The sequence below is a fragment of the Thermoanaerobaculia bacterium genome, assembly GCA_035593605.1.
GTDB lineage: Bacteria > Acidobacteriota > Thermoanaerobaculia > UBA2201 > DAOSWS01 > DAOSWS01.
Window position 1 is genome coordinate 57,672 of record DAOSWS010000003.1, and the last position, 57,671, is coordinate 115,342.

The 57,671-nt window shown below is 52.4% G+C and carries 53 protein-coding genes (2 of these 53 cut by a window edge); 9 read left to right on the forward strand and 44 right to left on the reverse strand.

Annotated elements, in window-relative coordinates:
* From PLD04_02230 to PLD04_02290, 13 genes are all read right to left on the reverse strand, one after another.
* Positions 1-1,252, reverse strand: the start of a protein-coding gene (locus tag PLD04_02230) for a CARDB domain-containing protein (GenBank protein HXK67136.1). 1,295 nt of this gene lie to the left of the window's left edge; the window shows 1,252 of its 2,547 coding nt (coding positions 1-1,252); its start codon is at positions 1,250-1,252; its stop codon lies beyond the left edge, outside the window.
* A gap of 10 nt (positions 1,253-1,262) precedes the next feature.
* Entirely contained in the window at positions 1,263-2,588 is a 1,326-nt protein-coding gene (locus PLD04_02235; protein HXK67137.1) for an NCS2 family permease, read from the reverse strand.
* A gap of 80 nt (positions 2,589-2,668) precedes the next feature.
* Positions 2,669-3,109, reverse strand: a complete 441-nt coding sequence (locus PLD04_02240; protein HXK67138.1) for a MauE/DoxX family redox-associated membrane protein — start codon at positions 3,107-3,109, stop codon at positions 2,669-2,671.
* The gene (locus tag PLD04_02245) at positions 3,109-3,594 is read right to left on the reverse strand and encodes a rhodanese-like domain-containing protein (protein HXK67139.1); all 486 of its coding nucleotides are present in this window, start codon (positions 3,592-3,594) and stop codon (positions 3,109-3,111) included. Before PLD04_02245 ends, PLD04_02240 begins: the two co-directional genes overlap by 1 nt.
* 51 nt (positions 3,595-3,645) lie before the next feature.
* Positions 3,646-4,371 carry a glycosyltransferase family 2 protein gene (locus PLD04_02250; GenBank protein HXK67140.1) on the reverse strand — a complete coding sequence of 242 codons (726 nt, stop codon included), beginning with the start codon at positions 4,369-4,371 and terminating at the stop codon, positions 3,646-3,648.
* Positions 4,368-5,723, reverse strand: coding sequence for a hypothetical protein (locus PLD04_02255; protein ID HXK67141.1), 1,356 nt, complete (start codon positions 5,721-5,723; stop codon positions 4,368-4,370). Before PLD04_02255 ends, PLD04_02250 begins: the two co-directional genes overlap by 4 nt.
* A 14-nt stretch (positions 5,724-5,737) precedes the next feature.
* Positions 5,738-9,364, reverse strand: a complete 3,627-nt coding sequence (locus PLD04_02260) for an ATP-binding protein (protein HXK67142.1) — start codon at positions 9,362-9,364, stop codon at positions 5,738-5,740.
* A complete protein-coding gene (locus tag PLD04_02265; protein HXK67143.1) occupies positions 9,361-9,756 on the reverse strand; it encodes a hypothetical protein in 396 nt (131 codons plus the stop codon). The genes PLD04_02260 and PLD04_02265 overlap by 4 nt, the downstream gene beginning before the upstream one ends.
* Positions 9,753-11,399, reverse strand: coding sequence for a urocanate hydratase (hutU, locus tag PLD04_02270; GenBank protein HXK67144.1), 1,647 nt, complete (start codon positions 11,397-11,399; stop codon positions 9,753-9,755). The genes PLD04_02265 and hutU overlap by 4 nt, the downstream gene beginning before the upstream one ends.
* Before the next feature lie 18 nt (positions 11,400-11,417).
* The gene (locus tag PLD04_02275) at positions 11,418-11,747 is read right to left on the reverse strand and encodes a hypothetical protein (protein HXK67145.1); all 330 of its coding nucleotides are present in this window, start codon (positions 11,745-11,747) and stop codon (positions 11,418-11,420) included.
* The gene (locus PLD04_02280; protein HXK67146.1) at positions 11,744-11,920 is read right to left on the reverse strand and encodes a hypothetical protein; all 177 of its coding nucleotides are present in this window, start codon (positions 11,918-11,920) and stop codon (positions 11,744-11,746) included. The genes PLD04_02275 and PLD04_02280 overlap by 4 nt, the downstream gene beginning before the upstream one ends.
* Before the next feature lie 134 nt (positions 11,921-12,054).
* Positions 12,055-13,533, reverse strand: a complete 1,479-nt coding sequence (gltX, locus tag PLD04_02285) for a glutamate--tRNA ligase (GenBank protein HXK67147.1) — start codon at positions 13,531-13,533, stop codon at positions 12,055-12,057.
* 48 nt (positions 13,534-13,581) lie between these two features.
* A complete protein-coding gene (locus tag PLD04_02290; protein HXK67148.1) occupies positions 13,582-15,333 on the reverse strand; it encodes a glutamine--tRNA ligase/YqeY domain fusion protein in 1,752 nt (583 codons plus the stop codon).
* 145 nt (positions 15,334-15,478) lie between these two features.
* Here PLD04_02290 and PLD04_02295 point away from each other — a divergent pair, with 145 nt between their 5' ends.
* Positions 15,479-16,483 (forward strand): hypothetical protein, encoded by a 1,005-nt coding sequence (locus PLD04_02295; GenBank protein HXK67149.1) that lies wholly within the window; start codon positions 15,479-15,481, stop codon positions 16,481-16,483.
* A complete protein-coding gene (locus PLD04_02300; GenBank protein HXK67150.1) occupies positions 16,480-17,409 on the forward strand; it encodes a hypothetical protein in 930 nt (309 codons plus the stop codon). The genes PLD04_02295 and PLD04_02300 overlap by 4 nt, the downstream gene beginning before the upstream one ends.
* A 55-nt stretch (positions 17,410-17,464) precedes the next feature.
* On the opposite strand, the gene atpC is transcribed toward PLD04_02300, so the two are convergent.
* The 18 genes from atpC to PLD04_02390 form a co-directional block, all read right to left on the reverse strand.
* Positions 17,465-17,863: an ATP synthase F1 subunit epsilon gene (atpC, locus tag PLD04_02305; protein HXK67151.1), complete on the reverse strand. Its 399-nt coding sequence runs from the start codon at positions 17,861-17,863 to the stop codon at positions 17,465-17,467.
* Entirely contained in the window at positions 17,863-19,347 is a 1,485-nt protein-coding gene (atpD, locus tag PLD04_02310) for a F0F1 ATP synthase subunit beta (protein HXK67152.1), read from the reverse strand. The genes atpC and atpD overlap by 1 nt, the downstream gene beginning before the upstream one ends.
* Before the next feature lie 11 nt (positions 19,348-19,358).
* Positions 19,359-20,213, reverse strand: a complete 855-nt coding sequence (gene atpG, locus PLD04_02315) for an ATP synthase F1 subunit gamma (protein HXK67153.1) — start codon at positions 20,211-20,213, stop codon at positions 19,359-19,361.
* The gene (gene atpA / locus PLD04_02320) at positions 20,206-21,738 is read right to left on the reverse strand and encodes a F0F1 ATP synthase subunit alpha (protein ID HXK67154.1); all 1,533 of its coding nucleotides are present in this window, start codon (positions 21,736-21,738) and stop codon (positions 20,206-20,208) included. Before atpA ends, atpG begins: the two co-directional genes overlap by 8 nt.
* Positions 21,728-22,264, reverse strand: a complete 537-nt coding sequence (gene atpH, locus PLD04_02325; GenBank protein ID HXK67155.1) for an ATP synthase F1 subunit delta — start codon at positions 22,262-22,264, stop codon at positions 21,728-21,730. Before atpH ends, atpA begins: the two co-directional genes overlap by 11 nt.
* On the reverse strand, positions 22,261-22,812 hold the full coding sequence (locus PLD04_02330; protein ID HXK67156.1) for an ATP synthase F0 subunit B: 552 nt from the start codon (positions 22,810-22,812) through the stop codon (positions 22,261-22,263). The genes atpH and PLD04_02330 overlap by 4 nt, the downstream gene beginning before the upstream one ends.
* Positions 22,805-23,338, reverse strand: coding sequence for an ATP synthase F0 subunit B (locus PLD04_02335; GenBank protein ID HXK67157.1), 534 nt, complete (start codon positions 23,336-23,338; stop codon positions 22,805-22,807). The genes PLD04_02330 and PLD04_02335 overlap by 8 nt, the downstream gene beginning before the upstream one ends.
* A 65-nt stretch (positions 23,339-23,403) precedes the next feature.
* On the reverse strand, positions 23,404-23,919 hold the full coding sequence (locus tag PLD04_02340; protein HXK67158.1) for a TIGR00725 family protein: 516 nt from the start codon (positions 23,917-23,919) through the stop codon (positions 23,404-23,406).
* 11 nt (positions 23,920-23,930) lie between these two features.
* Positions 23,931-25,007, reverse strand: coding sequence for a Vms1/Ankzf1 family peptidyl-tRNA hydrolase (locus PLD04_02345; GenBank protein ID HXK67159.1), 1,077 nt, complete (start codon positions 25,005-25,007; stop codon positions 23,931-23,933).
* Between the two features lie 14 nt (positions 25,008-25,021).
* Positions 25,022-26,143, reverse strand: coding sequence for a tetratricopeptide repeat protein (locus PLD04_02350; GenBank protein HXK67160.1), 1,122 nt, complete (start codon positions 26,141-26,143; stop codon positions 25,022-25,024).
* The gene (locus PLD04_02355; GenBank protein ID HXK67161.1) at positions 26,140-26,691 is read right to left on the reverse strand and encodes a DUF4388 domain-containing protein; all 552 of its coding nucleotides are present in this window, start codon (positions 26,689-26,691) and stop codon (positions 26,140-26,142) included. Before PLD04_02355 ends, PLD04_02350 begins: the two co-directional genes overlap by 4 nt.
* Positions 26,692-26,698: 7 nt before the next feature.
* The gene (locus tag PLD04_02360) at positions 26,699-27,394 is read right to left on the reverse strand and encodes an energy transducer TonB (protein HXK67162.1); all 696 of its coding nucleotides are present in this window, start codon (positions 27,392-27,394) and stop codon (positions 26,699-26,701) included.
* Positions 27,395-27,396: 2 nt separating this feature from the next.
* A complete protein-coding gene (locus PLD04_02365; protein HXK67163.1) occupies positions 27,397-27,858 on the reverse strand; it encodes a biopolymer transporter ExbD in 462 nt (153 codons plus the stop codon).
* Positions 27,855-28,289 (reverse strand): biopolymer transporter ExbD, encoded by a 435-nt coding sequence (locus tag PLD04_02370; GenBank protein ID HXK67164.1) that lies wholly within the window; start codon positions 28,287-28,289, stop codon positions 27,855-27,857. Before PLD04_02370 ends, PLD04_02365 begins: the two co-directional genes overlap by 4 nt.
* Positions 28,290-28,298: 9 nt before the next feature.
* Entirely contained in the window at positions 28,299-28,961 is a 663-nt protein-coding gene (locus tag PLD04_02375; GenBank protein ID HXK67165.1) for a MotA/TolQ/ExbB proton channel family protein, read from the reverse strand.
* Positions 28,962-29,063: 102 nt separating this feature from the next.
* Positions 29,064-29,570, reverse strand: coding sequence for a crossover junction endodeoxyribonuclease RuvC (locus tag PLD04_02380; GenBank protein HXK67166.1), 507 nt, complete (start codon positions 29,568-29,570; stop codon positions 29,064-29,066).
* Positions 29,539-30,261 (reverse strand): YebC/PmpR family DNA-binding transcriptional regulator, encoded by a 723-nt coding sequence (locus PLD04_02385; GenBank protein HXK67167.1) that lies wholly within the window; start codon positions 30,259-30,261, stop codon positions 29,539-29,541. The genes PLD04_02380 and PLD04_02385 overlap by 32 nt, the downstream gene beginning before the upstream one ends.
* 41 nt (positions 30,262-30,302) lie before the next feature.
* Positions 30,303-31,529 carry a MiaB/RimO family radical SAM methylthiotransferase gene (locus PLD04_02390; GenBank protein HXK67168.1) on the reverse strand — a complete coding sequence of 409 codons (1,227 nt, stop codon included), beginning with the start codon at positions 31,527-31,529 and terminating at the stop codon, positions 30,303-30,305.
* 59 nt (positions 31,530-31,588) lie between these two features.
* On the opposite strand from PLD04_02390, the gene PLD04_02395 reads away from it, so the two are divergent.
* From PLD04_02395 to PLD04_02405, 3 genes are read left to right on the forward strand one after another with little or no spacing between them, the layout of a single operon-like run.
* On the forward strand, positions 31,589-34,696 hold the full coding sequence (locus tag PLD04_02395; protein ID HXK67169.1) for a TonB family protein: 3,108 nt from the start codon (positions 31,589-31,591) through the stop codon (positions 34,694-34,696).
* 13 nt (positions 34,697-34,709) lie between these two features.
* Positions 34,710-34,937: a hypothetical protein gene (locus PLD04_02400; protein ID HXK67170.1), complete on the forward strand. Its 228-nt coding sequence runs from the start codon at positions 34,710-34,712 to the stop codon at positions 34,935-34,937.
* Positions 34,891-35,703 (forward strand): ABC transporter substrate-binding protein, encoded by an 813-nt coding sequence (locus tag PLD04_02405; protein HXK67171.1) that lies wholly within the window; start codon positions 34,891-34,893, stop codon positions 35,701-35,703. Before PLD04_02400 ends, PLD04_02405 begins: the two co-directional genes overlap by 47 nt.
* A gap of 24 nt (positions 35,704-35,727) precedes the next feature.
* Here the strand turns inward: PLD04_02405 and PLD04_02410 are convergent, their stop codons facing one another.
* Complete coding sequence (locus tag PLD04_02410) at positions 35,728-36,636, reverse strand: diguanylate cyclase (protein HXK67172.1); 909 nt, start codon at positions 36,634-36,636, stop codon at positions 35,728-35,730.
* Positions 36,633-37,823 (reverse strand): glycine C-acetyltransferase, encoded by a 1,191-nt coding sequence (gene kbl / locus PLD04_02415; protein ID HXK67173.1) that lies wholly within the window; start codon positions 37,821-37,823, stop codon positions 36,633-36,635. Before kbl ends, PLD04_02410 begins: the two co-directional genes overlap by 4 nt.
* A gap of 301 nt (positions 37,824-38,124) precedes the next feature.
* Between kbl and PLD04_02420 the strand changes: the two genes are divergently transcribed.
* Positions 38,125-43,656: a LamG domain-containing protein gene (locus PLD04_02420; protein HXK67174.1), complete on the forward strand. Its 5,532-nt coding sequence runs from the start codon at positions 38,125-38,127 to the stop codon at positions 43,654-43,656.
* 214 nt (positions 43,657-43,870) lie between these two features.
* Here PLD04_02420 and PLD04_02425 read toward each other — a convergent pair whose 3' ends face one another.
* From PLD04_02425 to PLD04_02435, 3 genes are all read right to left on the reverse strand, one after another.
* Positions 43,871-45,352: a M14 family zinc carboxypeptidase gene (locus PLD04_02425; GenBank protein HXK67175.1), complete on the reverse strand. Its 1,482-nt coding sequence runs from the start codon at positions 45,350-45,352 to the stop codon at positions 43,871-43,873.
* A 37-nt stretch (positions 45,353-45,389) separates the two neighbouring features.
* Complete coding sequence (locus PLD04_02430) at positions 45,390-45,890, reverse strand: hypothetical protein (protein HXK67176.1); 501 nt, start codon at positions 45,888-45,890, stop codon at positions 45,390-45,392.
* 64 nt (positions 45,891-45,954) lie between these two features.
* Complete coding sequence (locus tag PLD04_02435) at positions 45,955-46,737, reverse strand: enoyl-CoA hydratase-related protein (GenBank protein ID HXK67177.1); 783 nt, start codon at positions 46,735-46,737, stop codon at positions 45,955-45,957.
* Between the two features lie 74 nt (positions 46,738-46,811).
* Between PLD04_02435 and PLD04_02440 the strand changes: the two genes are divergently transcribed.
* Positions 46,812-47,963 carry a glycosyltransferase family 2 protein gene (locus PLD04_02440; protein ID HXK67178.1) on the forward strand — a complete coding sequence of 384 codons (1,152 nt, stop codon included), beginning with the start codon at positions 46,812-46,814 and terminating at the stop codon, positions 47,961-47,963.
* A gap of 68 nt (positions 47,964-48,031) precedes the next feature.
* Positions 48,032-48,952 (forward strand): tetratricopeptide repeat protein, encoded by a 921-nt coding sequence (locus tag PLD04_02445; protein ID HXK67179.1) that lies wholly within the window; start codon positions 48,032-48,034, stop codon positions 48,950-48,952.
* Positions 48,953-49,108: 156 nt separating this feature from the next.
* Here the strand turns inward: PLD04_02445 and PLD04_02450 are convergent, their stop codons facing one another.
* From PLD04_02450 to PLD04_02485, 8 genes are read right to left on the reverse strand one after another with little or no spacing between them, the layout of a single operon-like run.
* Positions 49,109-49,471, reverse strand: a complete 363-nt coding sequence (locus PLD04_02450; GenBank protein HXK67180.1) for a hypothetical protein — start codon at positions 49,469-49,471, stop codon at positions 49,109-49,111.
* A 26-nt stretch (positions 49,472-49,497) separates the two neighbouring features.
* Positions 49,498-51,276 (reverse strand): translation elongation factor 4, encoded by a 1,779-nt coding sequence (gene lepA, locus PLD04_02455; GenBank protein ID HXK67181.1) that lies wholly within the window; start codon positions 51,274-51,276, stop codon positions 49,498-49,500.
* Positions 51,273-52,298 carry a tRNA (adenosine(37)-N6)-threonylcarbamoyltransferase complex transferase subunit TsaD gene (gene tsaD / locus PLD04_02460; GenBank protein HXK67182.1) on the reverse strand — a complete coding sequence of 342 codons (1,026 nt, stop codon included), beginning with the start codon at positions 52,296-52,298 and terminating at the stop codon, positions 51,273-51,275. The genes lepA and tsaD overlap by 4 nt, the downstream gene beginning before the upstream one ends.
* Positions 52,295-53,302: an S-methyl-5-thioribose-1-phosphate isomerase gene (gene mtnA / locus PLD04_02465; GenBank protein HXK67183.1), complete on the reverse strand. Its 1,008-nt coding sequence runs from the start codon at positions 53,300-53,302 to the stop codon at positions 52,295-52,297. Before mtnA ends, tsaD begins: the two co-directional genes overlap by 4 nt.
* Before the next feature lie 51 nt (positions 53,303-53,353).
* Positions 53,354-54,793, reverse strand: coding sequence for a DUF4139 domain-containing protein (locus tag PLD04_02470; GenBank protein ID HXK67184.1), 1,440 nt, complete (start codon positions 54,791-54,793; stop codon positions 53,354-53,356).
* A 28-nt stretch (positions 54,794-54,821) separates the two neighbouring features.
* Positions 54,822-55,106 (reverse strand): lipid-A-disaccharide synthase N-terminal domain-containing protein, encoded by a 285-nt coding sequence (locus PLD04_02475; GenBank protein ID HXK67185.1) that lies wholly within the window; start codon positions 55,104-55,106, stop codon positions 54,822-54,824.
* Positions 55,103-55,825, reverse strand: coding sequence for a glycosyltransferase family 2 protein (locus tag PLD04_02480; GenBank protein HXK67186.1), 723 nt, complete (start codon positions 55,823-55,825; stop codon positions 55,103-55,105). Before PLD04_02480 ends, PLD04_02475 begins: the two co-directional genes overlap by 4 nt.
* 34 nt (positions 55,826-55,859) lie before the next feature.
* On the reverse strand, positions 55,860-56,756 hold the full coding sequence (locus PLD04_02485) for a rhomboid family intramembrane serine protease (protein HXK67187.1): 897 nt from the start codon (positions 56,754-56,756) through the stop codon (positions 55,860-55,862).
* Between the two features lie 97 nt (positions 56,757-56,853).
* On the opposite strand from PLD04_02485, the gene PLD04_02490 reads away from it, so the two are divergent.
* Positions 56,854-57,671 carry the 5' portion of a DUF4388 domain-containing protein gene (locus tag PLD04_02490; GenBank protein ID HXK67188.1) on the forward strand. Its footprint extends 337 nt past the window's final position, so the window shows 818 of its 1,155 coding nt (coding positions 1-818); the start codon lies at positions 56,854-56,856; its stop codon lies beyond the right edge, outside the window.

Sequence of the window (57,671 nt, forward strand, 5' to 3'; positions counted from 1 at the left end):
TTCGAAATAGCTGACCTGGTTCCACCGTGAGGATTTCGCTGGATCGTAATTCTCCTGAACCTTCTTCCAGCGTCATGGTCAGGGAAAGGGTTTGATCCCCAAAATTGACGACCCCAAAGTTGGTCCGGAATACTCCATTTTTGATGACGGGGAAGAGGACCGAGCTGTTTCCTGTCGGTTCCTGGCGATCCAGATCCAGGAACGGAACCTGCTGGCCATAGGTCTTCAAACCTTCGGACGTGTAGGTTCTGGAAATCATCTGGAGAGGTGATGCCGGTGAGACCGAACACCAGATTGAATCCGTCATCTCTGATTCACCAAACTCTTTGAACACGACATCCCGGATGGGAATCAGATTCTGGCTTTCCACCGTTTTCTGAACCGTTTTATCGCCCATCGACAGGTTCAGGACCGCACTCTGCGCTCCTGGATTCAGGGCCCAGATATCGGTCTGCCAGAAGGTCTGGTAGCCTCCAGGGGCATGTGTGGCTACGGGCAGGAGGAAGTTTTCCGAATTGGAACCGAGGGGCGCTCCCGGAATGAAGATCGCATCCCCACTTTCCTTATCCACGACGGAGATGTATGCGGTCACGGGGTTTCCCACACTTGTCGTGATCGTGATGTATCCTGCGTCCAGATTTAACGAATGGTATTCAGCAAAAACAGAATCGAACTGCCGATGTTCCAGAGGAAGCATCGAATGCGAAAAACTGAAGACTTCCAGACCCTGCTGGTTGTATCCCTTTATCATGGCCGTGCCAATATTCGACCCGAGGTTAACAAGACCGAGGTTGGTTCGAAATTGATCGTTTTGCCTTGCTCCAGGCAGCAGAAGGGCCTGTCCGCCGAGAAAGGACGCCATTTTCATCGCGGGAACAAGCTGGCCATAGCTGCCCTTATCCACGACATTATAGGTCCGGGAAGAAAACCTGAGATTCTCGCTTTCTGATTCAACAATGAGCCACCCAAATGAATTCGTTTCAGAGAAGACAGTTTCAAGAACGTTGGATACGATCTCAACTCTGTGGTTCACGGTGATTGTCTGGACGTCACGGACCGCGAGGCCATTGGCACTCGATGGCATAAATACCAGGGTGACGTCATGGGGCTGACCATCGGTCAGAATATAGAGATCTGTCATCCAGTTTGTTTCAAAGTTACCCTGAATCCTTGCGGCAACCGGAAGTACCCACTCTCCGGCCACGCTCATCGTGGAGAAAAAGCATAGAAGTAAACCGTACAAGAATTTCATAAAGCCTCCTTCAGACATGGAGATAGGCGTATCTTATCAAAAAGAGCACTGCAACGGCATAAACAATCCAGGACGTCGATCGTATCCGTCCAGAGATAAGAGAGAGAAATGCATACGAAATAAAGCCGAAAGCGATCCCCTCCGTGATGGAAAAGGTAAGCGGCATGACGATCATAGCCAGGTAAGATGGGATGGCTTCAACAGGATCGTCCCAGGGTATCTTCCGGGTCAGCTTAAACATGAGTAAACCGACGATAATCAGAACAGGAGCGATCGACGGGTAAAGCGTTACATCGGGCGAGAGAGAAACCCCCTGTCCCACCATGGCAATAAGGGGATAGGCAAAGAGACTGACGAGAAAGAGCCCGGAAGTAATCAGGTTGGCTGTACCGGTGCGCCCGCCTTCAGCCACTCCCGTCGTACTCTCGATATAGCTCGTCACCGTGGAAGTTCCCAGAAGTGCTCCCCCGACTGTTCCCAGGGCATCTGCCAGGAGGGCATTCCGGGCCCGGGGAAGCTTGCCGTTTTCCATAAAACCGGCACTTTCCGCAACCCCGATAAGGGTGCCGATGGTGTCAAAGAGATCAAGAAAGAAAAAGATAAAAATGACATCAAGAAGTCCAAGGGAAAAAGCGCCGGGAATATCAAGGGCAAGAAAGGTCGGTGCCAGAGAGGGAGGGAGAGAGAAAAGTCCAGAATAGGAGATGAATCCGGTAAGAGCACCCAGCACGGTCGTGGATAAGATTCCTATCAGCAAAGCGCCTCGGATTCGAAGTGCTATGAGAGCAGCCATGAGCGTAAGTCCAAAGAGAGAGAGAAGCACTACGGGTGAGCCAAGATTCCCAAGCCCAACCAGCGTCCCTGGAGTATCGACGACGATCCCGCTCCATTCCATTCCGATCAGGGTGATCAGCAATCCGATTCCAACGGCAATTCCGTACTTCAGAGAATCAGGAACCGCGTGTACGATCCTTTCTCGTACTCCCCAGATGGAGAGGATCAGAAAAAGCATTCCCGAGATACACACCGCCCCGAGAGCCTTCTGCCACGCAATCTGCATTCCCAGAACAACCGTGAAAGTGAAGAAAAAATTATGCCCCATGGCTGGAGCCAGGGCAATGGGATACCGTGCCAGTACGCCCATAAGCAGAGTGGCCAGAGCACTGGAAAGCGCGGTTGCTGTAAAAACTGCACCATGGTCCATTCCCGCCTGAGCAAGAATCACCGGCTGGACAAACAGAATATAGGACATGGTCAGAAATGTTGTCGTTCCGGCAACACTCTCGGTACCCCATGAACTACCATATTGAGCGGGAGAAAGAATTGGGACCTTCATCCGGAGCCATCATATCACGTCGGGAAAAGAAGCCGCAACACGGCAGCCCTTTTCACTCGCGATCTGACCGTCCGATCCGATCAGAGAGTTTCGGCCTGAGAATTTTCCTTAGAGCCGTTGCGGATAGAGCCTGCAAATACGAAGAGTGACATTATCAGGAAGCCTGAATCCCGAACCACTTCCTTAATCGAAATCGCTTCCCCCTCATTGGAAAAACATCCACATCCCGTATCGATACCTCTCATCCAGGCACTGATCATGGCAATGATAAAGACCACCATCATGATCGTTACAGCCAGGGAAGCTGCAGGAGCCTTAAAGTTGAAAATTAAAAACATACCGAACATGAGTTCTATCCAGGGGAGTGTCAGGGCCACCAGATTCACAAGAAAGACGGGGAGAATATGATAGTTATTGATTCCATCCGCAAATTGATCCGGTCGAAGAATCTTATGGAACGACGCATAAACAAAGATCGCTCCCAGGGCGACACGTAATAACGGGTAAAGATAGCGTTTCATCATGACAGCCCTTCCTTTATGGGGAGATCCATTTCCTTCCACTCTTCCCATCCGCCAAAAAAGACATACACTTCCGGGAAACCTTTCTGAATCAGCTTTTTCGCAAGATTGTGGGACGAGTCACAGGCAGCCCCGTCACAGTACACGACGAGAGCCGGTTTACTCTTCAGGACGGGTTGAAGTGGATCATAGTACTTTTCCAGGGCTTCCCACGGTAAGTTTACGGCCCCTTCAATATGACCTCTCTCATACTGGACCCGTGGACGGGAGTCCACGAAAAGGTATTCACCCATAGCGTAAAAATTGTTTGCCATGAGGACATCGATTTCAATGGGATCAGGAATGGCAGGGTCATCCACAGTGGGAGGCGGCGGGGTTCTGATAAATTCAATTTTGTGTGGATGGACCAGGTTCACACATAATCCTACGGCCGAAGCCAGCAGGCCCCAGATCACCATGGATAGAATCGTCTTGCGCAGACTCATTGAAACATACCCCCTCTGATCTCTGAATTCTCTATTGTATACGACGCAGGGTCAGGATCTGTTGCGATGGAACATTTCCCTTACATTCGCCCATACAATCGTAAAAATCGCTCTCACGCCGTCCTTCCAGCCGATTTTTTTTCCTTCAGCATAGGATCGACCGTGATACGCGATGGGAACTTCATAAACTCTGTGACCCGCATGGGCCACCATTGCCGTAATCTCAGGCTCAAAACCGAAGCGATTCGACTTCCAGCGGGGAGGAAATATCGCTTCCCGCCTGAAAACCTTGTAACAGGTTTCCATATCGGTGAGGTTAAGGTTCGTAAACATGTTGGACAGGAGGGTAAGAAAACGATTCCCTATATAGTGCCAGAAAAAGAGAACCCGGTGCGGACCTCCTAAAAATCGAGACCCATAAACGACATCGGCCAATCCGTCAAGGACGGGTCCTAAAATGACGGGATAATCACTGGGACTGTATTCGAGATCGGCATCCTGAATAAGGAGAACATCACCGGTCGAAATTTCCACTCCTGTCCGCAGTGCTGCCCCTTTACCCCGGTTCACCTCATGCCGGTTGTGAAGGATATTGCATTCCGGGTGGTTCTGAATAAATGCGTCGAGACGACTGGAAGTATCATCGGTGGAAGCATCATCCACAATTACAATTTCACGCTGAATCACGTTTGGAAGGGGTGCGGTAATGACGCGTTCCAGGAGGGTGGTAATTGTCCTGGCCTCGTTGTAGACCGGTATCAGGATGGACAATTTCATTGGACGACTTTCTGTGCCTCGAAGGTCTGACTTCTGGTGGAACCATCGGTGAGACAGACCTGAACCTGGATTGTACCGCGTACAGGTCCACTGATATAGATCAGACCCGACTCCCATACTTCGTGGGGAGCCACATAAAACTCGAATAATTTTATCGTGTCGCTCACTCCCCTCGACGTTTCCTCTTTTCCACGTAAGAAGCGATATTTATCAAATTCACCCGGCTCAACCGATTGAATGGCACCGGGCGCGATTTTCCAGGCGACATAGGTTCTTTCGATATGATATTCCGAAGGAAAAGGGCTCTTGTTCACAAGACGCAAAACATAGCCTCCCTTTCTCGGCACGAGCCACACTCCCAGATCCGGCCCCATGGATTGATTCGCAAAGGCTCGTATCAGAGCCTGGAAGAAGACACCGGAACGCTCCTGATCCGCAGGGAAGGGTCCATAGATGGATCCCAGATAATTTCCATCAAGGGCACGACTCGATCGGGCGGCGTGCTGAATCGTCTGAGGAAAATTGGGAATCATGGCACGGACTCTGTCCCCCGCAGAAAGGGTGCTTCCCTCCCATGTGACGGCCCGGTCAAAGGTGAAGGTATGGTAAGATCCCGTCCGATCCAGCGTCAGAGGTTCGTGGGCATCTCTTACTCCATACATTGTGGAAAGTCGATCCAGATCGGGATGAAATACCAGTTCCATAGGTCCGCTTGCAGGTTCTTTCCAGGCGATGGGACTGCAATTGAATCCCAAGGCATAAGGACCCTCAGGCAACCAGTCTGAATGATCCGGAATCTGGGTAAACTCCTTGACCAGGGAAGAAGAACGGGACAGAGGGTAAGTGAATCCCTGGGCCCGCACCAGAGTGAAGTCTATGTCACCCTGATTCGTCTGCACAGGTTTTGGAGGAGAAAAACCCAGCACTTTATTTCTCTGGTGCAATCCACTGCAGAGCTGAGACAGAGATTCAGATTCCAGGCTGCTCACTTCATCCACAGCAAGGACAATTCCCTTGACATCGGCTCCTGCACTGCCGAACGTTTTACTCCAGCGGTCAAAATTTTTCAGGATCATGTCCTTCGATCCCGCGAGTTTCGTAAGGGAAGGTATCGTCACCACGAAATAGACGTTGAGGATTACTTCGCCATTTACTGTCGGTTCAGACGGTTTTTCCGGCGAGCCCGTGATCAGAAACAGATTTTCGAATCGTGTGGCTTTCATGTCTTCCTGCAGGGCCAGGGGTATATCCACTTCGGGAACGACGAGAAAGACTCCCTGATGAGACGGGATAGCCGCCGGGAGCATCGCGGCAAGGAGAACGATATACAGGATTCCAACCGGTTTTACCATGGCAGAATATTGTATCACGGCGTTTTACCGGGAGGAAAGTGAATTCGTATGATGAATCCGCCATTCTCTCTATTTTCCGCCTCCACATGCCCCCCATGGTCCGATATAATCCGACGCGCAATGGCAAGCCCCAGTCCTGTCCCTCCGACTTTGGTCGAGAAATAAGGCTCAAATATCTGATAGAGCATGGCATCTGGCACACCCGGGCCTTCGTCGGATATACTCAGAATAGTGGTTTCCTCGCTGGCGGAAAGAAGTACTTCTACGGGAGGGCTTGGAGATGAAGACTGCAATGCGTTATTCATGATATTCAATACAGCTCTTCTCAGCAGCCGCTCATCCCCTTCGATCCACACAGGACCTTCAGGAAGCAGGATCGTGACATTCCCGTGATGGAGAAAGGGGGCGAGCCATTGTTCGATGGAGTTACGAAAATCAAAGAGTTCTTTGTGAGCCTCCGTAATCTTTGCAAAATCTGAAAATTCAGATGCGGTTCGATTCAATTCATCCATCTGTTCTATCATTTCCACCGTCAACTGTGGAAGCTCCTCCAGCAGTTCCTTCGGGTTTCGATTTGCAATCTCGTTTATATAATCCAGCGTAAGCCTTAACGGAGTCAATGGATTTTTAATTTCGTGCGCAATGATGCGGGCCATCCGGAACCAGGCTTCATATCGTTCACTCTTCATCACATCCGTGAGATCTTCAGCCACAATGAGCATACGATCTCCATGTAAAGGAACCTGCTGAATCTGCCATTCCTGTCCGGCTGAGACCATCTTATTCTTGGCTTGAAGAATATCCTCCAGAGAGACCGTAGAGAGAAGGTTACGAAAAGCTTCATTTGCCTGCAGGATCGACTTGTATTTGTCCACAAGGGCCACAGCGGGAGGAAGATTGTCCACAAGAATCGCGAGGGATTCCTTTTCCTTGCGAAGTGTGTCCACCATGGAAACAAGAGCTTGAGAGAGAGTTTCCACCTCCCGGGCTCCATATTGAACGGAGAGATGGGAAAGTTCACCGGACATTACTGAACGTGCTTCCTGTGTCAGATGCAGCAGAGGAGAGACAATTTTCCTGGATGAGGCAAGAATGAAGAGAAGTAAAAGACCGAACAGGGTCAAACCCGTACCGGCCAGGATATCAAACCATCGCGGGAGAGCAGGAGCCAGATCCTCGCGGGGCCTGGAGAAGGCAACCTGTGTGAGTGATCCCGGGAGAGAGATGAGAATCATGCTCTGGGCACCGGAGACCATGGACACAAACCCGCTCTTTTCCAATTGTTCCAGGATGGAGGGGCGCAGATCCCGCAGAGTCGGCTCAAAGTCACCCAGACCCAGCAAGGTCGAATAGACAAGGTGCCCCTGACGATAGAGAAGAAGATGACTTCCGGCCAGTTCTGAAAGCAAATAACCAATCTGCGGATCATCGAGAGCCTGATCGTTCAGGAGTTGATCGGCCATTCGGGCAAGCTGATCCGCTCGTTGAAGGAATACCTGCTGCCTGACTTCAACCGATGAATAGGTCACGGTCATCCCCAGCAGGATCGCGATACAGATAAAGAACACAACAAGAGCACTCAATGCTGCTACGAGAAGCTGCCTGACCAGGGAACCTCTCGGAAAGGGACGGGTGGTAACCCAGAAGGTACACCCCAGGAGAAAGGCAAGACCCAGCAGGGTGAAGGGAAAGGTACGGAGATCGTCAGGGACGGCAAAGAGGTAGTAGTTGTTTCCATCTCTCACCCTGTAAATCCAGCCGGTCCCCCATCGATAGATCCAACGATCATATCCTGCACGCCAGGCGGGAGGTAACGCAGGTAAGAGTGGCCTGCCTTCATAGGAAAGTAATTCACCGTTTCTTCCGTAAAGAGAGAGCAGATGGTGCGGACGATGTCTTCCCTTCCAGGGAGACACATTCAATGGAATCCGGGGGTCATCCACCATCACCCTGGTGAGGACATTTCCCCAGGGACGTCCCTCCATTAATACGGGAAATGTTGCGTGATAAATGGGGCGCACATACCCGAACACCTGTTCTTCCGTCACCTGCCAGAACGATTCCGATTCAACCCCCACCTCGGGAATGGCCACGTTTGAATAGGTGGAGACGACTCTATCGTTACGGACCACGGAGAGAGAAACAAACGTGCCCCTGGCCAGAAGGCCACTCTCGCGGGCAAGAATGGAGGCCAGGGAATCCCAGTCCGTGAGGTACGCCGCATGGGGAAAGAGATTCGTAAGATCACAATCTTTAAAGAAGGTAATGACGGGACCGTTCAGGTACGCGAGCTGAAGAAGGCTTCGATGCACGGTCCTTCTGGCTTTCTGGAGCTCAATATCTCTTTTCTGAAAATCTTCCCTGGCATAGTGGGTAGGTACCAACGTCATAAAAACCAGGGTTAATGGCAAAAGAACCGGGCTGAGTGCCCCTCTCAGAACGACATATCCAACAAGGGCGACCACAATCAGCGCAGGCCACGGAAAGGGAAACCAGGGCGTCGACAGCATAAGCACAAGGACAATGCCGTTCAGGAGTAAAGAGGATGTTTTCCCGGGAGTTTCCTTTTCCCTGATGGAAATCATCAGGGAGGTCATCAGGATCAAACCTGCAATTACCCACCCCCAGAAGGGTTTTGAGGATTCTCCAAAATTTCCGGCCGCAATCAATGTAAGAAGGATGAAGGAACCGGTTACTGCCACGAAAATCAACCCCCGGAAAGTCCTGGTTCTCTTAATCAACCGGGGCCGCAGGAGCATGATGGTCCACCCGACAGCACACAGCGTCAGCAAGGTATCCAGAGCGGTTGCCATCCATGGGTACAGGAATGTGAGACTGAATTGAGTCGAATCCACATACCATCCCCTGAACCCCATGGAGGCCCAGGGCACGGGGATCAGGAGGATTCTCAAGAATAGCGGCGCCCAGAAAGGAACCCGTTTGATGGCCGATAAGATAAATCCAATCAGAAAAAGGATGCTCTGGCCGTACATCCATCGCACGGCTGAGGATTTAAGGGATGTAAAAGGCAGAGTCGATACCTTTACCTGAAGCATGGGGGGGACATTCTGCTCTTTCCAGAGGTAGACCGCTTCCGCCTGGGTGGTCTGTTCGAGGAGGGGGGCAAACTGTCTGAGAGGAAAATAGAGAACCTGATCGATCCCGAAGGTAAGAGGGGTCTTTTCCTGCGGAAGAGCAAGCAGAACCTCTCCTCCCTTCACTTTCTGTATCTTTGTTAGAAGCCATCCTTCCAGCGTCCAGGACAGAGCGGAATGGCCCGAAACGGGACGCCTGAGAATATGATGATTCCACCGCATGGCTGAACCCGATTCATCATAGAGGGTCCACCATCCGTGGAAATGAGCCCGTTCCATTACCCTGTCGATATCATCCGGTTGAACATAGTCGAGATTAGCCAGGGCACGTGCAACCGATTCCAGGCTTTCATATCGGATGTGAAGGTACTCCTGCAGCCGTCTTCCCTGATGTTCCAGAATCCTCTCTCCCAGGGTCCTTGGAGGAATGAAAGCCGTGATCAGCAAAACCATGACGGGAAGGAGCATGCCCCAGAGGAAACTGCGCCATCGTCGGGATCCCAGCCCAAGGACAATTCCCAGAATCAGGGAAAATAGTGCGGTCATAAGATCGATTTACAGGATATTTCCGAAAGAGACCAGGCCGATTCGCTCTGTTCCACAACAATCAGGCACGATTGCCGGGTTGTGACTCCTGAAATGGAAGTATAGGTCCATTCCGCAAGGTACAGACCCATGCCTTTGGGAGGATTTCCCAGGTTATATTCTTCGATCGTAAAGGTTTCCGTCTTTCCCGACCGGGAAAGCTCCCGGATGAGAACGAGAAGCTGGTCCCTTCCAAGATCGAGATCAGAGATATCGGCCGGGGGCAGCGAGACCAGGACGGTGTGCTCCCGCGAGATAAATGTGCTCCATATGTCCGGATTCAGACTCTGAAAACCCTCCTGAATGGAGGATGCGGGCTGAAGAAGAACGAGAAGAAGGAGCCCCTGAATCACTTCATCATGGGGATCTTTATGCCAAAACGCCGCGCCATATCCATCGCTTCATCATACCCCGCATCCACATGGCGCATGACCCCGGTCCCCGGATCCGTCGTCAGTACTCTTTTCAATCTCCTTGCCTGGGCTTGTGTACCATCCGCCACAACCACCATTCCCGCGTGTATGGAAAATCCCATCCCCACTCCCCCACCGTGATGAATGGAGACCCAGGTAGCCCCTGCGGCAGTGTTTAACATCGCATTTAACAGAGGCCAGTCCGCAATAGCATCACTTCCATCTTTCATCCCTTCGGTTTCCCGGTTCGGAGATGCAACTGAACCTGAGTCGAGATGATCACGGCCAATTACGATAGGAGCCTTCACCTCACCACGAGCGACAAGGTCGTTGAATACGAGCCCCATCTTATCCCTCTCGCCATATCCCAGCCAGCAGATTCTGGATGGCAGACCCTGAAATTTGACCCTCTTCTGAGCCATCTGGATCCAGCGTTTTAAAGGCTCATTATCGGGAAAGGTTTCCAGAACGGCCTGGTCGGTACGATAAAGATCTTCCGGATCTCCGGAGAGAACGGCCCAGCGAAAGGGACCCTTTCCCTGGCAGAAGAGGGGGCGGATGAAGAGCGGCACAAAACCCTTGAAATCAAAGGCATTGTTCACTCCCGCCTTCTTGGCCTGCGCACGGATATTGTTTCCGTAGTCGAAAGTGATGGAGCCCCGCTCCTGAAGCGTGAGCATACTCCTCACGTGCAGGGCCATCGTTTCATAGGATTTCTGGATGTAAGACTCCGGATCTGATTTTCTGAGCTGGAGTGCTTCCGGATAGGTCATGCCGCATGGTATATATCCGTTGAGCTCATCATGGGCACTGGTCTGGTCGGTCAAGGCGTCGGGAGTGATATTCCGCTCGATCAATCGAGTCAGTAGATCGGTCGCATTGACGGCCACACCAATCGACACGGCCTCTCCATGTTCTTTTGCCTCCAGGGCACGGTCGATGGCCCTGTCCACATCGTCAAAGGATTCATCCAGATATTCCGTATCGAGCCTTCTCCGGATTCTGTCGGGATCGATTTCCGCAGCCAGACACACTCCCCCTGCCATTGTGCACGCGAGGGGCTGAGCCCCCCCCATGCCTCCCAATCCGGCGGTAACGAGGAGACGACCCTTGAGACTCCCGCCGAAATGTTGTCTGGCACACTCATTAAAGGTCTCGTAGGTACCCTGGAGAATGCCCTGGGTCCCGATATAGATCCAGGATCCTGCAGTCATTTGTCCATACATGATGAGCCCGAGGGCATCCAGTCGTCTGAACTCTTCCCAGGTAGCCCAGGCAGGAACCAGGTTGGAATTGGCGATGAGGACTCTGGGTGCATCTTCGTGTGTTTTGAAGATTCCGACCGGTTTCCCTGATTGAACCAGAAGGGTTTCATCGGAATCAAGAGACTGCAGGGATCTGACGATCGCGTGAAATGCTTCCCAGTTGCGGGCAGCTTTACCACTGCCTCCATACACCACCAGCTCTTCAGGAATCTCCGCCACTTCAGGGTCAAGGTTGTTTAGCAACATCCGTAAAGGGGCTTCCTGAAGCCAACCCTTGCACTCAAGGTCCGTCCCCCTTTTTGCGTGAACGATTGTCATACCGACCTCCTGAAATCGTTAAATCTTAATTATCCCCTGCCCCGAGCACAGGTGATCCACCAGGGCCTTCATCGTGCCTCCTTCCACCTCCTCTATCGTTGTGAGGTCCATGTGGTTCAAACAGGTTCCGCATGCATAGAGGTGGACTCCCCGTTCGCGAAGGATCCTCAGGTAACAGGCTACAGGAGAATCTTCTGTACAGAGGCGCACTCCCGTATTGTAAAAATAGATCGATTCGGGCAGGGTATCTGCATCACTCAAGGATGTAAAGAATTTTTCAATCAGAATCGACCCGAGTTCATCATTCCCCCGCCCCATCACGTCACTGTCGACCAGAAAGGTCGTCATTCATCGTCCTTATCTTTACGGGCGATTCGGACGATACTCACAGTATCCCTCTGAATGAATGCAGCGGCACAGTCGGAACAGAGGTGGAGTTTCTGACCCTGGACGTCCATGCCGGGGGGGGTCTTCTTGATTATGTATTCAGCGGAGTTCTGATGGCAGCGTTCGCATTTCATGCCTGTATTGTACCCCACCCGAAAGATGGGGCCAAGCCCTTCAACAACGCCCGATTATGAGATACGCCAGGATTCTGCCTGAGTGCGGATTGGAAAGAAAACCAAAGTTTATGATCCCCGGGGATCATGATGTTTTATTGCAGATTGGAGAGACCCTTCTGCAGACGCATCAGGACACGCTCTTTGCCAATTAGAGATAACACCTCGTAGATGCCAGGACCTACCGGCTGACCGGTCACCAGAACCCGGATGGCATTATTGATGAGACCCATCTTCACATTTTCCCGCTCACAAAAGGAAGTAATCGCAGCGTCAAGGGGATCGTGCTCAAAGGGGTCGATCTCTTCCAGTAAAGAAATGACCTTCGGAAGCAAATCCAGCAAAGGCTCCGCCTGCTTAAGGACACGTTTTTCATACCCTGCCGGATCCATGGCGTATTCATCAGAAAGGTAGGCCCGGCCCAGCGTGGCAAAGTCTTCCAGAGAAAAAAATCGCTGACGCAACTGGTCCATGCATCGGATAAACCAGTTTCGACATTCATTCTCAAACGAATCAGACCAGAGATCGTGCTTCTGAAGTATCTGCCTGATCCAGGGGATGAGTGTTTCGATCGGCGTGGAAGAGATGTACTGGCCGTTCATCCATATGGCTTTTTTATCCGTCCACTCCCCTCGCGACTCGTCAAAGTTAAAGACGGCGTTCGCGCGGTTGACACGGGAGAGATCAAAGAGTTCAACCAGCTCGTCCATGGACATGATCTCCCGGTCCTCACCGGGATTCCATCCCACGAGGGAGAGAAAATTTACAAAGGCGTGAGGCAGAAATCCACGATCCCGGTATGCTGTAACGGAAACGACTTCACCGTGCTTGCGTTTCGAAAGCTTACTCTTGTCCGGAGCCAGAATCAGGGGAAGGTGGGCAAATTCAGGAGTAGGTTTTCCCAGCGATTCATAAAGAAGTATCTGCTTGAAAGTATTGGCCAGATGGTCCTGGCCCCGGATGACGTGGGAAATATTCATGGAGGAGTCATCCATAACCACGCTTAAGTTATAGAGGGGAGAACCGTCCGGCCGCACCATGGCAAAGTCTTCCATCTCCGCCGTGGACCGCTCCTGGGGTCCGTAAACCAGGTCCTGAAAGGATACGATTTTACCGGTCTCCCGGGGAACCCGAAAGCGGATCACGTAAGGAACACCCCTCTCAGCCATAGCCTTCGATTCCTCCGGATCCATGGATCGGTACCGCTCATCGTACCGCCAGGTCTTTCCCTCCTTCATGAAGGCTTCCCGCTGTTCTTTCAGCTCGTCGGATGTGGCAAAGCAGCGGTAGGCGGCACCCTGATCGATGAGGCGATTCGCGGCTTCCACGTGATCCTTGAGACCCTGACTCTGATAGAAGGGACCTTCGTCCCAGGAAAGTCCCATCCACTCCATGCCTTCCAGGATCGTGGCGATCGCGGCCTGCGTGGACCGTTCAACATCGGTATCCTCGATCCGAAGGATAAAGGTTCCTCCACGCTTGCGGGCGAAGAGGTAATTATAGACGGCGGTTCGGGCTCCTCCGACGTGGAGGTATCCCGTGGGGGATGGAGCAAATCGTACTCGGACAGTCATAGCGCGGTATGGTACAGGAAGGTCATGCCCGTGTAAAGCACGAGGAGGCTAACTCGCCACCTGCATGGCCTTTTCAATTTTCGCCCATGAATCTTTCAGGGTGACGCTCCGGTTAAAGACCGGACCGCCCCTGGAGGAATCCGGGTCAACGGTGAAATATCCCTGGCGTTCAAACTGCAGGAAGTCTCCCACCCTGAGCTCCGCCGCGGCGGGTTCGATGCGGGCATTGTCCAATACTTCAAGGGAATCCGGATTGATCCCTTCCTTGTAATCCTGACCCTCCGGAACATCCTCAGGATCCTGGGAGAGAAAGAGATGATCGTAGAGCCTGAACTCCGCAGGAACGGCGTGCCTGGCGGAAACCCAGTGGAGGGTGGCCTTCACCTTCCTGCCGTCCGGGGAATCCCCTCCCCTGGTTTCCGGATCGTAAGTGCAAAGAAGCTCAATAATCTCACCTGTTTTCGGATCTTTCACAACATCATTGCAGGTGATGTAATAGGCGTATCGAAGGCGGACCTCTCTGCCGGGGGACAGGCGGTAAAACTTCTTTGGTGGATCCTCACGGAAATCTTCCTGCTCGATATAGAGCTCCCGGCAGAAGGGCACCTTACGGGTTCCACCTTCCAGATCCTCCGGATTATTGATGCAATCCATAGACTCGACCCGGTCTTCCGGGTAGTTCGTGATGGTGACTTTCAGAGGACGGGCCACACCCATGTAGCGGGGAGCCCGGCGATTGAGATCTTCACGGAGGCAGTGCTCCAGCAGGGCAATATCGACGGTACTGTCCCTCTTGGCTACACCGATACGATCACAGAAATCGCGGATCGATTCCGGTGTGTACCCTCTGCGCCTCAGTCCTGACAACGTGGGCATTCGAGGATCGTCCCACCCGGAAACAATTCCGCTTTTCACCAGTTCGAGAAGCTTGCGCTTGCTCATAACCGTGTGGGTCAGGTTGAGGCGAGCAAACTCGATCTGCTGGGGGGCATGGATGCCCAGTTCCCGGATAAACCAGTCGTATAGGGGCCGATGGGCCTCGAACTCCAGCGTACAGATGGAGTGGGTGATTCCCTCGATCGAATCGGACTGCCCGTGGGCCCAATCGTAGGTTGGATAGACACACCATTTGTCCCTCGATCGTGGGTGAGAGGCATGGAGAATCCTCACCATGACCGGGTCCCTCATGTTTAGATTCGGATGGGCCATGTCGATGCGGGCCCGGAGAACCCTTGCTCCGTTGGGAAATTCTCCGGCCTTCATTTTCTCGAAGAGATCAAGGTTTTCTTCTATGGTTCTCTTTCGGTACGGACTTTCTTTTCCAGGTTCGGTGAGCGTTCCCCGGTATTCCCGAATTTCATCGGGAGTGAGGTCGCAAACGTACGCTTTTCCCTTCCGTATCAGGGCAACCGCCCACTCGTAGAGCTGCTCGAAGTAATCGGAGGCGTAGAACTCCCGGTCCTCCCAGTCAAATCCGAGCCAGCGGACATCGTGCCGGATCGCGTCGATGTACTCCTGATCTTCCTTCAGGGGGTTCGTATCGTCGAATCGCAGGTTGCACTTCCCGCCATACTCCGCCGCCAGGCCGAAATTCAGGCAGATCGCCTTGGCGTGACCGATGTGGAGATAGCCGTTCGGCTCTGGGGGAAAGCGGGTGTGGACCCGGCCGTCATTCTTCCCGTTTTTCCGGTCCTCATTGATGATCTGCTTGATGAAATGAACCGGGGAAGATGTCTTTTCTCCCGACGCCTCACTCTCTGTAACCGCAGCCGATCTTTTGGAATCATGTTCATTGACCATACAAAGCCTCTTTCATGTTCAGAACTTCCGAAGCAAAAATTGTAACACAGGAGAAGCCTGTGCGCCGGTCATCGGGAAAGGAGTGAGGGGAATACAGGAAGCTTTGCATCGAATAATCGAGTCCGCATCGTGCTAGAATGGGGACATGGCAAGGGGATCCGGTCTAATTCTAATTCTGTCGTATTTTATTTCGGGTATCTCCCTCAACCTTTCTGCCGCCGGCCCCTGTGCCACAAAGCTGAGTTCAAATTTCACCTGCGCCACGATTACCCTGGACCAATCGGAGTTTACGGGACCGGGCCCCTATCCCCTCACCTTTCACGTCATTCCCACTGCCGACAACCCTCTGTACCTGTGCGAATTCAGGTTTTTTGCCCCTTACCTGGTTGTCCAGGCGGTTTCGACAAACCAGGGAGACGAACCCGACCTGATACCATCCGACTTCCCCATTTTCAACGACTGGGCCACGAGCTACACTCTCAAATCTCTGCCAAGAATTCCAGTCCAAAACGAACTTACATTTACAATCTGGGTGGAAAGCCATGCCCGGTACCAGGAATTAAGGTCACCCTTCCAATTTTCCGTGGAGTTTTCTGACTCGCAGAGTTGTCCACACAACGGAACGACCTGGAGCAGCTTGCGGGATGTACTATCGGTTACCCGCATGAGAGATGACTGCCTCGACCTGTCGATCGAACTGAGTACCTACTTCTGGAACCAGGATGAAACGGGAACGATGCGCTTTTCCGCGATCAATCACTGCGGACGAGTCATGGGTTCAGATTCAGAAACAGGCATGGGAATGGTTCTGTACACCGGTGCCTTTACCCCTGTCGTGTCGATATCCGAATCGAACGCGACGGGTTGGATCCAGGATGAATGGGGGTATACGAACGCCTATTTTGCTCCGCTGCAGCCAGGGGAAGAGGCATGGATCGAGGTGACCGTCACTGCGAAGCGGCCCAATCTCAGCGACCAGCCGGGCCATACCTTTCCTTCCATCTATTGGTTTGAAGAACATTCCCTCTATGATGGAATGACGTACCGGGACTTCCATCAGACGTCGAACTATGTTTGCAATAAAGATGATGACGGACAAAGGACCCGAAGGACCGAATCAAGACTCGAGATTGGGACAGAACTCCCATGAGTGTCCAACGGGGTTTGTTGCTCACACTTTTCATCTCGGCCCATCTCTTCGCCGGACACGACAATCCTGTCTGTAAGGTCACCGATTCCCTTCGAATCTGTATCGACGGGCCCAATAAGATCCTCCAGGGAGAAGAACCTGTGTACAGGATCTGCTTTACGAATGTTTCGACTCAGCTGGATTGGTGGACAACAGGGATTGGAAACGCCTATTCCCTGATCAAACGATACGATTCATCGGTCGTACTGTTGACAACTGAATATCCCCATCCGACAAATCCGTCATGGTACAGCCATTCCCTTCACGTTGGGCCTCTCGAACCCGATCAGACAACCTGTGTGGATCTAAAGCTACTGCAGACCAACAATGAAAGGGAAACATGGGATCTTTGGAATCATAATCTTGTGATCACGGTAAATCATTCCGCAAAGAAACTTGTACCCTTTTTCTATAATCAGCCGGATCTTGGAATTGTACAAATGATAAATGGACCGAGCCGTGTTGAAGCAGAGCGACGGGTTTCATTTACGTACATCCTGGAAAACCGGACCGGGTACGATCTTTCTGTATCGACGGATAACGTCCCCACATGGCAAATCTTCCTCCCGAACGGTATTCTGAATCCGCAAATAAAAGCTTCCACTCTGCCGCCCCCCGAAATGGAAACGATTTCCTCCGAGCTTTTTTTCTGGGGCTCAGCCTTTCTTAGGTACACGTTTTCTCCTGTACATCTTGAACCTGGAGCAATGCACTCCGTCACAATCGAGTTTTCCATCCCGAAAGATTGGTTTTTCCCGGATACCTATTCTGCACTCCCCCTGCTTACCCTCTTCATTAACAGGAACAGCTCTCCCGACGATGACATCCCCTTCATCCACACCTTTCAGACCTCCAGCTTCATCGTCCTGGAATCTCTAACTCCATAAAAACAAAAAGGGCGCCCTTCGGCGCCCCGGTAACATGTTATTTCCTGTATGGATGTCAGTCGCGGGAAATCCGTTTGGCAACGGAGATCTGGGTGTGGGCCTTCAAAAGCTGAGCCCTGGCTTTAACCAGTTCCTGCCCGTAGGTCTTCTGCATGGCTTCCTGGGCGACCCGGGCCTCTTCTTTTGCCTTTTCCACGTCAATTTCTTCCGGCTTTTCAGCCTCCTCCGCCAGGATGATGATTCTGTCAGGAAGGATCTCTGCAAAGCCATGGCTGATCGCGAGGTACGATTCCCTCACCCCCGTCCGATATCGGAGCTCTCCGATTCCCAGGGTGGCCAGAAGAGGCGCATGCCCCGGCAGAATCCCAGCTTCACCTTTGAAACCCGGAAAAAAAACGCTATCCACGTCGGAATCAACAAGTTTCCGGGTCTGGGTGACGATTTCCAGCTTCATCAGGCAGCCTCATCCGCGAGACGTCTGGCCTTTTCCACGGCTTCCTCGATGGTTCCCACCATGTAGAAGGCCTGTTCGGGAAGGTCATCGTGCTGGCCCTCCACAATGGCCTTGAAACCCTTGATCGTATCTTCGAGTTTGACGTATTTTCCGGCCATACCCGTGAACTGTTCCGCGACATGGAAGGGTTGAGAGAGGAATCGCTGAATCTTCCGTGCGCGTGCAACCGTGATCTTATCGTCCTCTGACAGTTCTTCCATACCCAGGATCGCAATGATGTCCTGAAGATCCTTGTATCGCTGGAGAATTTCCTGGACGCGCCGGGCCACCATGTAGTGTTCATCTCCGATAATCCTTGGATCCAGAATCTTGGAGGTAGAAGCCAGGGGATCCACAGCGGGATAGATCGCCAGCTCGGCAATCTGTCGGGAAAGTACCGTAGTGGCGTCCAGGTGAGCGAAGGTCGTGGCCGGCGCAGGGTCGGTAATATCGTCCGCGGGAACGTAGATGGCCTGAACCGACGTAATCGAACCTTTTTTTGTAGTCGTGATCCGCTCCTGCAGTTCACCCATTTCAGTGGAAAGGTTCGGCTGGTACCCTACGGCCGAGGGCATACGGCCAAGCAGGGCGGACACTTCGGATCCGGCCTGAACGAAACGAAAGATATTATCAATAAACAGCAGTACGTCCTGTCCCTCAGCATCACGAAAGTATTCCGCAACGGTAAGCCCCGTGAGACCAACCCGCAGACGGGCGCCCGGGGGTTCGGTCATCTGGCCATAGATCAGAGCGACCTTGGATTTTCCGGGCTGAAGCTTGATTCTGCCCTTTTCATCACGGATGATTTCCCCGTCCTTATCCTTCTCTGCGGCGATAACGCCCGCTTCCTGCATCTCGAGCCAGAGGTCGTTTCCTTCACGGGTCCGCTCCCCTACGCCTGAAAAGACGGAGTAGCCGCCGTGCTTTAAGGCAACGTTGTTGATCAGCTCCATAATGAGAACGGTTTTGCCAACTCCGGCTCCCCCAAAGAGTCCGGTCTTTCCACCCCGGGTGTAGGGCTCGAGGAGATCAATAACCTTGATACCGGTTTCAAACATCTCTGTCTGGGTCGATTGTTCATCCAGAGAGGGGGGCTCCCGATGAATGGGCCAGCGTTCGGAACCTTTCACTTCACCGAGAAGATCAACGGGGTCACCGACAACGTTCAGCACCCGCCCGAGGGTTTCCTTCCCAACGGGGGTTGTGATGCCCTTTCCGGTATCCAGGGCATCCATGCCTCGCACCATTCCATCCGTCGGGTGAAGGGCGATACATCGCACAATACTTTCCCCGAGATGTTGAGCGACCTCGGCGATGACCCGGATGGGAGGTTCTGCTTTGGTATCTTCAATCAGAATAGCTGAATAGATTTCCGGAAGTTTGTCCTCAGGAAACTTCACGTCGACTACGGGGCCAACAATTCGTACGACAGTACCAACATTCATCCTTTCCTCCTTCATCCGGCCTGGGATCCCGAGACAATTTCAATCAATTCTTTTGTAATGGCTGCCTGACGTGTCCGGTTATACACAAGTGTCAGGGAATCAATCATTTCTTCTGCGTTACGGGTGGCACCCTCCATGGCTGTCATCCGGGCTGCATGCTCCGACGCGGCCGATTCCGACAGAATCCTCCAGATCTGAAACTGAACGTAACGTGGGAGCAAATCGTTCAGGATAGAGACCTCATCGGGTTCGTAGAGGTATTCAACACCGTGTCCGCCGGAGAATTCTCCCGGATCTATGGGAAGAATCCTTCGTTCTGTCACCCGCTGAACCGACATGGAGACAAATTCGTTGTACACAATATAGACACCCTGAATCTCTCCCCTTTCAAAGGGAGCTACAACATCCTCCGCGATCGCCTTTGCGTGTTCCGGCTTCAGATCACCAAATACTCCGTCATAGCTTTTCAGGATAGGGTGAGGGTGGTGCTTAAAATAGTCTCGGCTCTTCTTTCCTACAAGGATCATTTCCGAATGCCACTCAGGGTGGTTTGCATAAAAGTGTTCCACGGCCCGGAAGGTATTGCTGTTGAACGACCCGCAAAGACCACGTTCCCCGGACAGGACAATCACAATGACCTTTTTCATTTCACGAGGCTCTCGCAGCATGGGATAATGTGCAGGATCAATCCGCGTAACCAGGCTTCCCAGGACTTCCTCCAGGGCGGCCGCATAGGGGCGCGCTGCATGTACCCTGTCCTGGGCACGGCGCAGTTTCGCAGCAGCCACCATCTTCATGGCCCGCGTAATCTGCTGGGTATTGCGGACCGATCGGATCCGCCTTCGTATATCCCTGAGATTAGCCAAGGACAGACTCCGGGTGTTCCTTGGCGAAACGCTCCGAAAATGTTTTACAGGATTCCTTCAGCTTGACCTCGAGATCTCCATCGATGTCCTTTTTCTCCTTCAACGCCTTCAAAAGATCGGTTTTTTCCTCTTTGAAGTAGGCATGGAGTTCTCGCTCGTAGAGATTAACGGCTTCAATGCGCACTGTATCGATAAAACCGCGGGTTCCGGCAAAGATGGAAGCCACCTGCATTTCGACATCCATGGGCACGTACTGGGGCTGTTTCAGCAATTCGGTCAACCGTTCACCCCGGGCTAACTGGCGACGGGTTGCGACGTCCAGATCGGAGCCAAATTGGGCAAATGCGGCAAGCTCCCTGAATTGCGCCAGATCCATACGGAGGGTTCCCGCCACCTTGCGCATGGCTTTAATCTGCGCACTGCCTCCGACCCGGCTCACCGACAGACCCACATTGACGGCGGGCCGGATTCCGGAAAAGAAGAGATCGCTTTCGAGGTAAATCTGACCATCCGTGATCGAAATGACATTGGTGGGAATATAGGCCGATACGTCACCCAGCTGCGTCTCGATAATCGGGAGAGCGGTAAGAGACCCACCACCCAGCCGTTTGTCCAGGTTCGCCGCTCTCTCCAGCAGACGGCTGTGAAGATAGAAAACATCACCGGGGTAGGCTTCACGGCCGGGGGGACGCCGTAGAAGAAGGGAGATTTCCCGGTAGGCCTGGGCGTGCTTGGTCAAATCGTCATAGACACACAGGGCATCTTTCCCCTCATACATGAAGTATTCGCCCATGGCACATCCGGCATAGGGCGCCAGGTACTGGAGGGTAGCCGCGTCGGAAGCAGAAGACGTAACCACGATGGTGTGATCCATGGCTCCGTGCTGTTCAAGAGTCTTGATGACCTGAGCCACGGTGGATTGCTTCTGGCCGATAGCGACATAGATGCAGACAACATCTTTCCCTTTCTGGTTGATAATGGCGTCCACTGCAATTGCAGTTTTTCCTGTCTGTCGATCGCCGATGATGAGTTCACGCTGTCCACGACCAATCGGAATCATGGAATCAATCGATTTCAGACCCGTCTGCAGGGGCCTCTTGACCGGCATACGATCGACAACACCCGGAGCAATCCTCTCGACGGGGTAAAATGATTCTGTCTTGATCGGTCCTTTTCCGTCCAGAGGCTGACCCAGGGGATTGACGACACGACCGAGCATGGCTTTACCAACGGGAACCTCGACAATGCGTCGAGTTCGTTTCACGAGTTGACCCTCGGCAACTTTCTGGAATTCCCCCATAAGGACCGCGCCCACGCTGTCCTCATCCAGGTTCAGTGCGATACCATAGATATCTTCACCAAAATCGATCAGCTCTCCCGCCATGACCTTTTCGAGGCCGTAGATGGTGGCAATTCCATCCCCTACGCTCATTACGGTGCCAACTTCTTCCAGATCAACATCGGGTTTGTGACCCTCCAGTTGTCGTTCCAGGATTTCAGTAATCTCTTTTGCCTCAAGAGCCATGGAGTTTTCCTCCCGTCAGTTTTTTCAGGTAACCTTTCATGCTCGCATCAATCAGGTAACTTTCCGACCTGATGACAAATCCTCCCAGGATGGAGGGATCGATCACAACTTTGAAATGGGGATCCCGGCCGATCAGGGTCTTCACACGGCCCCGGATCGTTTCGATTTCCTTTTCGGATAGCTGGTGGGGGACAGTCAATGAAGCGACGAGTCCACCCTGCTCCTCCACCTGAAAATCCTTCAGCGTACCGAGAATGTCGGTGAGAATTCCCAGGGCATATCGGCGCATAAGAAAATCCATAAATCTCTGCACCAGAGGGTGGGAATTTTCCGTTAGTTTCCGAACTACCTCAGCCCGATTCCGGATGGGGATAAGTGGATTTTGGAGATTACGGATATAGTCCGGCCTGGAATTCAGGCCCTGGTTGAGCTTTTCCAGATCACGCATGGCGTCGTCCAGGACCTTTTCATTCCGGGCCGCGTTATAGATCGACCGGGCATAAATTCGAACGGTAGCCCGGTTCATGAGGAAATCTCCTCAAGCATTCGTTCGGCAAAGGCTTTTCGATCCTTATCCTCAATCTGCTCCGTCAGGATCTTTTCCGCCATTTTGGAAGAGAGTGCGAGAGTTTCGGAGCGCAGGTCTTCCCGGGCCACACGAAGCTGCTGTTCGATGGCATGATCCACCATCTTCTTCTGCGTTTCCAGATCTTTTTTCAGAGTTTCACGAGCTTCCTGTTCAAGTCTATGGATTTCCTGCTCAAAGCGCTCCTGAATGACCTTTTCTTCCATCTCGTAGGATTTGATCCGTTCTTCCAGGTCAGTGAGCAGATTCTCAGACCGTGCTATCTTATCCTTTGCCCCCTGAATCTCATCGGTAATCGCCTCATCCCGGGATTCAAAAAATTGCCGGATCGGCCTGGCGATGAGGAGAAAAAGAAGGCCAAAGAAGAGGACAAGATTCAGGGCCTTCAAGACCACCGTAAGCATAGTGTCCCCACCCCCATGGGCTTCCGAAGCCATTAACGGTGCCGAGAAGACGAGGAATGCAATAAGAAACGCTGTCCTACGCAACTTTCCTCCCCAGGATCCGCTCGGCAAGAGTGACAGCCAGCTGCCTGGCAAACGCTTCAAGATCCTTCTGGGCCTTATTTCTCTCCGATTCGATCTTTCCCAGGGCTTCTTCAAGACGGGCATCTGCGTCTTCCCGGGCCTTTTTCAATACCACAGCCCTCTCGTCGGACAGCCGGGCACGCACCTCATCCCGTTTAACTCGAAGAGATTCACGTAGAGTCCGGATTTGCGTTTCTCGCTCTTCAACGGTTTTGTTAACTTTTTCCTCTGCATTCTCCAACCGGGCGTCAGCCTCGGCTATGGCCTTTTCTCGACTTTCCATCACTCCATATAGCGGCTGAAAGACGTTCCGATCCAAGACAAAATAGGCGAGCCAGAACATCACCATCATGGGAACAATGGAAAGATCGAAAGGAACTCCCGGAATCATCTCATAGGGAAGAATTCCCTTTGCATTCAGCACAAAAGCGAGAACGCATACACCGATCACCATCACGGGAAGGAGGTACCGATACAATCGTTTCATAAGGGACATTTTCTACCATAAAGAGGGGGAAAGGTCAACCTTTTCGCCCCTTTAGTGACAAGCTGCTATCCATTCTCGACTCCATGGTTCAGATTCGCCAGCGTCAGTATTCGGTGTACCGCATCCTCGGGATTCTCGGCTTCCAGAACATCCTCAATCGGGAAGAGGGGATGGGCAAGCTTCCAGGAATGCAGGAGAACGACGGGTTTCCCATTCTTTCTGGCGAGAGCGATCTCCGAGAGGGTTCCCCAGCCGCCCCCGATGGCAATGATGCCATCGGAACTCAGAACATTCAGCACATTTCTGGCATCACCCAGACCCGTAAAGATGGGAATCGAAACGTAGGGATTGGGGGGTGATTCAGATGGGTTTCGTCCTGGAAGAATTCCCAGGACCATTCCTCCCGATTCCGCGGCTCCCCGGGCAGCCGATTCCATCACACCGCCCCGTCCTCCGCAGAGGAGGATAATCCCCTTTTCCGCCAACATTTGCCCGACACGATAGGCCTGCCGGGCCTCCCCCTCGGAGCATACGTGTCCACCCATGATCCCGATAATGAGGGATGCAGAGGATACGTTCACCGGGGAGCAGGTCAGAAACGCAGACGAGCGGCGACGTCAGTGCCGTCAAGGGACATACAGACTTCCACCCGTCCCCCGTCTTTTTCGACTTTGTTTACCGTGGCATCCACAAGATCCGAGGTCGTGACGTCCCCGCCGCATATGGGACAGCCAAGAGGTACTTTTTCGCCAAGCACATCACAGGCGGGGCAGAGCCATCCCGGCTTGGAATCTCCAGCCTGCAAAAACAGAGTGGAGATTCTGGATTGGTTCACGGCAGGCACAATCTGATCCCATCCTTCCAGAAGAGACCCGGACGAACGAAGCTTGATGAGCTCCTCATGCGCTTTTGCCTCTTCGGATTTGCGGATGATATGCACGGCCGAGTGGATCATCTCCTCCACTCGCTCCCCGATATCCAGGGTGAGCGTACCTGCAATTCGATCGGTGACCCGTCGCGGGAGCGTCTTTGTGAATTGAGAGAGGATGTGATCCTGTCCTGACAGGACCACGCTGGCAAAGGATTGAGCATCCCAGATTTTCACCACGGATTCGGCTACATTTTTGAGATGTCTCAGCATATGTTCTTCGGTATGCCTCTGGTATCGAGCCTGGGCCCACCCTCCCCCATCGGTACGTCCCGGGAAATCCTCCGAAATGATCGTTTCTTCCGCTGTGGCTTCGGGAGTAATTCGAATGATTCGACCTTTGTCAGAACTGACCGCGACCAGCAGTGTACTTTCATAATCGTCCACGATCCTGGCCAGCTGACGGAGGTTGGGCGTGCTTCCCAGAGACCACTGGTCCCGCACGGGAACCCAAGTCTGAACATCCGCTTTGAGTCCAATAGCAGAGCAGGTAAAAATCGCGATCCCATGAGTCGTGGGTCGAACATGGTTCTCCAGATAATCCTGGATTTCCTTGATATCTCTGCTGAGGGATTTCTCAAGACCTCTCCGATCAATTTCCTTCTGCATGTTTTTTAGAAAAATTCTTACGCGGTCCAATTCCTTGGCTTCGCGATGGGAATAGTGAAGGTACAGAGAGATAATGGGAACATCCTTACTGCGAGCTTCGCTGAGCTGTTTTATTTTATCTTGCAATGACATGGAGTGTAGCCTCCTTACGGAACGGCTTCTTCTGAATCCACCTCTGCCATCTTACGTTCGTATTCCTCCATCTCTTTATCTGCTTTGATGTTATTCTGGAATTTATTCTTGGCATCTTTTTCAAACTGAACCATCTTGGCATCGCCAATCTGTTCGTAGATTTTAATGGCATCGTCAAACTGCTGCAGCTTGTGGTGGTTATAGGCCATTTGCTCAAAGGCATTTTTCTGCTTGGCCTTGGGAAGAAGTTCAATCGCTTTTGTGAGTTCTTTCTGTGATTCTTCATACCTGCCCAGGAGACTCAGGGCCTTTCCCGCGTAGAAATACGAGTACCCGTCCTTAGGATTAACCGATTTCGCCTTGCCGAATTGCTGAAGCGCATCTTCAAGCATCTTGGCTCCAAGCATGGTCTCACCCGCTAGCAGGATCGTGTCATAGGTGGGGTCGGACTGTGCAACTTTCCTGGCTTCCAGAGCAGCTTTCTTATACGCGTCCACCTTGGCCTCCCCGCTCTTTCTCCGAGCTTCCTGGTTCAGAGACTGAACATACCAGTATCCTGCCCGGTCACTTTCCACGCCGGCTTCAATGGCAGTTTTCAGATTGGCTGACGCCTTCGTATAATCTCCATTCTGGTAATGAGCCAGTCCTCCGTAATAGAGAGCGTTCTTGTCCTTATCGATCTTAATCGCCTCATCAAAGTCGGCTGCTGCAGCGGGGTGGTTTCCCGTTTGATAGTAGGCGAGACCCCGCTGGTAATGGACATTGAAACGGACCTTACTGTTTTGTATGGAAGAAGCCTTGACACCTTTGAGGGTGTCCGCAACCGCTTTAAAATCTTTCTTTGCAAAATAGAGGTTGCTTAAGGTCAGTGCAAGGTTGGCATCCGAAGGATTGAGAGAGAAGGCCTTTTTCAGACTTTGCAGCGCTTTATCATTCTGCTTTAGCTTCAGATAGCAGAGACCCAGCATCTGGTGTCCCTGGTACTGATCGGGAGCCTGATCCACTACTTCCTGGAAAAAGACAATGGCCTGTTCGTAGTCGCCGCGTTGGAACATCACCATCCCATCCTCGTATCCGGCGAACAGAAAGGAAGTCAATACGAAGATGAAGAAGGCAACTGACTTCACATGCCTCATGGGGTTTCCTCCTTAGGTTTGAGTTCGACAAGTTGCTGTGTGATCAGTCCGTAGAGGATCTTGGCCACATCAAATGTGCTCCAGTTCAGAACCTTCGACACTTCTCCGATGGATTTCACACCATCCATCTGGGTCACAACGGACCACTCGTATGGGGAAAGAATCACCTCTTTCTGCCAGTTTGGACGGTAGATCAGGTGAGGCACCAGATCCTCGGACGGAATCTTCTTTCTCAGGATCCTCCATTCATCCAGACGTCGGGCCGCCTCCATCAGCAGGTTGGTATTACTCTTCTGAATGGTTGTTTTTTCCGGCTCGACACCCGGCTGAAAGTGAAAATCTCCTTCCGGCCAGATACTCAAGGCATAGATGGCTTCTTCCCCTTCGAGAGCAAGATAGACCGCATGAACGATCTGCCCTTCCCTTAGATAGATCTCTCCCCGCTCTTCACCCTTCTCAAGGATGAATACTCCTGTTTTCCCGGAAACGCTGACAAGCTGAATAATGTCAGGTAAGGGAATCTCTTTTAGAGATCCTTGAAAGGCCATAAGGCTCCTAGTCGATACTGAACTTAACCGTTACCGTGTAATAGACCTTCACGGGCAGACCCGTGGATTTCCGGTACGCCGGTTTGAATTTCCATTTCTGTACCGCGTCAATCGCAGCTTCCGTGCAGCCCATGGGAAGACCACGAAGCACCTTCACATCTTCGACTCTTCCTTCCCGGGTTACGGTAAGCTGGAGAATGACAATTCCCTGGATTCTAGCCTTTCGAGCAATTTCCGGATAGAGAGGCTGTGGAGCGTCGAGCTTCTCCGGAGCCTCAATATCCCCTCCAACATTAATTGGCTTTTCCTCGATGGCGGGTGGCGCCTCCGGGACACCGAAGAGTACGTCCATATCCGGGGGAATTTCATCCGCAATTTCGGGCTCGGGTTCTCGAATGGGCTCCGGCTCATCCGGGGTCGGATCGGGAATCGGTACCTTTTTCGTCTTTGGCTTGGGAATCTGCTGTTCCTTTGGCTTCTCCGGAGGTTTAAACTTCGGTGGCTTCATGACGAAAATACGCGTCTGCTGTTCGGAAATCTGAGCCTGATTCGCACCTTCAGGAAAGTGCCAGGCGAAAAGAACGACGTGTATGATCACCGCGATGACAAGAGCGATGTAGGTGTGCTTTGCGTCTTCCTTGGATTCGCGTGCCAGGGTTTCCAGAAAGGCTCGTTCGTGCTTAATAGCTGTTGGTTTCGTCATGATCAACCCCCGAAAAAGTCGATGCCGAACTGGGCGGAAATACCCTCGAGCTCACGCTTGGTGGGAATGGAAATATTCTTTACGGGGATTCCGATCTTGGCTTCAGACTGCCGCAGTTCATCGAAAACCGCCACCATGTATTTGTAGGGTGTCTCCGGTAAGGGGATGAGGATGACCGGTTTTTCCTTGTTGGCCTCAAGCTTGGGCTTGAGATACTCAAGAATCCCGCTCACCAGCATCGGTTTCTGGTCAACCAGAAGGGAGCCATCGGGCATCACCTTAATTTCAACGGACTCTTCAGCTTCCTGCTGCGCAGGCTGATCATCCTTTGGCAGGGTGAAGTCGAGACCCCGTGTCGCGGAAAAGACGGTGGTCACCATGAAGTACACAATAAGAAGGAAGGCGATATCCGCCATGGAAGATGTCGGGATCTCCTCATTCGATTGTCTTCGCCTGATTTTCATGAGGAACCTCCTTCCACTTCCTCCTGGTTTGTAAGGAGGAAGATATTCTTTGCGTGGGCCTGCTTCAGGTAATCAATGACTTCGTCGACTACTTTGTAAGGCGTATCCTCTTCGGCCTTGATCACGAAGGGCTTTTCAGGATTGCCGGAAGTCACCGCCAGCGCATAGGAAAGGATCTCTTCCGCTGTACTCACGGGCTGAGACATATCCTCTCCATTCGAGAAGCGGATAACTCCCTGTTTGTCCACAGAAACGTATGCAGATTTTTTGGGAATTTCATTCCTCTCCATCGATTTGGGAAGGATGACCTGCGCCCTGTCCACCTCTACATTAAAGGTGAGGATGAAGAATACAATCAGAAGGAAAGCAATATCCGCCATCGAAGCGGTGGGAATCGAGGAAGTCGGGGCGAATTTAGACCGAATTTGCATGGTCCCTCCTCACGATCCTAAAACGTTGCCTTCGCTCGCTTTTCCTTTATCGATTTCAGCAAGGGTTTCCATCAGGATATTGGAAGAAGTTTCAATGTCCCTGACGAACTTGTTAATTCGGCTGGTGAAGTAGTTATATGCCAGCTGCATCGGGATGGCGATAAAGAGACCCGCGGCCGTGGTAATCAGAGCTTCAGAAATACCCTGAGCGACAAGTGCGGGATTGGAAAGACCGGCCTTGGCAAGAGCGTCAAAGGACTTGATCATACCGGTAACCGTTCCAAGAAAGCCGAGCAGCGGACCAACGTTGGCAACGGAAGCCAATACGATAAGGAACTTCTCCAGACGTCCCATTTCGTAGACGGCCGCACTTTCAATCGCCTTCTCGATTTCTTCCTTCGGTTCGCCGTACTTCAGGAGACCGGCTTTCACCACAGAGGCGACCGGGCCTTTGTAACGTTCGCAAACCTTGATGGCTGCGTCGATATCACGATTCTGAATGAGGACTTTCCGCAGGTTGGTCAGAAAGTGAGCAACATTGATCTTGGCTTTTCCCAGGGTAATAAGCCGTTCGATAAAGACGGTGACACCGGCAATCGACAACACCAGCAGAAAGTGCATGACAATGCCGCCCTGACGGTAGTACTTGACAAGGGTTCCAAAGAAGTCCATGTGCAACTCCTCCTAAAATTTTATTGCCCCCGTCATACCCCGGGGTCGATCGGATGGTATCACAGAGAGCATGACCGGTCAAGATAGGAGACTCCCGAAAACTCAGGAAAGTTCCCGATGTAAAAATGCGTGACTCAACGCGACTGCGTATGCATCACTTACATCTTCCGGAATGTCTTCAGGAAGGCCCAGTGTCTTCACGACCACGTATCGAATTTGATCCTTCGACGCATTGCCGTACCCGGTGATGGCCGATTTCACGCGGGCCGGAGGATAGAGTGTCAGCGGGAGATCAGCCTGGGAGAATCGAAGGAGGATAATTCCGGACACTCTGGCCAGCACCACCGTTGTATGGACATTCGGTTTCGAAAAGAGATCTTCAAGAGCGCCCTGATGAGGATTCCAGGTTTCCAGATAGGCACCTACGGTGTCGTAGATCGACTGCAGCTTTTGTCCTGGAGATTCCCCCCTGACTTTAAGAAGGGTACCGTCCAGAGCTTCCGGTTTTCCTCCATGAACTCGAATGGCTGCAAGCCCGAGAAGTCGGCTCCCGGGATCAATCCCGACGATCGTAATGTCAGTCGACAAAATCCGCGTTGACCCAGACATTCTGGACATCATCATGATCCTCCAGGATATCCAGAAAGCGGATCAGCTTATCACCCAGAGCCTTGTCAACCTCCACAGTATTGGTCGGGATCATAATCCGTTCGGCGCTAATAACGGGAATTTCCTTTTCTTCAAACAGATCCTGCAAATCGGAGAGAGCATCTTCGGCACAGAGGACCTGATAATTTCCCTCTTCCGGTCCGATATCCTCCGCACCCCCTTCTGTGGCCACTTCAAAGAGTGTATCTTCCGAAAAGGTTCCATCCACAAGGATTTGTCCCTTCCGTTCGAAAATCCAGGAAACACAACCGTTTTCCCCCATGTTTCCACCATATTTCGAAAAGATATGACGAATATCCGCTGTTGAACGGTTGCGGTTGTCGGTAAGGACTTCCACAAACACGGCTACACCTCCGGGACCATATCCTTCATAGTGGAGCTCATCATAACTCACGCCGGGAAGCTCCCCCGTCCCTCTGCGAATTGCCTGTTCAATATTATCTTTGGGCATGTTGACTGCCCTTGCGGCCTGAATTGCGCTCTTGAGCCTTGCATTGCCTGCGGGGTCTCCCCCACCCGTTCTCGCGGCCACGGTAAGCTCTTTGGCAAGTCTTGAAAATGCTTTCCCTTTTTTTGCATCTTCCTTAGCTTTTTTGTGTTTGATCGATGACCATTTATTGTGGCCAGACATAACAACCTCCGTAGTATACAACTCTGTTTCGCGAGGAAGGATTATACCACGACTCCCAGCAGCCGATCCCCCTGACTGCCGGTGATCCGTACGCGGACAAACATTCCCTCCTCGACCTGTCTGTCCAGATCGACCCAGTGATTATAGATATCAATTCCTCTGGCTCTTCCGGCGGAAAGAACCTGCAGGACATTCCCCAGCCTGCGTCTACCCTCCGCCTCTCTGGATGCCAGGTCAAACCGCCTGATCATCGACATTCGTCTATGTACCTCTCTGTCCGGGACTGTTCCTTCCATCTCCGTAAATCCGGGACGGACACTGAACGTAAAGACATGGTGATAATCGAGCTGCATCTGATGGAGAAAGGTCATCGTCTCCTCCATATCAGATTCACTTTCCCCTGGATAGCCCACGATAAGATCTGTGCCGATCCTTGAATCAGGAAAGATGTCCCTGATCCGGCTGACAATTTCCGCAAACCGCGCCGGTTGGATCGGGCGACGCATGGCTTTAAGGATCTTCGAACTTCCACTCTGAAGGGGAAGATGAAACGTGGGGCAGAGACGGGTACAGTCCCTGAGCTTCTCAAACCATGAATTTTTGAATGCCCAGGGCTCAATCGAGCTCATTCTCCAGCGGTATTCTCCACCCACCTGATCCATGACATTCCATAGAACGGGTAGAGACATTTTCGGCGACAGATCACGACCCCATCCCCCGAGATAGGTTCCCGTAAGGATCAATTCGGGGACTCCCCGTGCAACCAGATCCCGTACATGGTGGCGTAAAGTTTCCAGCGGGAGGCTCCGTGACGGACCCCGAAGGGTTGGGACAATACAGTAGGAACATCGATGAGAACACCCTTCCTGAACCTTGACGTACACACGGGTTCGATCCAGCATTTCCACTACAGGCCTGAAAAACAGCCTGGCGGATTCTCCGATTTCATTATTCTCCCGCAGCCGTCCTTCGATAATGGACTGAATGCTGTCCCTCGCCGCCATGGGGATGATCCTATCGATACCCTCCGGCGGATTCAGTTCCGCGCTGCATCCTGCCAGGACAATGATTTTTCCTGGATCCTCACGACGGTTTTTTCTGACATACTGCCGCACATCCCGTTCCGCCCTGTGTGTTACGGCACAGCCTACGATAATGACGACACGGGCCTTTGCTTCCGTGTTGACTCTCTCATACCGTTCGGGATCCAGGGAAAGGGCGAGCGCCTCACCGTCAAACTGGTTCGTTCGACATCCGAAGATTTTCACAAAATAAGGCGTTCTTGACCTTTGACAAAGTTTCACAGGTTGTATAATATTAGACCAACATGGAAAGAAAAGTCATCGTAATCGAGTATGAACCCAGATATGTGAAACGTATCACTGAGGCTTTAACGGAGGCTGGTCTGGAGTATCTCATTGCCAAGGATGGGGAAGAGGGGTGGGCAATGGTGCAAAAAGAACAGCCGGAAATTGTCTTTATGTCCGCTGTTCTTCCCAAAATGCGGAGTAACGATCTTATTTCGAAAATTAGAAAAGATTCTGAACTGACCGAAGCAAAAATCATTCTTATGCTTACCGGCGTAAGCGATCAGGAAATTACCAGCGAGGCAAAGAAACGAAATGTTTCCATGCTTCTCCCAAAACCTTTCTCAAAAGAGCGGGTCATGGAGATTCTTCAGACCTGCCGGGGGGATGCGGCGGAACCGGCTGCCGAAGCCGCGATTGACGAAACGGTACGCCTCCCCATTCAGCCGGAGACACCCGCACCGGATAAACCGGAGACCCCCGCACCGGATAAAGATGATCTTATTGATGCCGTAAAGGATGGCGGTGACAAATTATCCTCCGAGGATCTTTTTGGAGAGATTATTGATGATAAACCCCGTCCCGAAGAGCCAAAGAAGGAACCCGGGGCTGATCAACCTGCTCCGCGAAAAACAGCACCCCTGGAACAAGGCGCTGCACCCAAAACTCCGGTTCCGGAACCCAAACCTGCAGTACCTCCCACTTCTGCTCCCCCGCCATCGAAACCAAGGGTTACGCAGGTCGATAACCTTCTGGAAAAAACCCTCACAGATATCAAAGTTCCACAGCGAAAAACAGCTTCGACTCCGCCTGCAGCGAAATCAGACGATCTCGAAAAGAGGTTGACAGAAACCCTTGCAGGGCTTGACCTGGCCGCTCCTGCCCCTCGAAAGAGACCCGCCCCGGAACCTCCGGCAGCCCCCACACCTGCTCCCCAGGCCAGGCCGCCGGAAGCGGCTCCCGCCCAACCTCCGGCACCACCGAAGGAAGCTCCGCCGGCACCCGCTCCCCCTCCTGCTCCCCCCAGGGCAGAAGCTCCCGCGGAAGAGAAAAAACCGGAGCCGGCTCCACCCAAACCTGAGGAAAAGGAACCTTCGGCTCCCAGGGTAGAGAAAGAGGATGAGAATACATTCGGTCAGTATGTCATGATCGAAAAGCTGGCGACGGGCGGAATGGCTGAAATCTATAAAGCCAAGATGAAGGGTGTTGAGGGGTTCGAGAAGCTCGTTGCATTGAAAAAAATTCTACCCCACCTGTCTCAAAACAATGAATTTACCACCATGTTCATTGATGAGGCCAAGGTTGCGGCTCAGTTAAATCACAGGAACATTATTCACATCTACGATCTTGGAAAGATCAAAGATTCTTACTTTATTGCGATGGAATATGTGGATGGACTCGATTTACGATCCATCCTTCTCTCCCTGAAAAAGAGTTCCCTGATCCTGCCCCCTGCCATCGCGGTTCAAATTGCTGATCATCTTGCATCCGCGCTGGCTTACGCCCATGCGCGGAAGGACATGCAGGGCGATGATCTGGGGATCGTTCACAGGGATGTTTCGCCTCAAAATATTCTGATTTCCCGGGACGGAGAAGTGAAGCTGATCGACTTTGGGATTGCCAAAGCCGCATCCAAGGCAAGCCATACCCGGGCAGGAGCTCTTAAGGGCAAACTTCAGTACATGTCACCTGAGCAGGCCTGGGGTAAAGAGATTGACCATCGTTCCGATATTTTCTCCCTTGCTACCGTACTCTATGAGATGATTTCGGGTCGACAGCTTTTCTCGGGCGACAGTGAGATTTCAATCCTGGAAAAGGTGCGGAACCCGGAGTATGTCCATCTGTCGAAAACTATGAAGGATGTTCCTCCCGAGCTCGATGACATTTTAAGCAAAGCCCTGCAGAAAAACAAGGAAGACCGATACCAGGATGCCGAAGAATTTCGCGCGGCACTGGAGGGAGTGCTGGAAAACTTCCGACCTCTTCCCGCACAAAAAGACTTTGCGACCCTTGTTGCCTTCAGCCTCGAAGAAGCAAAGTCACCTCAGTGGTCTTCCTTTGCCTATTTACCCAAGGAAACAGAAAAAGCTTCCGCCAGGCAGGAACCCAGGACTGAGCCTAAACCTGAGCCAAAGCCGGAATCCAAGCCGGAACCCAAACCGGAGAAAAAGACAGAGCCTAAGAAAAAGTCAGAAGCCGAGCCGGTTAAAGAAAAACCGGAACCCAAACCTGTCCAGGAAGAAACAGCCCGCAAGAAATCGGCTTCTCCCATGCTCGAATCCCTCGAGATGGAGGGAGAAAAGAAGAAATTTCCGATTATCTGGGTTGGCATTGCTGCGGCTGTTATCATTGGTGTTATTGCGATCTTTACCCTGACGGGCGGCAGTAAACAGGAAGAACCACCCCAGACACCGCCTGCCCAGACGCAGCAAAAACCCGAAGCGACACCGGAGGAAACTCCCTCGGAACCCCAGGAAGAGCCCGGCAAAGAAACTACAGCAAAACCAAAACCTGAACCGGCCTCCACACAGAAACCCGAGTCGAAACCTGTGGAAAAGCCCCAGGAGAAACCTATAGAACCTCCCTCCGCACAATCAAAGCCTGAACAGACGAAACCTGAACCGCCAAAGGAACAGCCTCCTGCCGCAACCCCGGCTGAAAAACCGACCGAGGAAGCTCCTTCCAAGGAAGAGGCGGTACCATCCACCAAACCCGCCGAAACCAAAGTGGAGCCGCCAAAAGCGGAGCAGCCCAAACCGGAAGTAAAACCACAGGAAAAGCCGGTGGAGCAGACTCCCAAGGACATCGTCCCTCCCAAACCCCAGTTTAATGAGGGTGACCTGGTACCCGTGGGAACTCCGGACCTTGTGGCTCCCGTTCTCAAGAACAAACCACAGCCCCGCTACCCGACGCAGGCCAAGCGGCAGAATATTGAAGGAATCATCGTCGTCCAGGTACTCGTGAATGAAAAGGGTAAAGTAGAAGATGTTAAAGCCCTTACAAAGAAACCGTTTATTACGGAAGCAGCCATTCGAGCGGCGGAAGATGCGACATTTTCTCCCGCCACCTATATGGGAAAGAAGGTCAAGACCTATTTCACCTTGACCTATAACTTCACATTACGTTAAGGAGGTTTGGATCATGCCCATTAGCGAGGAACAGAAACAGTTCTACGAATCCGTAATGGAGAACACCCGTCGGGAGATCCAAGACATCGACGCCCAGATCGAAGAAGAGATGGCCAAGGTGCGGGAAAGATTGGCCGAACTGCAAAATGGGAAAGCTGCGGCCCAGCAGATGTATGCTGCCGCCTGTCTGAGACTTGGTATCCCCAACGACATGGAAGAGGAAGAAGAAGGCGAAGCTTAAGCTTCCCTCGTTTTTTCTCTTTTTCATCCTGCTGTCAGCGCCCCTCCTCCCCAGGGGAGGAGGGGATTCTTTTAGGGTAATTGCAGCGGCTCCCAACATTGAGGAAATTATTGTTGCCCTGGGGATGAAGGATTCCATCGTGGGAGTAGGGCTTCGGTCTTCTCTCCCGGACCTTCCAAGGGTAGCAGGGATGAAAGTAGAACTGGAGCGTGCAGTTTCACTGCATCCGACCCACCTTTTTATCCTTCCATACCAGGAAACTCCTGTTCTGCGTGATTTGTCAGAACGCTTCTCTGTGAGTGTAACCACCCTGTCCTTTGATTCTTTTGAGGACATTGCGACATCCATTCAAACCGTCGGAAGACTTCTGGGTAGAGAGAGTCAGGGAAGTGATCTTGCTTATCAGATCAGGAACCTACCTGTTTCCCCATCACGAAATGTCCGGGGATTGTACGTCATCTGGTGGAAGCCTATCACCGTAGCCGGTTCCGGCTCCTACGTTCTTGACATGCTGGAACGGGCCGGAATTTCAGGGATGGATACGGGATCCCGGCCCTACCCCACTCTATCCCGGGAGTCCCTCGTAACATTTCATCCGGATATTGTTCTTTACGCCGATGAAGCGGGGCCACCACCGGCATCCATTCGAAAACTACTCTCAACTCATTGGATTTCGGTACCGGCTGACCTCTTCAGCCGACCCGGCCCGGCTCTTCTCAAAGCCTATCCTGAATTAATCCTGCATGTACAGAGAAATCTTCAATGAAATCGTTGGGAATGTCTGTTTCGGTCAGCCCTGTTCAGGCCTGAAGACTTCCACCCGGTTTCTTCCATTTTCTTTCGCCCGGTATAGAGCAATATCTGCCTGTTTCAGCAGGTGCTCCGGATTATCCGGTGTTTCCTCACCGCTGTACCCCGCGACGCCAAAAGATGCCGTAACAGAAAGCTGACGTTCTCCGGCTTCGATCCGCACTGACTGGATAAGAGAACGAATTCTTTCTGCCATTTTTATGGCATTTTCAAGATCTGTCTGAGGAAGAAGAATAAAGAACTCCTCGCCACCGTAGCGGGCCAGAACATCATACTCTCTCATGGAAAGTTTCAGAATATTTGCCACCTTTACCAGAACCTGGTCCCCGACATCATGGCCATAAGCGTCATTCAACTGCTTAAAGTGATCGAGATCCAACATGATTCCGGAAACGGGATGGTGATTGCGTGCTCCCCGGTTGAATTCCTCTGAGAGGCGTTTCATCAGGAAACGTCGATTAAAACATTCCGTTAATGGGTCATGAAGAGAGAGTCTTCGGATACCTTCCTGGGCCTCTTTGAGGCGAAGCATGACCTTGACCCTGGCCATAAAGATCTTTTCCTGGATCGGCTTCATGACATAGTCCACTGCCCCAAGTTCCAGACCGGTTATCAAATCCTCTTCCTCCCGATAGGTTCCGGTGAGGAAAATCACAGGGATTTCCCGGGTACGTTCCCTGGATTTCAGAACCCGAAGGGCCTCATACCCGTTCATACCCGGCATTTGTACATCCATAATAATCATGTCGGGAAGAAATTTTTCCGCAAGAGACAGGGTTTCAATTCCATTGTTTGCGGTTTGTATCTCCACCCCGGGTACAGATTTGGATAACAGCTCTTTTACCTGCCCCCTCACGGAGGCGCTGTCGTCAACGACCAGGATTTTCAACTCAGAACCCCCATCTCTTTCGCAACATGTGTGAAGGCATCTATACAGCGGTCCAGATGCTTCCGTTCATGGACCGCGGACACCTGAACCCGGATTCTCGCCTGTCCCTTCGGGACAACGGGAAAAGAGAACCCAATAACGTAAATCCCCTGGCTTAAGAGCCGGTCTGCCATCTCCTTGGCAACTTTGGCATCATACAGCATGATGGGAACAATCGGATGATCGCCCGGTTTGATGTCAAACCCGGCTGACTCCATGGAAGATCTAAAATATCGGGTATTGTCAAAGAGGCGATCCCTCAGCTCCGTAGTCCGGGAAAGAAGATCGATGACCGCCACGCTCGTTCCGGCGACTACGGGGGAAAGCGAGTTTGAGAAGAGGTAGGGACGGGACCGCTGGCGAAGCCACTCGATCATCTCCATTCTGCCGCTCACACAACCTCCCATGGCTCCACCGAGGGCCTTTCCGAATGTTGTTGTAATGAGGTCGACTTTTCCCAGAAGCCCGGCTCGTTCGTGGGTTCCTCTGCCGGTCCGCCCCACAAAACCCGAGGCATGGGAATCGTCCACCATGAGAATCGCATCATATTGCTCGGTCAGTGCATGGATTTCAGCAAGTGGAGCATAATCTCCATCCATGCTGAACACACCGTCCGTGGCGACAATCCTTCTTTTCAGGCTGGATGATTCCTTCAGCTTTCCTTCCAGATCCGCAAGATCAGCATGCTGGTATATGAAACGTTTCGCCTTGGTAAGACGAATTCCATCAATAATCGAGGCATGGTTCAGGGCATCCGTGATAATGGCACAGTCTTCATCGAGAAAGGGTTCAAAGACACCTCCATTGGCATCGAAACACGCCGCATAGAGAATGGTGTCGTCGGTACTTAAAAATTCGGCGACTTTCTTTTCCAGTGTCTTATGAATTTCCTGTGTTCCGCAAATAAAACGAACCGAGCTCATCCCGTATCCCCACTGATCCAGAGCTTGATGGGCCGCTTTGATTACATCTGGATGGGAGGATAGCCCAAGATAGTTATTGGCGCAGAAATTGATTACCTTCCCCACTCCTTTCACATCAATCTCAGCTCCCTGAGGACCGGAGATAATTCTCTCGTCCTTATAGAGCCCTTCCTGCTTTAAGCCATCCATTGTTTTTCGAAGCTCTTCTCCGTATGAACCGAACATCGCGACCCTCCTGAATTTCTTCTATTACTCTACCATATCCCCGCAGGAGGGTAAATCCGCTTCGGTTCCCACGATTCCATCAATTATATGGTTGACAATGGATGGAGTGAGGATTATCGTATGAGCAAGGGTAAAATTGTTCCCATGTGACAACCTGCACAGGTATTTGGCATTTTTTGTACTACTTTTTAATGTGTTGTGGACTTTCTTTTCCTTAATGGTCCTTGTAGCTTCAGGTACAGCCTGAAATGCAGGAAAAATGTGGACCTGCAGATGAATCGGCCGGAAGAAGGAGGGCTTAATGAAAAATGTACTTTATTTCACATCGATGTTCCTTGCCATCGCCGGGATAGTTATTGCCGCGACCAATGAAATAAAGACAATAGGACAGGGAATGGAATCTGTTCAGATTTATCTCCCCCTTACCTTCCAGGAGAGGGTAGAATGCCGGCGAGCTCTCGAAGAGGTTTTCTATAACCATCGCAGGGCGATGTCCTCCACCCCGGAACTTACCCCCGATTTTAGTACGACGGTGACGGAGGATAACCTCGCGATGAGAGTCCAGACCACCCTCCGGCTTACGGAGGCCCTGAGGATTTTCTGGGGACAAGAGGTTGCAGGAGAGGATCTTCAGGATGAAATCGACCGGATGGTTCGAGAAACAGCGGACCCAGCCGTTCTTCATGAGCTTTTCGATGCGCTGAATAACGATCCCAGGAAGATCGCTGAGTGCCTGGCCCGTCCGCTACTCGTGGACCGCATGGCCAGGCAGATGTACGCCAATGACAGGCAGATCCACGGTGACCTCATGGATCGGGCCGAAGAAGAGTTTGCAGCCGTCACGATCGCTGACGACCTGTTTACTATCGGCGACTATATGGTGGAACACCTCTACCGTAAGGTCCCGGTATTAGGAGACCTGGAACGAAATTCTATTATTGACGGGATTCACCGGGTTCTAGTTCCGGAGGCTGAATGGGAAGACCGTCTGCACACCCTGGTGGAAGAGGCTTCAATCAACCTGAACGGTGGCACTCTCCGGGAGGGTATGAACTACCCGGGACAACTGGTCGAGACCGAGGACCGATTTCTGACAACATTCGTCATATTGGAAGACGCCACTACGATCCGGACCCGGAGCGTGACGTGGATGAAACATCCATTTGACGACTGGTGGGAGGAGGTCTCTCCCGCCATCGAAGCCGCTCCCGCTGAAACGGGGGTTGACTTTTACATCCCTGCGATCGCTAATCCCTTTCGGGCCTACGACCCCTGGACAGCAACGAGCACGACAAGCTGTCCCACAGCCCGCACCAACCACACCGCTGTCTGGACCGGGTCGGAGATGATTGTCTGGGGGGGGAAGAGTGGCACGACCTACTACAACACCGGAGGAATGTACGTCCCGGCCACCAATAACTGGACCGCAACCTCTACAACGGGCGCACCCACGGCGCGCCACCTCCACACAGCAGTATGGTCCGACGTCATCCTCAGGATGATTGTCTGGGCGGGATACGATTCAACCGGAGATGTCGCCACCGGTGCCCTATTCGACCCTGCAGGCGGGACCAACGGTACGTGGACAGCCATGACAACACCCTCCGCAGGCCTGGTCCTGCCCCGGCACGGCCACACGGCCACAGTCTGCGGCAACTCCATGCTCATCTTTGGAGGATGGCTCGACATTTCAGAACTCGGTAACGGGGGAGTCTGGCTCTTTACGGATTCCTGGTCTGCAATGACAACGACAAATTCCCCTGGTGCGAGGATCAAGCATACGCAGGTACCGGGTCTGTGGGGAGGGCTCATGATGATCTGGGGTGGTGGGAACTGGGAGGACACGGGCAAGATGTTTGAGTCCGGCAATGTCTGGACCAATTTTCCGCCCGAAACGGGAGCCCCGGCAGGACGCACCGACCACACGGCCATTGTGACCGGGGATCCCTTTGACATCTATACCAACATGATCGTCTGGGGAGGCTACTCACCCTATATCTCACCCAATTACACCAACACCGGTGGACGGTACTCAATGTATACAATGAGCTGGACCGCCACGTCCACAGGAACCGGGGTCCCCGCCGGCCGGCAATATCACTCAGCCGTTTGGTCGGGCCAGGACATGATCGTCTGGGGCGGATACAACGGCTCGTACCTCAATTCCGGAGGTCTGTACAGCTTCTCTGGAAATAGCTGGCAGGCCACCGACGCCTCCGATCCCCAGACACCGACGGGGCGAATGGACCACACGGCGGTCTGGACGGGAAGTTCGATGGTCGTCTGGGGAGGCATGAATGCGACCCAGAGGTTCAATACGGGAGGCGTCTATCACTACTGCACGGGTTCTCCAACCGTATACGATCCAACCGTCTCCGATGTGAGCTACTGTGACGATTCCGGTGTAGAGATCTCTTTCTCCGTCCCCGACTGGAAGGATTTCGGGGCGGGGACACGAACCGTCACTGTTCTGAGGAACGATGTTCCCATTTCCTCGGGCGGATGCAGCGGTAACATCTACGGTAGCTATACCTGCATCGACAACACAGGGAATAGCGACCAGACTTACACCTACAAGGTGCGATTTGAAAACGGCTGCGCCATGGCCTCCACAACAGGGGGCGTCTCCGGTGTGGACAGAGTAAGCACAGCCCCATCAGGGTTTTCTCTCTCCGTTTACGACGAAGACGGATGTGCCTATTCGGGGATTCGGATCGACTGGGCCGCGAACGCCACAAGCTGGGGCGACTATGGCATGAACACATCCCAGCGGCAATATCGCGTTTTCCGAGGCGCCCTGGGAGGCGGGTGTTCGGGGAGCCCAATCTCCGATTACATACCCTACGGCGATCCGACGACCTATCTGGACACGACGGGCACTCACGATGGGACTTACTGTTACACCGTGAAATACTACAACTCCTGCGACAAGCAAACCTTCACTTCGGGATCATACCAGTCGGACAACAGTAGCAGCGCCCCAACCGGTCTGGGCATCATTACGGCCGTGGACGCCAGTGACTGCACCGACACCGGCATTACGATCACCTGGCCTCGAAATCCTTCCGACTGGGGGGACAACGGCGAAATCGATTCAAGGGCCTACAGGGTCCGGAGAAGCACGGACGGCGTGTCCTGGTCTGCGATTGGGAGCGATATCCCCTACAGCGACAATGTCACCACATATACCGACAACCCTGCCAACAACAATCAGACCTACTACTACCTTGTACGATATAAGAACGGGTGCTCGCTCTATACCGATTCTTCTTCTGCCACAGCAATGGATAAAGTTTCTTCCATACCTTCAGGATTGACTAACAACGGGGGCTCCGACCCCGATCTCTGCCTCGATACAGGCGTTACGGTCACCTGGGCCCAGGAGCCTGCCAGCTGGAATGACAACGGTGTAGGAACGAGGACTTACGTGGTTTATCGAAACGGAGGCACGCTCTCATCCGGCGGATGCTCGGGGAGCAAGAGCTACGGGACCACGTCCTGTACGGACAATACGGGGACAAACGGCACTGCATACACGTACGCGGTTCGATACATCAACGGATGTTCCAATGCAAACGGCACTACCGGAGTATCTCTCACTGACCAGGTGGGAATGGCGCCCACCGGACTGTCGGCCATTACCCTCCAGGACATGGGCGGATGTGACAACGCCGGTGTGGCCCTGAACTGGCAGGAAGATCCCCTCGATTGGGGCGATCATGGCCAGGGAACAAGAACTTACGAAATCCTGCGTGATGGGAGCACGATCGCTACGGACATTACGGAGGGTAACACTGGATACCTCGACCCTGACGGGGTGGATGGAGAGTGGTACCTCTACTCCGTCATCTACAGGAACGGCTGTGATATTACGTCGGAGACCGATGGCCTCATCGGCCGTGACAGCACAGGCGACGATAATGATGGGGACGGCCACTGCGCCGCTAACGACAACTGCCCGGTTGCCGCCAATCCCGGCCAGGAAGACGGAGATGTGGACGGCCTCGTTGCCTTCTGGCGCTTTGATGAGGGTACGGGAACAATAGCCTACGACAATTTCGGGTCGAGTGACGGTACGATCAGCGGGGCCGCCTATGTCCCTGGCCACCAGGGCGCCGCCCTCACCTTCGACGGTATTGACGACAAGGTTTTCGGCACGTGGAACCAGCCTTTCGGGTCCGAGGTTACCCTCATGGCTTGGTTTAGAAGTCCCGGTGGCGGGGAAAACAACCCTCGCCTGGTTGAATTTTCTGATGAGACCGGCCATTCGGGCCAGAGCTGTGCCATCGTCTTCGAGCCGACAGGGGGCCTCCGAGCCTGGGTCACCGACGAGGCAACGGGACAGCGGGGCGGACAGGTGGACACCTCGGAAGAGATCTGGGGAGACAACCAGTGGCACCTGGCGACCTTTACCTACGACGGAACAACGGGACGTCTCTACGTGGATGAAGGCTTGATCATTTCCGGCTCCGACTCTCCCACTTCCGACATCCAGGACGGCCTGACGTGGGTCGTAGGTGGATACTACATCGACACGAACAATACATTCTCAGGCTCCATCGACGAAGTGGCCATCTTCAACAGGAAGCTCGAACTGGATGAAATCCAGGCTATCTTTGCCGGAGGCGTGGGGGACGGTGCGGGAGACACATGCGACAACTGTCCCGACACCGTCAACCCGGACCAGGAGGACGTGGACATCCCCGGCAACGTGGCCGCCTGGCGCTTCGACGAGGGAGGAGGAATGGCGGCCCATGACTCCTCCGGGAACGGCGCGGACGGTGCGATCGTGGGAAGCCCGATGTACTCCACAAACGTCCCGGCAGCCCTCACCGGGGATCCCTACAGCCTGAGCTTCGACGGTGCCACCAATAAAGTTCAGGGAACCTGGAGTCAGGCCTTCGGAGCGGAGATCACCCTCGCCGCCTGGTTCAAGAGCCCCGGCGGAGGATCCGGATCCCCACGCCTCATCGAAATCTCCGATGCCAGCGGGGACTGGAACCACAGTCACGCGCTCGTCTACGACACTGATGGGGCGCTGAGGGGGTGGACCACGGGAGAGGGAACCACGACCCGGTACGGAGTTGTGGACACCGACACAATCACATGGACCGACAACCAGTGGCACCTGGCTGTATACACCTTCGACGGGACAAACGGGAAAATCTACGTGGACGATGGCCTGGTCCTGGCAGGACCCGACGATCCCGCCACCAACCTTCAGGACAGTGAAACCTGGGTCGTGGGTGGGTACTATCTGACCAACACCCACCCTTTCCTGGGGATGATCGATGAGGCCGCCGTCTTTGACAGAGCCCTGAACCTTGAAGAGATCCAGGCCATGTACGCCGCCGGCCTGGGGGATACCGTAGGGAACCTCTGCGATAACTGCCCGACGGTAAGAAACAGCGACCAGGCTAACTTTGATGGTGACGGCCTTGGCGATACCTGCGATCCCGATGATGACAACGATGGCGAGGATGACGCCACGGACTGTGCCCCCTTCGACAGCACCATCTGGACAACCCCCCGGAATCCTGTGGCCGACCTTGGCCTCTCGGGCAACGCGCCGACGACACTGACCTGGACGGAACCTGCGGGCTCCGGGTGCAGTGATCCGGTCTACGATGTTCTCCGAAGCACCTCACCCTCCAACTTCTCCGGAGCCGATTGCATCGCATCCGATGACATCAATACGTCGGCAGCGGACAACGACAGCGCACCTTCCGCGGGGAACTGCTACTTTTACCTGGTCAGGATCGAAAACAACTGCGGCAGCAACATGGGAAGTGGCTCCGACGAAATACCCCGCACGGGAAAAATTTGCCCATGAGGGCACAGGAGGTTCTTATCACAAAGGCTGCAGGTCCGCCTGCAGCGGACTGCCCTCGGTGAAAGTGCGAGTGAATACGGACTGTGCGCGGGAGGAGAACAGCCCCGGGTAAGAAGGGCCCTGGCACCTTGCCATCAATGACCCGCCATCTGTGTTTTCCCCGGGTGAACCTGAACCGAATTACCCTTACGGAAATCCCGGTCAGCTTATCCGTTTATTCTCGCGTATGGGGTGACTGCAGTGTCAGATCTGCTTCGAAGAGGGACGGCATAAGCTCGATATCCTGCAATACTGGAGCATTCTGCATCGTAATTTCTACAGTCTGAGACTGATATCCGGCTCTCGAAACGGTAAGATGGTAGGACGCATTGGGGATGGGAAAGAAAAAATACCTTCCATAGAAATCGGTGAGCCGAGCCGATTGATGGGGGTCCCTCGGCATTTCGTCGATCTCAATGGTAGCGTTATCCAGAGGTAAACCGGTGATCCCATCCAAGACATGGCCGGTGACCCAGGCGCCATCCAGGAGGTAGGTCAAAAAGAATCCCCAGCCATTCCTTTGCCTTTCCACGGTTTTATCCCTCCAGGTGGCATAATCGGGATGAAACATACCAGACCCGGTCGAATTGACTTCAATCGTGTACCCGTATGTTCCATACCTCGTATAAGGCTCGTCGGTAGATGCCCCATCGGTTAGATAGAGGACTTCCCCTGACGTGCCCATGGGCCAGTGGCCCGTCCTGCCCAGATCGTCCTCCATTTGCAGGTTAAGGAGGGCTCCGATTCTCCTCAGACTGTCATAATCCGGAGTCGAAGCACAGCCGTAGGGCCAGATAATGTAAGGGCCGTAACTGTGATAACTCAAATAGAAGACGGGATGAATCTCGTCCATGAGAGCGATCATTGCCTGAGTTTCAGGCTCTGAAGTCGCCCCGGTTCCACGGAACGTTTCATCAAAACAGTTCCCGGAAGATCCCCGGCATTCATTCCAGGTTGCCGGATAGTTTCTATTCAGGTCAACAGGACATTGCGGATTCCTGTTTTTTCTCCACCAGATATCGTTATTAAAAACGTATTCAATTCCATCCGGATTTACCATGGGAACAATCCAGATCTCCAGATTGTCGATCCATTCCGTCACCCTGACATCGGTTCCATAATTCGAGGTAAGGTACTCAATCGCATCCCTGGCGATTTCTGAAGTCATGACTTCCCTGGCATGGTGTTGACAATCCATCAGAAAGACCGGCTCATCTTCATCCAGGACCGCATGATCAGAGATTTTGACAGCATATATTTTGTGGCCTTCATAGAGCGAATCCGATAGAACACGCAGTTCCACAATGGATGGATAAGTAGAGGCAATTTCAAGAAGAAAGGCTTCCATCTCACCCGGACTGGTGTAACTATCCAGTGCTCTCATGGAGGGGGAAGTCAATTCCGTTACTGTGAAAGGTGTTTCCGTCCTGAATATCAATTCCTGATACTCATGATCGGATACCACGACATCAACGGTTCCTCCCTCCCTGTCCACTCTGGCAATATCCATCCCGCGGTCAGATAATTCCTGCACGAGAAGGTGTGCCTCCGGGCTGTGCAGCTGAATGATCCGCTTTGCTTGCTGAGCCTGAAGAACCGGCGAAGGGATCAGGAATGATAGAATCATGATGGTAAGAAAAAAACGTACAGATTTCATTTGCGTGCCTCCCTGGAACAGCTGTAAAGGTACTTGCTTACCGGTCCGTAAACCTGGTAAAAAATTTAGTTTGTCTTTCCTCGTTTATTACAACCTGAAACCTGAGATGTCCGGCATGGAATTGCCTTGCTGTCGAAAGGTCCACCGTCCATATTTCTTCTGGAGAAAGAACCTCCACGGTCAGGGGATCATCAGCGATTCTTGCGACCATCCATCCGCGTCCGAGGCTGATTCGTCCCTCAAGGCGAAAAAGATCACCTGCAGCCGCAACACCTGGAATAATGATCAGTGGATCGGGCCCACCCACCAGACATTCATCCTCGATGGGATTCTTGACTGCAGGGAAATGGTCCGGCACACGAAACGTCATGGGGTCTCTTCGACTGAAGGTGAGCGTAAGAACACCGTTGTCATGCAGGGCTGTCCCCTTGCCCATCAATCGTGGTGGGCGACCTCCAAGGGTTTCCCGGAACCATCGCCCTGAGACACACCATCCGTCCGGCGAAGGAACCAGGCTCCCCTGAATCATTTCCTGCATAGAAAAACTCATGGTTCAGTTGCTATACGGCAGACCCCGTCGAAAGTTTCTTGGACCTGCCCTGCTATTTTCCCGTAAACTCTGCTGGTCGTTTTTCCAGAAACGCCTTCGTACCTTCCTGCATATCTTCGGTGGAAAAGAGCGCAGCAAAAAGATGAGCTTCCAGATTGCATCCATGGCCAAAAGGCATATCCACACCGTTATGGATCGCTTCGCGTGCAAATCGAACCGCTACAGGAGCTTGAACCGCAATCTCCGAGGCAAGTTTTTCCGCTTCATTCAGCAGAACATCCGGAGCGTACACATGGTTGACAAGTCCGATACGCAGGGCTTCGGCGGCATCAATCATGCGGCCGGAAAGCGTCAGTTCCATTGCCATGCCCCGTCCCACGAGCCTGGGAAGTCTCTGTGTTCCGCCATAACCTGGAATAATTCCCAGTTTCACTTCAGGTTGGCCAAATTTTGCCTTTTCTGATGCCAGGCGAATATGACACGCCATGGCCAGTTCGCAGCCCCCGCCCAGGGCAAAACCGTTGACGGCAGCAATGACCGGTTTGGGATAATCCTCGATTCGAGAAAAGAGCGCCTGCCCTCTAAGAGCCATAGTCCTGGCCTCTACAACGGACAGCCTGGCGATTTCAGCAATATCGGCTCCCGCGACAAAGGCCTTTTCACCTGATCCCGTTAGAATCAGAACCTTCACATCCTCCCGGGTTTCCAGTTCATTCAAAACTTCTTCCAGGTCATCCAGAACCGCATCGGATAGTGCATTGAGCTTGTCAGGGCGATTCATGGTAATGCGTGCAACTGACTCCTTGACATCGACAAGAACAAACTGCTGGGACATACATCACCTCCATGGGTTGTGAACGCATTGTACACCATCACTGTCAGGGTGCAAGCCTCTGGTACAATATTGCCATGGCCGAACTGGAACTTTCCGTTGTGCTCCCCTGCCTTAACGAAGAGGAAACGATTGGTTCCTGTATTGAAGAGATCAAGTCGACCCTCCATGAATCAGACATCGATTATGAGATTGTAATTGCCGACAATGGATCCACGGATCGATCTGTAAATATTTCGCAAAAACTTGGCGCAAGAGTTGTTCACGTAGCCCGGCGCGGTTACGGAAACGCCTACCTTGGAGCCATTCCCGAAACAATGGGCCGTTTCATCCTGATGGCGGATTCCGATATGTCCTATGACTTCAAGGAGATCCCTCGATTCATGGCTGCAGCCCGGGAAGGGGCGGATCTGGTCCTTGGATCCAGGCTGCGCGGCTCGATTGATCCCGGGTCAATGCCCTTTTTGCATCGTCACCTGGGGACTCCCGTTCTTACACTTCTGCTCAACCTTATGTTCAGGACCTCGATCTCCGACAGTCAGTCGGGAATGCGTATCTTCACCCGGGAGGCATGGAACCAAATGAACCTTGGTTCTCCAGGTATGGAGTACGCATCCGAAATGCTTGTCAAAGCGGCACGGCTGGGGCTTACAATCCGGGAAATCCCCATCCACTTTCGGAAAGACGGCAGAACACGCCCTCCTCATCTTCGATCGTTCCGGGATGGCTGGCGCCACTTACGATTTCTCTTCCTGTTCAGCCCCTTCTATCTCTTTCTTCTGCCCGCCGCACTTTTTACGGTTTCGGGCATCCTTTCCCTGGGTCTGAGCCTGTACGGGCTGCAGCTTTTCGGAAGAACGTACTCCTTTCACATGAGCCTGCTGGGTCTTGTTCTTCTTGTCGTGGGTAACCAGATCCTGCTCTTCGGACTCTTTGCCAGGCTCCACCCTCTTGCCCGTGCGGCAAGGGGCGATCGTCTTGAGCTTTGGTTCAGAGAACGTTTCCGTCTTGAGCCGTGGATGATTCTTTTCACAGGGCTGACCCTCATTGGCCTTGCAGGAGACCTCTTACTTCTGGCCCGATGGATTCTTGATGGAATGGGGACAATACCCTCGAGAGAATCCGTTTTAATCATCACCCTTGCCGCCATGGTTATTACGGGCATTCAGGGATTCTTTGCCGGTCTGTACCTTTCCGTACTCCATATCAACCGTTACGGTTTAAAATAGATTGATTGAAATAATTGTTCTAATAATGATAGGATGTTCTGCAGGAAGACCTTTGAAGGGGGTTATACATGAGACGCATTCTGATTGTTGCATTCATCATGATCACTACCATTCTCTGGGCACAGGCACCCAGTCGGGTACAGGGAAAGGTTACAAACTCCGAGGGAGAACCCATTCCGGATGTTAAGATCTCCGTGACCGATCAGAAAATCGAATCCAACGCCAAAATCCTTACAACAGACAAGAAAGGGTACTATTCCATCGCGGTAACCGATGGAACGCACACCTATCTTTTCCTCCTGGAAAAAGAAGGCTATGTATCCTGGCAGGAAGTGATCAAACCGACCATTTTCGACACCCTGGAGAAAAATTTTGTCCTCAAAACTCAGGAAGAGGCCAATGAGATGCAGCGGCAGAAAATGCTGGAAGATAAGCCTCATCTTGGAAAATATGAGGAAGGCCGTCTGTTGCTCCTGGATAACAAGCTTGCTGAAGCGGAAGCCAAATTCAAGGAGGCTCTGGCTCTGGAGCCCACCTATCATCTTGCTCACCTGGCCCTCGCCAACATCTATTATCAGCAGGGAGATTGCGACAAAGCTGAAAAGGAAGCCAGGATCACCCTTGAAGCGGACGAGGAATCTGCATCGGCCTATGTGCTTCTCATCGGATGTGCCACAAAACGGGGAGACAAAGAAACCGCACTCGCGTACCAGAAGATCCTGGACACACTGCAACCCGACAGCCCTGAAAGCCTGTATAACGCTGCCGCCAACCTCATCAACCAGCAGAACGATGAGGAAGCCGCGAAAAAACTGGAAGAAGCCGTATCCATCGATCCCGAATTTGCAAAGGCCTATTTTGAACTCGGTTTTTGCTACATGAGACTGGGCGATATGGCAAAAGCCAAGGAATATTTGCAGAAATACATTGAAAAAGCTCCGGATGGAGATCGAGTAAATGACGCAAAAGAAGCCATAAAGTGGCTCTGATCCAGTATTAGATCCAAAAGAAAAACCCCGGTTCATCCGGGGTTTTTTCATTTATACTTGAAAAATATGTTTGAGTTCGGACACGATTATCCGCCCTGCATCCTGTCGACTATAACGGGAACCCTCGCCGATAAGTCTGTTTCCTGATGCCTCCCGTCAGAGGCCGGAAATAATGGGCGACTCCCCCTTTGGATTAAATTCCATGACATATACGTAGCCAAAGATGTTGATTTCCTGTTCCCATTCCGCGGCATAGCGGATATAGTCACCCGTTTTTTCCAGAGTAAGGTTCTCCGACTTCAGCGGGATATCAAGTTCTTTAGCCTTTTGAAGAGCAATCGAGCGGAATCCTTCCAGATCTTTGGCGTACTTGGGATAGGACGCCTTGTCCTTGAGGAAGTCCGCGAATTCGGCGGCATGGACCCGAACAGGAATGTACAGGGTCAGGGAATAGCCAAAAACACCCAGTACAATGAAGGCAATAATACAGCCGATATTGGACTTTCCAAGGTTTCTCATAAACACCTCCGTGAATGATTATACCATTACTCATCAAGGCGCAAAATGGATAGAAATGCATCCTGAGGAATTTCAACCCGTCCAACCTGTTTCATCCGTTTTTTTCCCTCTTTTTGCTTCTCCAGCAATTTGCGCTTTCTTGTGATATCCCCACCATAACACTTTGCAATTACATTTTTCCGCAGGGGAGGTATCCGGTCACGTGATATCACTCTCTGTCCCACAGCCGATTGGATGATGACTTCAAAGAGCTGGCGCGGGATAACCTCCTTCAGCTTCTCCACGAGTTTTTTGCCTCTCGTATAGGCCATTTCCTTGTGTACGATGATAGACAGAGCATCGAGCGGCTGCCCGTTGATTAAAATCGTCAACTTGATCAGATCTCCCTCACTGAATCCCAGCAACTGATAATCCATCGTTGCATAACCGCGACTGAATGTCTTCAACCGATCATAAAAATCCATGATGATTTCGGCCAGAGGAAGGTTGTACTCCAGAAGGACCATCTTATGGCCGATGTATTCCATCTTTCTTTGTATTCCCCTTCGTTCCTCACAGAGCTTCAGAAGAGGACCCAGATATTCATCCGGTGTGATGATCGTAACGATCATCCTTGGTTCTTCAATTTTTGCAATATACTGCGTGGGTGGAAGTTCGTCAGGATTGGATATCTCCCGTTCTTCACCACTCGTGAGGTGAACCCTGTAGGAAACCGCGGGAGAGGTCGTAATCAGGTTCAGATCAAATTCCCTTTCCAGCCGCTCCTGTACGATCGACATGTGGAGAAGCCCAAGGAAGCCGCATCGGAATCCAAAGCCCAGCGCCTGGCTGGTTTCCGGTTGAAAGTGAATGGCGGAGTCGTTAAGGGACAACTTGCCGAGAGCCTGGCGGAGCTCCTCAAAATCCCTTGGATCCACGGGGTAAAGTCCGGCAAACACCATGGACTTCATTTCATGAAACCCGGGCAGGGGGGAAGAACAGGGCCTCTCATGAAGGGTAATCGTATCGCCAATTTTGGTCTGGGACAGATCTTTGATCCCGGCGGACAGATAGCCCACTTCCCCGCTCAGGAGTGTATCAATCTCGGTGGGAAAAGGACTGTGGACACCGATCCGGTCAACTTCAAAGCTCCTCTTTGTTGACATGAAACGGATAACATTACCCCGCGAGATCTTTCCGTTCACGACACGTACCAGCATGTGGACACCGCGGTAGGAATCATACCAGGCGTCAATGAGGAGGGCCTGGAGGGGGGCATCATCATCTCCCGTGGGAGGCGGAATGCGATCGATGATCGCATCCAGGACTTTGTCCACTCCAACCCCGGTCTTGGCAGAAACCTGAATGGCATCCTCGGCGGGAATTCCCACAACCCGTTCAATCTGGTCCATCGACATCTCGATATCGGCCGCAGGAAGATCAATCTTGTTCAGAACCGGAATAATGTGTAAATCGTCTGAAATGGCCAGATAGGCGTTGGCCAGAGTCTGAGCCTGAACCCCCTGCGTGGCATCCACGACAAGAAGTGCTCCTTCACACGCGGAAAGGGATCGCGAGACTTCGTAAGAAAAATCCACGTGGCCGGGAGTATCGATGAAGTTCAATTTATACCCTTTGTAGAGGATGGTTACCGCCCGGGATTTGATCGTGATACCATGCTCCCGTTCCACGTCCAGATCATCCAGAATCTGTTGCTTCATTTTTCGAACATCAACGGAGCCCGTATGTTCCAAAAGCCTGTCGGCCAGGGTGGACTTTCCATGGTCGATGTGAGCAATAATGCTGAAATTCCGAATTTTTTTCATGCGTATTGTCCAAGTCTTGGATCGGCATCGAAAAGAACGGGATCGTCAAAACCACAACCGGCCTTTCTGAGGTGAAATGCATGGTGGGCGATCATGGCTGCATTATCGGTGATATATTTCAGTGGAGGCAGGGCCAGGTTCACGCCGCGTTCCGCTGCCCATGCCTGCAGAACACTCTGAAGCCGTGAATTGGCGGCCACACCGCCGGAAACTGCAATACATTCCACAGGATAGGTTTCCCAGAGCTTTCGTACCCGGTCCCAGAGATGGTTTACCACGGCGTTCTGGAACGAGGCCAGGAGATCAAGACCTCGCTGTGTAAGGTTCCCATCCTGAAAAAGGGAATCCCCTTCCCTGTCTACAATCCGGGATACCGCCGACTTGATCCCACTGAAACTGAAATCCAGAGATCCATCACTCATTATCGGATTCTTGAAGCGAAATGCTTCCGGGTCCCCACTTCCGGACAATCTGTCAATGACCGGTCCACCCGGATAGGACAGCTTCATCAGCTTTGCCACCTTGTCGAAGGCCTCTCCCGGTGCATCGTCACGGGTTCCATTCAGCCTTTGGATCGTATTCCCCCGGACAAGGTACACGGAAGCGTGGCTGCCTGATACCACTAGACCCAGAAAGGATTCCGGCCGGTTTTTCTCGATAAAGGGAGAAAAGAGGTGACCTTCCAGATGATTGATACCCAGGAGAGGGATCCCCGAAGAGAGGGCGAGGCTCCGGGAAAACGCCACACCCACCAGAAGGGCCGCAATCAGACCGGGTCCCCTGGTCACAGAAATCAGGTCAACATCGGACAGGGTGAGACCCGTCTTTTTCCAGATTGATTCATAGAGGACAGGAAGATTGATGAGGTGGTGCCGTGCGGCGATTTCGGGAACAACCCCATGAAAGGGACGGTGAACCTCGATCTGAGTCGAGGTTATCTGATCCAGGACCCGACCCGTCTCTCCCACCAGGGCGACGGAGGTTTCGTCGCAGGAAGTTTCAATACCGAGGACGTATTTCATTGGAGTGCGCGGAGAGATTGATTCAGAGGCGGTTGAGCAATTCCCCGTTCTGTGATGATGGCGCTGATGAGTCGGCCGGGAGTAACATCAAAGGCCGGATGCCAGGCATCGGCGGAATCAGGAGCAATCTTCAGGCCCCGAAAGGCTTTCACTTCCTCAGGATCCCGTTCCTCGATGGGAATGTCATCCCCGGATGCCAATTTCATATCGACGGTAGACCAGGGAGCTGCGATATAAAAGGGTATCTTATGGGCTGCGGCGAGGTGTGCCATTCCATAGGTTCCGATCTTGTTTGCCGCATCCCCGCTGGCAACGATTCGATCCGCCCCCGTAATCACAGCCTGAACGTTTTTTTGCTTCATCGTCCAGCCAACCATATTGTCCGTGATCACCGTTACGTTGATCCCGTCCCTTTGAAGCTCCCATGCTGTAAGACGGGCTCCCTGCAGCCAGGGGCGTGTTTCCGGCACCATAACCATGAGATCCCTGTTTTGTCTGAAAAGACTGCGGATCACACCCAGCGCCGTCCCATATCCTGCTGTAGCCAGAGCTCCTGCATTACAGATGGTCATCACACACCCGACCTGACCAATCAGTTCGGCTCCCAGCTCTCCCATGCGAAGGTTGGCTTCAATATCTTCCTCCATGATTCGATCCGCTTCCGTCTTGAGAAATTTCCAGTCCCCGCCTGATTTTCTCCAGATCCCTTCCATCCTGGATATGGCCCATCCCAGATTCACCGCGGTGGGACGAGTGGCGAGGAGCATCTGTCTGGCGTCCTCAAGATCAATTCCCTCCTTTGCGGCAAGGGCCATACCGTAAGCAGCAGTGACTCCGATTGCAGGCGCCCCCCGCACAACCATATCCCGTATTGCGTCCGCTACGGACTGACAATCCTCACATGTGAGCCATACCTCCTCGGCAGGAAGAACTCGCTGATCCAGCAAAGAAAGGCGACCGTTCCTCCATTTCATGGGCGAAAAGGTTTTAGTTTTCTCAATCATCATGGCCGATTATTGTACACTACTCCACTCCTCTCCCACCCGGGTACGAGATTAACAGTACTTAAGACGGACCCGATAGGTAACGACAACCTCTTCGTCGGGATTGACCGGAACGGGAAATTCAAGGGTAAAGGCATCCATCTTGATAAATGGGTGCGAATGGTTCAACATTTCCCATTCCCCACCTACAGGCTCAATAAGTCTCAGCGTGGCGGGCTCTTTCTTATGGTTCCGAACCTTGATTTCAAAAGCGGATTCTCGGACACAGTCGGATATTACCCGATAATCGGTCTGACGCCTTTCTGTGACCAGATCGAAAGCGTTTCCGAGTGTCAGATAGATCGACTCATCCCGGGGTGTGTGATCGATGGTATCCTCCCCGATGAACTGGGACGAACCGTCCGTATCCCGTTTGTAAACCCGGACTGTACCTTTGGGAAGGGGTAAACCGAGTCCATTCTTCTCAGAATTCATAACTTTGACAGCCACCTCGACTTTGGGCTTCTGGACATCTCCGATTCTCTGGCTGTAGTACCAGCGCTGCCCCCGGGCTATGAACTGCTTTTCAACTCCGAACTCATCTGCGTGCAGCAGCTCAATCTGTTTTTGCTGGCGATCATTCAGCGTGGCGGGCCTCTGAAGAGTGTACATGTGATATTCGAAAAAGGACTTTTCTTCAAATTGGGGTGCGGATTCTGCCAGGACCCCCTTCTGTGCATACCGCATCATCGGCTCTCTATCCTGTACAACGTTGACGTCACCGGCAATGAGCTTCAGGGTGGCATGGGTATAGGTAGCTCCGGAATTGTTCGTCAGCGTGACCCAGCCGATCATGTCTCCACCTGTATCCTTTTCGTCAAGAGTAAAGACATAGTCAGCTTTCCATGTAATATTCTGGGTCAGATACGTCGTCTGAACCCTTGCGCTTCCCTTTTTCGCGTCCAACAGCCAGACAAGAGTCGGCTTTGCGTAAAGGTTGGCGGGAAGCTGCGGAAACTCCAGGTACGCATACGGGGGATTCACCACGATTCTGTCCCCGATCTGCCACACTGTGCCATTATTTGTAGAGAGGAGATGGGCCCTCGTCCGCTTTTCCACGGTTCTGTCTTCATCGCGGTCCAGTCGAACCAGATCGACATCCCGATCCAGGTACTTTTCAAGAAGCTTCTGAGGGGATAAAAGATCAAATTCGTAATTTTGTTCCCGTACCGTAAACTCCGCGCCCGTGATCCCCTTGATGGCCACAGTTTCCGGCATAATCTGCGATGCCACATCCTGGAACCAGAGATTCACCATCCCGCCCGGGAAGTTTACGTTTCTTACCTCATTCACCAGGGCGCGGTTCTGGTTATAAACGGTAAGATGTACCGACTCCTGATCCGATGCATCGGACCTGACAATTCCGGGCTCTTCCGGTGAGGCCGGTTTCACCGTCACCGCACCGCACAGAATACCGAGGGCAAGAATGGATACAATGGTTGGATTTCGCATACTGGATACCTCCTTATACCTGGTGTTTTTATGAAATAGTGGAATCGGACTCTTTACCCCGATTCCGGTAAATGAGCATCAAATTTCGAAGATAGATGAATGCACCTCCCGCCTGTCCGAGAATAAACACGGGATCCTTGAGCTGTATGGCGTATACCAGAAGCATCGATCCTCCAATCAGCGAAAAATACCAGAACTGAACAGGGATAACACTTCGTTTTTCCTTCTCGGATACCATCCACTGGATCAGAAAACGCGAAAAGAAACATGCCTGCCCGATAAAGCCCCAGATCAGCCAAAAATTCATCTTCATGCATTCTCCTCATCGATATGTTCACGAATTTCATAGGCCTGGATCCGACGGGTAAGCCACCTCACTCCGTAAAGATCCGAAAGACCGACGATCAGACGATCCCAGGTACCATATTTTGTCTTACCCCCGAGGCGGGCCCGGTGGTTGACGGGGATTTCTTTTACGGTAAAACCCATACGACAGGCAAGGATGGGAGCAAAGCGGTGCAGGCTTGTAAAATAAGGCAGATTGCGAGAGACCCTGTTCGACATAACCCTCATCGCGCATCCGACATCATGAAATGGATCTCTTAAAACCAGCCTTCGAAATGAATTGGCGATCTTCGAACTGATCCGCTTTATCCAGCGATCCTTTCGTTTCCTCCTCACCCCTACAACCATGTCGGCATCATTCAGCAGGGTAATCATGGCCGGGAAGTCATGGGGATCATTCTGGCCGTCACCATCCATCGTCAGGAGGATTTCCCCCTTTGCCTTCTGGAGCCCGAAGTAGACAGCTGAAGACTGCCCTCCTTTTTTCCGGGCTGAAAAAACACGCAGTTCGGGAATCGATGGGCAAAGTGCGGAGAGAATGTCCCGGGTCCGGTCAGAACTCCCGTCATTAACCGCGAGAATCTCAAAAGACTGGTTCAGGCCTTTCAAGACTTCCGCTGTTTCCAGGATTACATTCTCTGCGCACGCCTCTTCATTATGAAAGGGAATAACCGCGGACAATTTCACACTACCATTATACACGCAGCGGATCTCCGTTAAATCAAAGAAGGCGTATAACTACAGTAATGAGGCCGGCCGCGATGGCCATCCATGAAAGGAAAGCTCCCAGGGTAAGAACCTGCTGTAAGGAGCGAAGTACTTCGCGTCTCATCGGCAACACGGCTCCGAGAAAGAGTCCGCCCAGGGCCCCTCCGACATGCCCCGCATTGTCGGCTCCCACCAGAAATCCGAAGACCAGGGCATAGAGAGCCCATTGAACCATAAAGTTTCGAAGTCCCCTGTTTCCCAGGCGGTGCGCATAGACAATCATGAAACCGATCAGACCAAACAGGCTGCCGGAGGCACCTGCCGTTGGCGAAAGGGGGTGAAAGAGAAGGCCTGCCCCGGTTGCCGTCACAGCCGTGAAGGTATAAAGAAAAATAAAAAACCTTCCGGTTTCCCTTTCGATAATCGGTGCAATCTGATAGAGAACTACCATGTTAAAGGCAAAGTGGATAAATCCGATATGGACAAAAGCATAGGTGATTACCCGATAGAACTGTCCCTGAAAAACATAAGGCCAGAATTGGGCACCCGTACGGATCAGGGTATCCGTCGATGGACTCATCAATCCCTTCGGGCCTTCCAGAACCAGCGCAAGAACAAACCATATAAAGTTGAGACTCAAAAGGGTCCAGGTCGCTGGAATATCGGCCGAGGTAAGTCGAAGGGGAAGCCAGTTCAACCAGGCAGGCAGAAGAATGGACCCGCAGGTTACACATCTGCGATCCGTAACAGGACTCAGGCCACCGCAGCGCAGGCAACGTTTCATCGTAAGCCTTCGAGGACCTTCCTGCTTTTGAAACGCCTCCTTCAAAGCCCTTTCTGCCCGGTAAATTCTCCAGCGCCACTTCGGGCTGTTGAAACCCAGAAAGTCAAGCAAAGACTTCAGGCTCAAATTATTCCCCTTCCTGCAAGGAACGTGTGCAAGATCATACTTCAGGTTACCACGAAGAGCAAATCGTATGCATCCGCAAATGATATAATGAAAAGTTATGGGAATTTCCGGCACCCTGCGAACAATGAGCCTTGCCGATCTTATGCAGTGGATCTTTCATTCCCTGAAGACGGGAACCCTCATCATTCAGGGAGTAACCACAGAGAAACGGGTATTTTTCGAGCGCGGTTACATTATCTCGACAACTTCGGACGATCCGAGGGAGTATCTGGGGCAGTTTCTTCTTTCTTACGGCTACATCACCGAGGAAGAACTGACCCGGGCCATGGAAGTACAGAGCCAGTCCAACATGCTGCTGGGGAAGATACTCGTCATGATCGGCGCAATTTCCAGCGACGAACTCCAGAAGCTGATGCGAATCAAGGCTGAAGAGAGCCTGTATGAGATTTTTCTATGGGACGAAGGAGAGTTCACCTTCATTGAAGATCTGCTGCCGGAAATCAAGATGATCCCCCTGAAGATCGACCCCACAAAAATTATCATGGAAGGGCTGCGAAGATCCGATGAATGGAAGAGGGTAAAGCAGGTAATTCCAAGCATGAGGACGATTCCTTTCAGGGCAATGGACATGGAGGCCGAGATGGATGCCCGGGAACAACTCATCCTTGATCAGTGCAACGGAAAGCATACCGTCGCCGATATCGCTCTCCTTACCCGTTCCCGTGATTTTCATACTTCCATGATTCTCTTCCAGCTTCACAACAGGAATCTGGTCACCTTTTCGACTCCAGAGGAAGCCCTGGCCATCGAGGAGCACAGGAATTCGAGGTTTGCCGATATCGATGAAGCGGAACTTGAAGTGCATCGCCTTATGACACGGAGCGGCATGCTTCTGAAGAAGGGAATCTTTCAGGA

Excerpts from the sequence above, each read along its gene's own strand:
- atpC (HXK67151.1), bottom strand. The coding sequence starts at position 17,863 with ATGAAGCTGGAAATCGTCACCCAGACCCGGAAACTTGTTGATTCCGAC.
- PLD04_02235 (HXK67137.1), bottom strand. The coding sequence starts at position 2,588 with ATGAAGGTCCCAATTCTTTCTCCCGCTCAATATGGTAGTTCATGGGGT.
- PLD04_02475 (HXK67185.1), bottom strand. The coding sequence starts at position 55,106 with ATGAAGATGAATTTTTGGCTGATCTGGGGCTTTATCGGGCAGGCATGT.
- gltX (HXK67147.1), bottom strand. The coding sequence starts at position 13,533 with ATGACTGTCCGAGTACGATTTGCTCCATCCCCCACGGGATACCTCCAC.
- PLD04_02290 (HXK67148.1), bottom strand. The coding sequence starts at position 15,333 with ATGGTCAATGAACATGATTCCAAAAGATCGGCTGCGGTTACAGAGAGT.
- PLD04_02395 (HXK67169.1), top strand. The coding sequence starts at position 31,589 with ATGGAAAGAAAAGTCATCGTAATCGAGTATGAACCCAGATATGTGAAA.
- PLD04_02400 (HXK67170.1), top strand. The coding sequence starts at position 34,710 with ATGCCCATTAGCGAGGAACAGAAACAGTTCTACGAATCCGTAATGGAG.
- PLD04_02425 (HXK67175.1), bottom strand. The coding sequence starts at position 45,352 with ATGAAATCTGTACGTTTTTTTCTTACCATCATGATTCTATCATTCCTG.
- PLD04_02365 (HXK67163.1), bottom strand. The coding sequence starts at position 27,858 with ATGAAAATCAGGCGAAGACAATCGAATGAGGAGATCCCGACATCTTCC.
- PLD04_02335 (HXK67157.1), bottom strand. The coding sequence starts at position 23,338 with ATGAAACGATTGTATCGGTACCTCCTTCCCGTGATGGTGATCGGTGTA.
- PLD04_02345 (HXK67159.1), bottom strand. The coding sequence starts at position 25,007 with ATGTCATTGCAAGATAAAATAAAACAGCTCAGCGAAGCTCGCAGTAAG.
- PLD04_02375 (HXK67165.1), bottom strand. The coding sequence starts at position 28,961 with ATGGACTTCTTTGGAACCCTTGTCAAGTACTACCGTCAGGGCGGCATT.
- mtnA (HXK67183.1), bottom strand. The coding sequence starts at position 53,302 with ATGATTGAGAAAACTAAAACCTTTTCGCCCATGAAATGGAGGAACGGT.
- PLD04_02245 (HXK67139.1), bottom strand. The coding sequence starts at position 3,594 with ATGAGTCTGCGCAAGACGATTCTATCCATGGTGATCTGGGGCCTGCTG.
- atpH (HXK67155.1), bottom strand. The coding sequence starts at position 22,264 with ATGAACCGGGCTACCGTTCGAATTTATGCCCGGTCGATCTATAACGCG.
- PLD04_02255 (HXK67141.1), bottom strand. The coding sequence starts at position 5,723 with ATGGTAAAACCGGTTGGAATCCTGTATATCGTTCTCCTTGCCGCGATG.
- PLD04_02295 (HXK67149.1), top strand. The coding sequence starts at position 15,479 with ATGGCAAGGGGATCCGGTCTAATTCTAATTCTGTCGTATTTTATTTCG.
- kbl (HXK67173.1), bottom strand. The coding sequence starts at position 37,823 with ATGTTCGGTTCATACGGAGAAGAGCTTCGAAAAACAATGGATGGCTTA.
- PLD04_02300 (HXK67150.1), top strand. The coding sequence starts at position 16,480 with ATGAGTGTCCAACGGGGTTTGTTGCTCACACTTTTCATCTCGGCCCAT.
- PLD04_02250 (HXK67140.1), bottom strand. The coding sequence starts at position 4,371 with ATGAAATTGTCCATCCTGATACCGGTCTACAACGAGGCCAGGACAATT.
- PLD04_02280 (HXK67146.1), bottom strand. The coding sequence starts at position 11,920 with ATGAAATGCGAACGCTGCCATCAGAACTCCGCTGAATACATAATCAAG.
- PLD04_02370 (HXK67164.1), bottom strand. The coding sequence starts at position 28,289 with ATGCAAATTCGGTCTAAATTCGCCCCGACTTCCTCGATTCCCACCGCT.
- PLD04_02275 (HXK67145.1), bottom strand. The coding sequence starts at position 11,747 with ATGACGACCTTTCTGGTCGACAGTGACGTGATGGGGCGGGGGAATGAT.
- atpA (HXK67154.1), bottom strand. The coding sequence starts at position 21,738 with ATGGCTCTTGAGGCAAAAGAGATTACTGAAATCCTGGAACGACAACTG.
- PLD04_02430 (HXK67176.1), bottom strand. The coding sequence starts at position 45,890 with ATGCAGGAAATGATTCAGGGGAGCCTGGTTCCTTCGCCGGACGGATGG.
- PLD04_02240 (HXK67138.1), bottom strand. The coding sequence starts at position 3,109 with ATGAAACGCTATCTTTACCCGTTATTACGTGTCGCCCTGGGAGCGATC.
- PLD04_02350 (HXK67160.1), bottom strand. The coding sequence starts at position 26,143 with ATGAGGCATGTGAAGTCAGTTGCCTTCTTCATCTTCGTATTGACTTCC.
- PLD04_02435 (HXK67177.1), bottom strand. The coding sequence starts at position 46,737 with ATGTCCCAGCAGTTTGTTCTTGTCGATGTCAAGGAGTCAGTTGCACGC.
- PLD04_02355 (HXK67161.1), bottom strand. The coding sequence starts at position 26,691 with ATGGCCTTTCAAGGATCTCTAAAAGAGATTCCCTTACCTGACATTATT.
- lepA (HXK67181.1), bottom strand. The coding sequence starts at position 51,276 with ATGAAAAAAATTCGGAATTTCAGCATTATTGCTCACATCGACCATGGA.
- PLD04_02385 (HXK67167.1), bottom strand. The coding sequence starts at position 30,261 with ATGTCTGGCCACAATAAATGGTCATCGATCAAACACAAAAAAGCTAAG.
- PLD04_02440 (HXK67178.1), top strand. The coding sequence starts at position 46,812 with ATGGCCGAACTGGAACTTTCCGTTGTGCTCCCCTGCCTTAACGAAGAG.
- PLD04_02450 (HXK67180.1), bottom strand. The coding sequence starts at position 49,471 with ATGAGAAACCTTGGAAAGTCCAATATCGGCTGTATTATTGCCTTCATT.
- hutU (HXK67144.1), bottom strand. The coding sequence starts at position 11,399 with ATGACAATCGTTCACGCAAAAAGGGGGACGGACCTTGAGTGCAAGGGT.
- PLD04_02420 (HXK67174.1), top strand. The coding sequence starts at position 38,125 with ATGAAAAATGTACTTTATTTCACATCGATGTTCCTTGCCATCGCCGGG.
- PLD04_02260 (HXK67142.1), bottom strand. The coding sequence starts at position 9,364 with ATGACCGCACTATTTTCCCTGATTCTGGGAATTGTCCTTGGGCTGGGA.
- PLD04_02380 (HXK67166.1), bottom strand. The coding sequence starts at position 29,570 with ATGTCTGGGTCAACGCGGATTTTGTCGACTGACATTACGATCGTCGGG.
- PLD04_02360 (HXK67162.1), bottom strand. The coding sequence starts at position 27,394 with ATGACGAAACCAACAGCTATTAAGCACGAACGAGCCTTTCTGGAAACC.
- tsaD (HXK67182.1), bottom strand. The coding sequence starts at position 52,298 with ATGAAATACGTCCTCGGTATTGAAACTTCCTGCGACGAAACCTCCGTC.
- PLD04_02470 (HXK67184.1), bottom strand. The coding sequence starts at position 54,793 with ATGCGAAATCCAACCATTGTATCCATTCTTGCCCTCGGTATTCTGTGC.
- PLD04_02445 (HXK67179.1), top strand. The coding sequence starts at position 48,032 with ATGAGACGCATTCTGATTGTTGCATTCATCATGATCACTACCATTCTC.
- atpD (HXK67152.1), bottom strand. The coding sequence starts at position 19,347 with ATGAATGTTGGTACTGTCGTACGAATTGTTGGCCCCGTAGTCGACGTG.